Here is a 57340-nt window from a genome sequence, read left to right on the forward strand (position 1 = left end):
TTATGCCGGGCCAAGCGGGCCTGAAAAACGTCGAGGGCAAGGCGCGGCGACACAGACAGTACGCCAGTACGGCAAGGAGCTGCAACGCCGCCATCGGCATTTTCTCAGGCCCGCGTCTCCGGCCCGCTTTTATGCCGGGCCATGCGGGCCTGAAAAACGTCGAGGGCAAGGCGCAGCGACGCAGACAGTACGCCAGTACGGCAAGGAGCTGCAACGCCGCCATCGGCATTTTCTCAGGCCCGCGTCTCCGGCCCGCTGCTGCTACGCCTTTGCATAGCCAAAACCGCCCCTTTGCGCCGCCCGGCTTTATAATCTGTCTTTTCCCTCCCACATCTCTCAGCCCCTACCATGCCAGCACAACTGATCGACGGAATCGCCCTCTCCCAAAAACTGCGCAGCGAGATCGCCACGCGCGCCGCCGCCCTCACGGCCAAGGGCACCCAGCCCGGCCTGGCCGTGATCCTCGTCGGCGAAGACCCGGCCAGCCAGGTGTACGTCCGCAACAAGGTCAAGGCGTGCGGCGACGTGGGTTTCCACTCGGTGCTGGAAAAATATGAAGCGGACCTGTCGGAAGCCGACTTGCTGGCACGCATCGCCAGCCTGAACGCCGATCCCGCCATCCACGGCATCCTCGTGCAAATGCCCTTGCCCAAGCACATCAACCCGCACAAGGTCATCGAAGCGATCGCCACGACGAAAGACGTGGATGGCTATTCCGTCCTGAGCGCCGGCGAACTGATGACGGGCTTGCCCGGCTTCCGCCCTTGCACACCGTACGGCTGCATGAAACTGATCGAAAGCACGGGCGTCGACTTGCGCGGCAAGCACGCCGTCGTCATCGGCCGCAGCAACACGGTCGGCAAGCCGATGGCCCTGCTGCTCTTGCAAGCGAACGCTACCGTCACCATCTGCCATAGTGCGACCCCGGACCTGGGCCTGTACACGCGCCAGGCGGACGTGGTCGTGGCCGCCGTCGGCCGCCGCAACACCCTGACGGCCGACATGGTCAAGCCGGGCGCCATCGTCATCGACGTGGGCATGAACCGCGACGATGACGGCAAGCTGTGCGGCGACGTGGATTTTGCCGGAGTGAAAGAAATCGCCTCCCACATCACCCCGGTACCGGGTGGCGTGGGTCCGATGACGATCACCATGTTGCTCATGAATACCGTCGAGGCCGCAGAGCGCATTTAAGAGGAGCACCTGAGACAATGCTCATGGCGGCGTTGCCTGGCCTTGAACATTTTTCAGGCGCTCCATATATGAAGACAGAATGGACGAACCGACGATGAACACCAATCCCCTGCTTGATTTTTCCGGCCTGCCACGCTTCGACGCGATCACGCACGAGCATGTTACGCCCGCCATCGATACCCTCCTGGAACAGGCGCGCGCCACGGTGGCGCAACTGGAAGCGCCCATGGAAGAAGTGAGCTGGGACAACTTCGTCGCGCCCCAGGACCAGATCGCCGAAACCCTGGGCCGCGCCTGGAGCATCGTCAACCATTTAAATAGCGTGGTCGATACGCCGGAACTGCGCGCCGCCTACAATGCCAACCTGCCCAAGGTGACGGAGTTCTTGACCGAGCTGGGCCAGAACGGAATCCTCTTCGGCAAATACAAGCAATTGCAGGCCAGCCCCGCTTTCGCCAGCCTGTCGCCGGCGCGCCGGCGCATCGTCGAGAATGCCGTGCGCGACTTCCGCCTGGGCGGCGCTGAGTTGCCCGAGGACAAGAAAGAGCGCTTCGGCGCCATCCAGGAAGAACATGCGGCCGTCGGTACGCGTTTTTCCGAAAACGTGCTCGACGCCACGAATGACTACAAGTTGCTGGTCGAGAACGAAAGCGACCTGGCCGGCTTGCCCGACGACGTGAAGGCGGCCGCGCGCGCCGCCGCCGACAAAGCCGGCAAGCAAGGCTATGAATTCTCGCTGCACTTCCCGTCCTACTACCCGATCCTGCAATTTGCCGACAATCGCGCGCTGCGCGAAACCATCTACCGCGCCAACGCCACCAAGGCATCGGACCAGGGCGACGTCTTCAGCAAGAAAGAGGACTGGGACAATACCCAGAACATCGTCACCTTGTTGCGTCTGCGCAACGAAGAGGCACAACTGCTCGGCTACGCCAATTTCGCCGAAGTGTCGCTGGTCTCCAAGATGGCCACTTCGCCGGCGCAAGTCATCGCCTTCCTGGAAGACCTGGCCAAGCGCGCGCGTCCGTTCGCCGAGAAGGACCTGGCCGAGCTGCAACAATTCGCCCGCGAAGAGCTGGGCATAGACGAACTGCAGGCGTGGGACGTGCCGTACGCCTCCGAAAAACTGCAGGAACGCCGCTACGCGTTCTCGGCCCAGGAAGTCAAACAGTATTTCCCTGAACATAAGGTGATCGACGGCCTGTTCCGCCAGATCCAGAACCTGTTCGCGGTCGAGATCAAACTGGATACGGCGCCCGTCTGGCACCCGGACGTGCGTTTTTACCGCATCGAGCGCGACGGCCAGCTGGTGGGCCAGTTCTACCTGGACCTGTATGCGCGTGCCGGCAAGAGCGGCGGCGCCTGGATGGATGACGCGCGCGGCCGCCGCGCCGACGCACAGCACGTGCAGACGCCGATCGCCTACCTGACCTGCAATTTCACGGAACCGGCCGTGGTCGACGGCAAGGCACAGCCTGCATTGTTCACCCACGATGAAGTCATCACCCTGTTCCACGAGTTCGGCCACGGCCTGCACCATATGCTGACCGTCGTCGACGAACTGGGCGTGTCGGGCATTGCCGGCGTCGAATGGGATGCCGTGGAACTGCCGTCGCAATTCATGGAAAATTTCTGCTGGGAATGGGAAGTGCTCGAACACATGACGGCGCATGCCGTCACGGGCGAGCCGCTGCCGCGCGCGCTGTACGACAAGATGCTGGCGGCCAAGAATTTCCAGTCCGGCCTGCAAACCCTGCGCCAGGTGGAATTCTCCCTGCTCGACATGCATCTGCACTATGACTACGATGCCAGCACGGGCCAGAGCGTGCAGCAGCTGATCGACGGCGTGCGCGCCAAGTTCGCGCTGATCATCCCGCCCGCCTTCAACCGCTTCCAGAATTCCTTCGGGCATATCTTCTCCGGCGGCTACGCGGCTGGCTACTACAGCTACAAATGGGCCGAGGTGCTGTCCGCCGACGCCTATGCGGCCTTCGAGGAAGCCAGGGCGCTGGGACCGGCCGCCACCACGGCGGCGGGCAAGCGTTATCTGCAGGAAATCCTGTCCGTCGGCGGCTCGCGCCCCGCGCTGGAATCGTTCACGGCCTTCCGCGGCCGCGAACCGAGCATCGACGCCCTGCTGCGCCACAGCGGCATGGCAGCGTGAAGGGCGACATGACGCGCGTCGACTTTCATACCAACGTACCGGACAAGCTGGCCTACGCCTGCCGTCTGGCACGCAAGGCGTATATGGCCGGCAACAAGGTGGTCGTGCTGGTGCAAGATGGCACCCAGCTCGACGCCTTGAACAGCGCCATGTGGACCATTTCCGCCACGGATTTCCTGCCGCACGTGCTGGCCGGCGACCCGCTGGCCCCGCAAACGCCCATCATCCTGACCGATGACGCGGCGGCCGAGCTGCCGCACCACGACATCCTCGTCAACCTGTCGCAGCTGCCGCCCGCCAATTACGCCGATTTCCAGCGCGTCTTCGAGATCGTCTCCATGGATGAACAGGATGCGCAGGCGGGCCGCCAGCGCTTCCTGCACTACCGCCAGCAAGACGTGCAGCCGACGCATTTCGTCGCGGGTAAAGCATGAGCCAGCAGCCATTCGACCAGGGCATCCCCCTGCTGACGGAGGTGCTGCTGGGACCGGAGGTGGTTCCCGCCAGCCCGGCGCAGCCTGCTGTCGTCGAGGAAGCGCCGGCGTTGCCGCCAGCGGCGGCGCAGCCCGACTGGGACGCCATCGAACAGCGGCTCACGCAGCGCATCCTGCATCAGGTGCAGGGCAAGATCGACCATCTGCTGGAAGAGCGCATCGCCCACGTCCTGCAGACGGCCCTGCAAAACGCCCTGATCGGCATGCGCGGCGCCCTGCGCGAAGACTTGCAGCAATCGCTGGAACAGATCGTCGCGCATGCGGTCAGCCATGAGCTGGGGCATTTGCATCCGCCGGCTCAGTAAGCACACACCTGTCGTTGCGACCATTTCATCACCGACAAAAATCTGGGGTCAGACCCGACGGGTCTGACCCCGGCATTCCCCGTCCTTGCCGTTGGGTTATGAGCATGCCGCGCAATGTCGGGTTACGCGCTGCGCGCTAACCCGACCTACCCCGACCTGCCCGACCTGCCCGACCTACCCTATTCTTTCCTCCAACGCCATTCTTTGGTGCGCTCGCGCCTGCGAAATCGGTGCATCGCGCCTCACTTTGGTGATTGTTGCGACAAAATGTAAAAAGCCCGAAATGCGGCTTTGCGCCGCCTGTTTTTTGTTGTACCTTTCTTCACACGTACCGCCTGTCGAAGCGGTTTTCACGAGACGCCGCCGTATCTTTATCCATTGGAGAATGTTTATGCTGCTCAAGACCAAAGTCCTTCCTCTCGCCCTCGCCCTCGCCTTTGCCGGCCATGCGGGCGCGCAGGAAATCATCAAGATCGGCCACGTCGCCCCGGTCTCTGGCGCCAGCTCCCACCTGGGCAAGGATAACGAGAACGCGGCCAAGATGGCGATCGAAGATTTGAACGCCAAAGGCTTCAAGATCGACGGCAAAGCCGTGAAATTCGTGCTGGTGCCCGAAGATGACGCCGCCGATCCCAAGCAGGGCACGGCCGTGGCGCAAAAGCTGGTCGATGCCAAGGTCAACGGCGTCGTCGGCCACTTGAATTCGGGCACGACGATTCCCGCCTCGCGCATTTACTTCAATGCCGGCATCCCGCAGATTTCGCCGGCCGCCACCAACCCGACCTATACCCAGCAAAAATTCAACACGGCCTTCCGCGTGGTGGCCAATGACAACAAGCTGGGGGGAACTTTGGGCGCGTATGCCGTGGGCAAGCTGCAGGCGAAGAAAATCGCCGTCATCGACGACCGCACGGCCTACGGCCAGGGCGTGGCGGAACAGTTCGTCAAGGGCGCCAAGAAGGCGGCCCCCGGCGTGCAAATCGTCGGCAAGGAATTTACCAATGCCAACGCGACGGACTTCAATGCCATTTTGACCAGCATCAAGTCGAAAAATCCCGACCTGATCTTCTTTGGCGGCATGGATTCCGTGGGCGGCCCCATGCTGCGCCAGATGAAGGCGCTGGGCATCAAGGCCAAGTTCATGGGCGGCGACGGCCTGTGCACGGAACCGCTGGGCAAGCTGGCGGGCGACGCCGTCGGCGAAGACATGGTCACCTGCGCGGAAGCGGGCGGCGTGACGGGCGCGCAGCAAAAAGGCATGGACGATTTCCGCGCCCGCTACAAGCAGAAATACAATATGGAAGTGCAGCTGTACGCGCCATACGTCTACGATGCCGTAATGACCATGGCCACCGCCATGCAGGATGCGAAATCGTCGAAACCGTCCGTCTACCTGCCGTATCTGGCCAAGGTGCACTACCAGGGCGTGACGGGGCCGATCTCGTTCGACGCCAACGGCGACATCAAGGATGGCGCGCTGACCCTCTTCACCTACAGGGATGGCAAGAAAACCAAGATGGAAGTGGTCAAGTAATAGAACCTACTGCGCGGCGCGATTTGCGGCCTGCGATGCTCACTGTGCATTCGCACAGCTCCGCTTCTCAGCCACAACTCACATCCGCTCGCTACGGTTCTTGCTGCCCGGCCACGTAAGCCAGTAAACCTTCGGCCAGCGCGTCGAAGGTGGCGCGGCAGCGCAGGCTGCCGCGCAAGTCTTCATGCATGGTGACCCAGGTTTCCATCGGTAGCGAAAACGCTTGCGGCAACACGCGCCGCAAGGCCGGATCGCGCGCCGCCAGCCCTGCCTGGCACACGCCGATGCCGGCGCCCGCGCGTATCCATGCCAGTTGCGCCAGATCGCTGTCGCTGCGCCAGGCAAAGCTTTCCCGCGTAAATCCCTGAAAGGCCGCGCCCGCGTTGCGCACGAAGGGGCTCGCCTCGTCGTAGCCGATGACGGCGTGTTGCGCCAGATCAAGCAATCGCGCCGGCGTGCCATGGCGTGCCAGATAATCGGCGTGCGCATGCAGGCCCAGTTCGATCTCGCCCACTTTGCGCGCCACCAGCTGCTCCTGGCGCGGCCGCAGCATGCGCACGGCAATGTCCGCCTCGCGGCGCAGCAAATCCTGCACCTTGTTGCTTAATACTAATTCAATGGTCAGGCCCGGATGGCGCGCGCGCAAGCGGGCCAGGATGGGCGGCAGCACTTCCACGCCCACGACTTCACTGGCCGCGATGCGCACGACGCCGGCCACGCCCTGCCCCTGGCTGCTGGCCGCGCGCTCCATCAGGGCGGCAGTGTGCTCCATGGTTTCCGCATGGGGACGCAGCGCCAGCGCCACTTCCGTGGGCAGCAAGCCCAGCTGCGAGCGCGTAAACAGCGTCGCGCCCAGCGCCTGCTCCAGGGCGGCGATGTGCCGGCCGGCGGTGGGCTGCGTGATGCCCAGCGCGCGGGCGGCGCCGGACAGGGAGCCGTGCTTCAGCACGGCCAGCAGGGAGCGGTAGTATTCCCAGGCGATGGATGGGTTCATGGCGTCAACTTGATCATACATAAATGTATAGCCTGTACTCGATGTTCGTCAATTCCCAATTAGCCCAGCGCGGCAGATACTGGCGTCATCAACCACACGGAGGTCATGATGGAGAACACGAAAACAGTATTGGTACTGGGCGCGACGGGCGGCATCGGCGGCGAGATGGTGCGCCAGCTGCTGGCGGCGGGCTGGCAGGTACGCGCCCTGACGCGGGGAGAAACGCCATCGCCACGGCGAGATAACATCGAGTGGCTGCGCGGCGACGCGCTGTCGCGCACTGACGTGCTGGCGGCCGCCAAAGGCTGCGCCGTCATCGTGCACGCAGTCAACCCGCCCGGCTACCGGAACTGGGGCCAGCTGGTGCTGCCCATGCTCGACAACACCATCGCCGCGGCGATGGCCGAAGGCGCCACCATCGTGCTGCCCGGCACCGTGTACAACTTCGGCCCGGACGCCTTTCCCGTGCTGTCGGAAGACGCGCCGCAACGTCCGCTCACGCGCAAGGGCGCCATCCGCGTGGAACTGGAAGCACGGCTGGAACGGGCCAGCACGCAGGGCGCGCGCGTGCTGATCGTGCGCGCGGGCGACTTCTTCGGTCCCCATGCCGGCAATAACTGGTTTTCGCAGGGACTGGTGAAACCAGGCCAGAGCGTGCGCAAGGTGCTGTATCCGGGCGCGCCCGGCGTGGGCCACCAGTGGTCCTACCTGCCCGACGTGGCGCGCACGATGGTGCAATTGCTGGCTTTACGCGCCACCTTGCCCGCGTTTGCGCGCTTTCACATGGCCGGCCACTGGGACCACGACGGCCGGCAAATGACGGGGGCGATCGCCCGCGTGGTGGAACAGGCGACAGGAACCGCGCCCGCCCTCCGGCGTTTTCCGTGGTGGCTGGTGGCGCTGGCGTCGCCGTTCGTGGCGACCTTGCGCGAAATGCGCGAGATGCGCTATCTGTGGCAAGCGCCCTTGTCCATGGACAATGCGCGGCTGCTGGCCGTGCTGGGCCAGGAGCCGCATACGCCGCTCGACGAGGCGGTGCGGGCGACACTGGAGGGCATGGGCAATCTGCATAAGGCAGCGGGCAAAAAAAACGCGCCGGGATTGCCGGCGCGCTAATTGCAGGTACTGCGGCACAGATTATTTCTGTGCCAGTACCCATTTAACCAGGGTATGGGCTTCCGCATCGCTCACTTGCGGGTTGGCTGGCATCGGGATCGCGCCCCAGGTGCCGGAACCGCCCTTCATGACTTTCGCCGCGAGCTTGGCTTCCGCGTCTTTCTGACCAGCGTACTTGGCAGCCACGTCCTTGAACGCAGGGCCCACCAGTTTCGTGCTCACCGCATGGCAAGCCATGCAGTTCTTTGCTTTCGCCAGGTCCGGATTGGCCAACGCTGCTTGCGATGCCAGAGCCGATACGGTCAATACACTCACCAACATAAAACGTTTCATTGTCTTTTCTCCAAAGTTACTTCCTGCGGCATTTTACTGTGTTTCCGCAGATGCACCACGAGCCCAGATCAAGCGTTTCAATGTAGTCACGCAATGTCGTCAGAAGGCATAGCTATTCTGCCCCATCTGCGCGCCCATGACCATGTTGTTTGTAAGGCGATGTAACGACAGGCGGCCCCGCATCGTCAAACGGGGCCGGCCGTCGTACTGACGCAACAGATCAGCGTTTTTTCAGCTGCGACAGATCCCGCACGGCGCCCCGGTCGGCCGACGTCGTCAGCGCGGCATACGCCTGCAGCGCCTGCGACACGTAGCGCTCGCGGTTGACGGGCAGCCAGGCCGCGTCGCCCTTCGCTTCCATGGCGGCGCGGCGCGCGGCCAGCTCGGCAGCCGTGATGCGCAGGTTGATGGTGCGCTCGGGGATGTCGATGTCGATGAAATCGCCCTCTTCCACCAGGCCGATGGCACCGCCTTCTGCTGCTTCCGGCGAGGCGTGGCCGATCACCAGGCCCGAAGAACCGCCCGAGAAGCGCCCGTCCGTGAACAGCGCGCACGCCTTGCCCAGACCCTTCGACTTGATGTACGAGGTCGGATACAGCATTTCCTGCATGCCGGGGCCGCCTTTCGGGCCTTCGTAGCGGATGATGACGACGTCGCCTTCATGCACGGTGTCTTCCAGGATGGCAGCGACGGCCGCGTCCTGGCTTTCGAACACGCGCGCCTTGCCCGAGAATTTCAAAATGCTCTCGTCGACGCCCGCCGTCTTGACGATACACCCCTTTTCCGCCAGGTTGCCGTACAAGACGGCCAGGCCGCCATCCTGCGAGTAGGCGTGGGCCTTGTCGCGGATGCAGCCCGTGCTGCGGTCCGTGTCGACGGCCGCGAAGCGCTCCGACTGCGAAAACGCCGTCTGCGTCGGCACGCCGCCCGGCGCGGCGCGGAACAGTTCATGCACGGCAGGGTTGTCCGTGCACATGATGTCGTTTTGCGCGATGGCGTCGGCCAGGGTCGGCGCGTGGATCGTCGGCAAAGTCGTGTTGAGCAGGCCGGCGCGCGCCAGTTCGCCCAAAATGCCCACGATGCCGCCCGCGCGGTGCACGTCTTCGATATGGTATTTGTCCGTCATCGGCGCCACCTTGCACAGGCAAGGCACCTTGCGCGAAATGCGGTCGATGTCGGCCATCGTGAATTCCACTTCCGCCTCGTGCGCGGCGGCCAGCAGGTGCAGCACGGTATTGGTCGAGCCGCCCATCGAGACGTCGAGCGCCATGGCGTTTTCAAACGCGGCCTTGGTGGCGATGGAACGGGGCAGCACCGAGTAATCGTCCTGCTCGTAATGGCGCTTGGCCAGTTCCACGATCAGACGGCCCGCGCGCAGGAACAGCTGCTGGCGGTCCGAGTGCGTAGCCAGGATGGTGCCGTTGCCGGGCAGGGCCAGGCCCAGCGCTTCCGTCAGACAGTTCATCGAGTTGGCCGTAAACATGCCGGAACACGAACCGCAGGTCGGGCAGGCCGAACGTTCGATCTCGGCCACGTCGGCGTCCGAGACGGTGCTGTCGCCCGCCTTGATCATGGCGTCGACCAGGTCCAGCTTGATGATCTTCTGCGTGCCGTTGACCACCTTGACGACCTTGCCCGCTTCCATCGGCCCGCCGGAAATAAACACGACGGGGATATTGATGCGCATGGCGGCCATCAGCATGCCCGGCGTGATCTTGTCGCAGTTCGAGATGCAGACCATGGCGTCGGCGCAGTGGGCGTTGACCATGTATTCGACGGAATCGGCGATCAGGTCGCGCGAAGGCAGCGAATACAGCATCCCGCCGTGGCCCATGGCGATGCCGTCATCGACGGCGATGGTGTTGAATTCCTTGGCCACGCCGCCGGCCGCCTCGATCTCGCGCGCCACCATCTGTCCCAGGTCTTTCAGGTGCACATGACCGGGCACGAACTGGGTAAACGAGTTGACGACGGCGATGATCGGCTTGTCGAAGTCGCCGTCCTTCATGCCGGTGGCGCGCCACAGGGCGCGGGCGCCAGCCATGTTGCGGCCGTGGGTGGTGGTGCGGGAGCGGTATTGCGGCATGATGGGGTCCTTCCAAGGATGATTGATGCCTGACTGCGCGGATTTTCAGCAAAACCCTGCATGCAGTGGGGGTACGCCAGATTGCCTTGCGCGCGCCCCACTGTCAAATATATGATGCACGTGTCTGTGAGTCGTTTTGCATATCACAGCACTTACTCCACATGGAAACGCATATGAATCTCGAACTGCGCCAGTTGCGCTATTTCGTCACCGTCGCCGAGGAGCTGCACTTCGGCCGCGCCGCCGCGCGCCTGCACATGACGCAACCACCGCTGTCGCAAACCATCATGGCCCTGGAAGAACTGCTGGGCGCACCGCTGTTCGTGCGCACGCGCCGCGAAGTGCAGCTGACGCCAGCCGGCACGGCCTTGCTGCCCGAGGCGCGCCGGCTGCTGGCGCAGGCGCAAGACTTGCCCGCCTTGGTGCGGCGCGCCGCGCAGGGCGAGGCGGGCCGCCTGAGCCTGGCTTTTGTCTCGTCGGCCGACTACAGCGTGCTGCCGCCATTGCTGCGCGCGTATCAAACTGCCTATCCGCAGGTGCAGATCGCGCTGCAGGAAGCCACTTCCGACTTGCAGCTCGATGAACTGCTGGCCGGGCGCACGGATGCGGGCCTGTTGATCCCGCCCCTGCCCGAGAAGGCGAAAGGGGCGCTCGATTACCTGCCCGTGCTGGCCGAGCCGCTGGTGCTGGCCACGCCGTCCGGCCTCGCCATCCTGAACACGCCGGGCCCCGTGCGCCTGCGCGACCTGCCACCCCTGCCCCTGATTATTTTTCCGCGCGCGATCTCGCCCGCCCTGCACGACGCGATCCTCGGCGTGTTCCGCGCGGCCGGCATCACGCCGCAGATCGGCCAGGAAGCGATCCAGATGCAAACCATCGTCAGCCTCGTCTCGGCTGGCATGGGCATCGCGCTTGTGCCACAATCGGTATCGAATCTGATGCGCCCGGGCGTAGAATACAGGCCGCTGCAGGACGCCACGCCGCTGGTGGAAACTGGCCTGGCCTGGCGCCGCGACAATCCGTCCGCCGTGCTGCAAGGTTTCCTGGCGCTGCTGCGCAAGCAGATCAGCGCTGCCGCCGATTAAATTAAGTGGCCGCTAAGGCAAAAAACCGCCAGCGCCCCCATACTACGCAACCTTGGCTTTAAACAAAGAAAGAAACCCCATGCTGATACACCCGATGCCCGACCCGATAGCCATCCAGATCGGTCCGCTTGCCGTGCACTGGTACGGCCTGATGTATGTGCTGGCCTTTGCCCTGTTCATTATCCTGGGCCGCGTGCGCATCAAGCAGCCGCATATCGCCGTGCTGGGCTGGAAGAAGGAAGACCTCGACGACATGCTGTTCTACGGCATGCTGGGCGTGGTGATCGGCGGACGCCTGGGCGAAGTGCTGTTCTACCGTCCCGAATACTTCCTGCACAATCCGCTCGAGATCTTCATGGTCTGGCATGGCGGCATGTCCTTCCATGGCGGCTTCCTCGGCGTCATCCTGGCCATGTACCTGTGGAGCCGCAAGGCGGGCCGCAACCTGTTCGACGTGCTTGACTTCATCGCGCCGCTGGTGCCGCTCGGCTACGCGGCCGGCCGCCTGGGCAACTTCATCAATGCCGAACTGCCGGGCCGCATCGCGCCGGAAACCCTGCCGTGGGCCATGCAGTGGCCGGGCATTCCGTATCCCGTGCACCCGTCGCCGATCTACCAGATGCTGGTCGACGGCATTTTGGTGTTCATCATCCTGTGGCTGTTTGCGCGCAAGCAGCGTCCGCGCATGGCCGTGGGCGCCATGTTCACCCTGTTGTACGGCTGCGCGCGCTTCTTCACGGAATACTTCCGCACGCCGGACTGGGAAGTCGTGTGGCTGGGCGTGCCGATCACATCGGGCCAGATGCTGTCCTTGCCGATGATCGTCGGCGCCATCGCGCTGCTGGTATGGGCATATAAAAGCCAGGTGATGGGCACGCCGCCCACCAAGGCCCGCGCGGCCTGATGAACAGCTTAAGCCTGTAACCTGCTTGTAATCACTTTCCATTGCGCCGGCGTTACCGGCGTGATGGACAGCCGGCTGCCCTTCTTGAGCAGCAGCATGTCTTCCAGCTCCGGCATCTGGCGCATCTCGGACAGGGGCAACAGCGCCGTCTTCTTCAGGCCCCGCACGTCGACGCTGATCCAGCGCGGCTGTTCCTGCGTGGCCTTGGCATCGAAATACTTGCCGCCCTCTTCAAACTGGCTGTGATCGGGATACGCGCCGCTGGCCACTTCGGCCACGCCCGCCACGCCCGGCTGCGGGCAGCTCGAGTGATAAAACAGCACGCCATCGCCGACCTGCATGCCGTCGCGCATGAAGTTGCGCGCCTGGTAGTTGCGCACGCCGAACCAGGGCATGGTGTGCCGGGGCGCGGCCATCAGGTCGTCGATGCTCACTTCATCGGGTTCGGATTTCATCAGCCAGTATTGTTTCATGCAGACTCCGTGTGAAAGCGCCAGACGTAAAAAAACGGTTGCGCAGGATGCGGCAACCGTTTTCGGTGGTAATGCAAATTGGGCCCCGCCTGTGCCGCTATGCCGGCATCCCGAACCAAACGGTTCAAGGTGGTCACGTTAGTTCAATTTCGGGTTCGTCGAACGAGCGACGCTCACTCCCATCAAACAAAATTCGCAACCGATGCGCATAAATGGTTCAAGGAATATATGGCAATCGCGAACACCGCAGGGTAGACCCAAGTTTACTCCTTTGATCGCGCATCGCAAAGACAAATCGTACCGTGTCCGCTTAAAAAAGGTTTTCCTGGGGCGTCAGCGCGCTATCCAATACCGTGTGCATGGCCGAGATCTTTTGCTTCACTTCCAGGATCGTCAGTTCCGACAGCGGACCTTGCGGCGACTTCACGGAAAGGAATTCCGCGGCCACGCCCAAGGCGGCCAGCACGGCGATGCGGTCATTGCCCTTGACCTTGCCCGCGTCGCGGATGGCTTTCATTTTGCTATCGAGATAGATCGCCGCTTCGCGCAGCGCGCGCTCTTCGCCGTCGCGGCACACCATGCTGTAGGACTGGCCCATGATATTGACATCGACACGCGGCATTACGCTTCCTTCTCGTTCTCGGCAATATAGGCGCCCGCCTCCGAAGCGGCTTGCTCCAGGCCGGCTTGCACCAGTTCGGGAATTTTTTCCAGCAACGCTTCCACCCGCTCCTGCGCCTCGCGCATGCGTTGCACATACAGGGCGTTCTCGGCGGCCAGCGCGGCATTGTCCTTGCGCAGTTGCGCGTTTTCACGGCGCAGCGCATGGGTCATTTCGGCCAGCAGGCCTATTTTGTCGGATAATTCGTTGAATTCGGAAATCATCCCGCCACTATAGGGCGGACGCTCCATGGGCGTCAATCGAATCACGCCGCTGTCACACATATTTACATCAATGCAGGTCAGTTGCCGTGAAATACACGCTTTTTCCGGCGCGTTTCGCCATCTGCACGCATCCGCCGGCGCCGCGATGCCAGCGTTTTACTCGTCGACGTAATCGGGTTCGATATCGAGACCGCCATAGCGGTTTTCGCACGAGCGGCGCGTCAATTCCTGCTTGCCGCTCTTGCCATCAAGCACCATCGTCAAGTCGCGGCAAGTACGGTGGTAGCTGCCAGGTTTGGCGTCCGTCCGCGAGGGCGTCAAAGTGACGCGCAAGGGCACGGCATTGCCCAGCCCCTTGTTGCTCCATTCACGGGTCTTGCCATCCTCTTCATCTTTCAGGGTGCGCACGGCGGCCGTCAGCAAGGATTTCTGTTCCTTCGCATTCAGCCTGGCGATGGTCACGTCGGACAGGAAAGGCGGATACACGACGGGCGCCGGATCCTTGCCCTGCACATCCCAGCGTCCGCTGTTCTGCGAGCACGTACGGCGGCTCAGGTCTTGCGACTTGTCGCCCGCCGTGACGACGAATTTCAGGTCGCGGCAGATGTGCGCCTTCAGGCTGTGTTCCGTCATGCCGGAGTTGCTGAAGTTATATGTGACTTTCACCCGCACGCCACGGTCGCCGCCGTTGTCCCACACATGCGCTTCCTGGTCGTCGTCATCCTTGTTGAGGTCGTTGAACAGCTCGTTGAGCAGCATTTCCTTTTCCAGCGGCGTCAGGGTCGCCACGGTGATCTCGTCGAGAATCGTGGGCGTTTGCGCGGCGGCATTGCCCAGGCAGGCGAGGCCGACGAGGGCGGCACCGAGCAGGCGCAGGGCGGGACGGGAAAGAGTCGATGGCATGGTGTGCTTTCTGGTACAGGGGGAATATTGATATGCAATTGCAATCATCTTATCAAAGTCCATAGCAAAACTCTGTTTCCTGTGCGTACAGGAACGCCGTTCGCCTGACGGGCATGCTAGAGTCGCGCCTGTTGCTGACGCCCGGGAACGAGGCTTGCGTTTGCGCAAACCCTTTGTAAATGCAGGCTGCGCAGAACGTCCAAGCTTATCTTCCCGGAGAATAAGCCCTTGAATAAGCCCCCTACCGTCCCTATAATTAGCACTCGTTAGTAGAGAGTGCTAACAAACTCTTTCGTAGCAATCCTCAGGACATGATGGTGTCTGCCGGGCAACAGCAGGGAACGCTACGCGGCGGGCGACGCCGCGATGCCACCACTGCCCAGCGCCGGCATGCACCCGATGCCATGAGGTTTGCTTGACCGTTGCGGGCTGCTTTCAACGGCAGTCACTGACTGCACGCCTGGCGCTGTGCCAGGAATGTATTCATTTAGCAACACCTATCCATTGAACTTTAAGGAGTTTTGTATGAATCTGCGCCCATTGAACGATCGCGTCATCGTCAAACGCCTCGACCAGGAAACCAAGACTGCGTCCGGCCTCATCATTCCTGATGCAGCTGCTGAAAAACCGGATCAAGGCGAAGTCCTTGCCGTAGGCAATGGCAAGATTCTCGACGACGGCAAAGTCCGTCCTCTGGATGTCAAAGTGGGCGACCGCGTCCTGTTCGGCAAGTACGCCGGCCAAACCGTCAAAGTTGACGGCGATGAGCTGCTGGTCATGCGCGAAGAAGACATCATGGCGATCGTCGTCAAGTAATTGTTTCCACGTTGTAGACAGATACATCCCGAAACTCAGGAGAATTGAACATGGCAGCTAAAGAAGTAGTATTCGGCGACGCAGCGCGCGCCAAGATGGTCGAAGGCGTCAACATCCTCGCCAACGCAGTCAAAGTCACCTTGGGCCCGAAAGGCCGCAACGTGGTCCTGGAGCGCTCGTTCGGCGCCCCTACCGTCACCAAGGATGGTGTGTCGGTAGCGAAAGAAGTTGAACTCAAAGACAAGCTCATGAACATGGGCGCGCAAATGGTCAAGGAAGTGGCTTCCCGCACCAGCGACAACGCCGGCGACGGCACCACCACCGCGACCGTGCTGGCACAAGCCATCGTGCGCGAAGGCATGAAGTTCGTTGCCGCCGGCATGAACCCGATGGACCTGAAGCGCGGTATCGACAAAGCTGTTGCAGCGACCGTCGAAGAACTGGCGAAAATCGCCCGTCCTTGCACCACGACCAAGGAAATCGCCCAGGTTGGCGCGATCTCGGCGAACTCGGACTACTCGATCGGCGAGCGTATCGCTGAAGCGATGGAAAAAGTCGGCAAAGAAGGCGTGATCACGGTAGAAGACGGCAAGTCGCTGAACGACGAGCTGGACATCGTTGAAGGCATGCAGTTCGACCGCGGCTACCTGTCGCCATACTTCATCAACAACCCAGAGAAGCAAGTTGCCGTCCTGGACAGCCCATTCGTCCTGCTGTGCGACAAGAAAATCTCGAACATCCGTGACCTGCTGCCGGTACTGGAACAAGTCGCCAAGGCTGGCCGTCCACTGCTGATCATCGCGGAAGACATCGAAGGCGAAGCGCTGGCTACCCTGGTTGTGAACAACATCCGCGGCATCCTGAAAACCTGCGCAGTGAAAGCACCTGGCTTCGGCGACCGCCGCAAAGCCATGCTGGAAGACATCGCTGTCCTGACGGGCGGCCAGGTGATCGCTGAAGAAGTCGGCCTGACCCTGGAAAAAGTGACCCTGGCCGAACTGGGTCAGGCGAAACGCATCGAAGTGGGCAAGGAAAACACCATCGTCATCGATGGCGCCGGCGAAGCTGCCTCGATCGAAGCACGCGTGAAACAAGTGCGTGTACAGATCGAAGAAGCGACCTCGGACTACGACCGTGAAAAACTGCAAGAGCGCGTGGCCAAACTGGCTGGCGGCGTTGCCGTGATCAAGGTTGGCGCAGCCACCGAAGTCGAAATGAAAGAGAAAAAAGCCCGCGTTGAAGATGCACTGCACGCCACCCGCGCTGCCGTGGAAGAAGGCATCGTGCCAGGCGGCGGCGTAGCCCTGCTGCGCGCACGCGCCAACATCACGGTCAAGGGCGACAATCCTGATCAAGACGCTGGTATCAAGATCGTCCTGCGCGCAATGGAAGAGCCACTGCGCATGATCGTGCAAAACGCCGGCGAAGAAGCTTCGGTCGTCGTGGCAGCCGTCCTGGCTGGCGCGGGCAACTACGGCTACAACGCTGCCAACGGCACGTATGGCGACATGGTGGAAATGGGCGTTCTGGACCCAGCCAAAGTGACCCGTTCGGCGCTGCAAAACGCCGCTTCGATCGCTTCGCTGATGCTGACGACCGACTGCATGGTCTGCGAAATCGCTGACGACAAGGCAGCCGGCGGCATGGGCGGCGGCATGGGTGGTATGGGCGGCATGGGCGGCATGGACGGTATGATGTAATCCAGGCGGCCGCGCGCGCAGGCGACGGCGCGCGCAGCTGCCACGCCGGGACGGGACAGGCAGACCAAAAGCTGCTTGCGCCTGCCCGGCAGCCCCGAGAGCCATCTTCTACGGAAGGTGGCTTTTTTTCGTCTTGCTTTTTAGAAATTTCAACGATTGCCCGCCTGCACGTTTTGCTTTAGCATGGCCGCCATCGTCCCTCTTTCTCACGCCACCATCATGCAGCCACGCGCCTCTTCTTCCAAAACCACCATCATCGCCGGCATCCTGGCCGGCTTGCTGGCCGCCGGGCTCGGCGCTTTCTACCTGCACCAGCAAGGCGCGCCGCACGGCACCAATGTCCCGGCCGCGAGCAGCCAGGTGGCGCCAGAACAGAGCGCGCGCGCCGTCGATGCACTGATGGCATTGCCGGAAATCAAGGCCTGGTCGGCGCATATCGAAAAGGCTTCGGGCGGCCGCGCCCACGGCGCCGTGATGGAAACGTCGCCCGACGTGCGTCTCATCGATGGCAAGCCCTACTATGACCTGAACTTTGTGGAAAATACGCCGGACGCGGCGCACCGCTGGGAGAGTTTCGTCGTCTCCCAGGATGGCAAGCGCATCCTCGTCGACGACGTCGTCAGCGGTGAGCTGATCAGCCTGGAACAATGGCGCAAGGACAATGCGCCCATGCAGCGCATCGCCACACAATAATCCCCTACGCCGGCGCCCCCTGCGGCGCCGCGCCGCGCACGCGCGCCACCCACCACACCGTCCACAGCGACAAGCCCGCCGCCAGCCAGCCATTGATGCCGTAGCCGCTGATGTGGCCGGCCGCGTCCGTCTGCAGGGTCAGGCCGCCCAGCCAGGCGCCCAGGCCGCTGCCAAAGCTTTGCAGAGCCGAATTGGCGCTGAGAAACGCGCCCCGCTTGTGCGTTTCCGGGATGGTCGTCAGCAGCGCCTGCAGCGGCACCATGCGGCCCGAGACGAGGGCCATAAAGAAGGGAAACGCCAGCATCAGCCCCAGCAGCGGCAACTGGGGCAAGTGCGTCATGAACAGCAGCGGCGCAATCGACAGCAGGGACACCCAGCGGTACACCTGCTGCTTGCCGGCCCGGTCCGCCCAGCGGCCGATCAGGCGCGCCGTAAAGATCGTGGCGCAGCCGCCCGCCAGATACACCCAGGTGACATCGGCCGGCGCCAGCCCCATATTGCCCACCAGCACCGGCGAAATGAAGGGAATGACCAGCATGCCGGCCGTCATGTTGACAATCGACAAGGAGAACGCTTGCAGGTGCCGCCTTTCCCGGAACAGCGCCAGCAGGTTCGGCAGCACCTGGCGCAGCGGCGTGGCAGCCGCCCCCATGTGCGCCGTGAGCGAGGGCAGCACGCGCGCCGCGCCCAGCCAGACCAGCAGCGACAGCACGACCAGCAGGAAAAACGGCGAGGCCCAGCCAAAGTGCGCGGCCAGCACTACGCCGATGGGCACGCCGCCCACGGCCGCCATGGCAAACGAGGTCATGACGATGCCGGTGGCCGCGCCGCGCCGCTCGGAAGGAATCACGTCGCCGATGATAGCCATGACCATGGCGCCCAGCACGCCGCCCGTCAGCCCCGCAAACGCGCGCGACCACAGCAGCACGTGGAAGTTCGGCGCCAGCGCGCAAGCGAGGTTCGACAGGGTGAACAGGCAAAACATGGTCAGCAGCAGCTTCTTGCGGTCGAAGCGGTCGATATACGTGGCCGCCAGCAAGCCGGACAGGCCCGCGCACCAGGCGTAGGCGGAAACGGCGCCCGAGACGGCGGCCGGGCCGATGTGGAAAGCCTGCATCAGCTGGGGCGCCAGCGGCATCATCACCATGAAATCCATGATCACGGTAAATTGCGTCAGCGCAAGCAGCCACAGCATCGCGCGCTCGCGCGCCGGCGTCAGAGCCGCGCCAGCGGACATATCAGGGGAAGGGCTCGGTACAGGTTTCATGCGGCAGATATTAAGGATGGCGGCGGTGAACGGCAAGGTTTACTTTCTGGCATCGAAGCCCGATACTCGCCCACATGCCCGCCATCATTGTCCGCCCCCTGACGCCCGACGACGTTGCCGCCTACCGCGCGCTGCGTCTGGCCGGCATCGCCGAACTGCCCGCCGCCTTCTGCACCACGCATGCGGCGGAAAGCGGTTTGCCTCTGGCACAGATAGCCCAGCGCTTGCGCGCCACTTCCCACCAAATAATATTTGGCGCTTTCGACAAGGATCAATTGATCGGCATTGCCGGCCTGCGCCGCGAACCGATCGCCGTCGTGCATGACAAGGCCAGCCTGTGGGGCGTGTACGTGGCGCCGCAGGCACGCGGGCATGGCGCGGGACGGCAACTGCTGCAGGCAGCCATCGCCCATGCCTGCGCCATCCCCGAACTGGCCCGCCTGCGCCTGGCCGTGGCGCAGGACAACCACGCGGCATTGACCCTGTACCTGGGCTGCGGCTTTACCCTGGCGGACGGCCCCGCATCGGACGGCATGCTGCAAATGCAGCTGTGGCTGCCGCGCCCGGCGTGTGCAAGTGCAAGCGCAAGTGCCGAAAGTAATGTCTTTATGAAAATCAATACCTTACAAATCCCTGCGAAATAGCGGACAGGCCGTTTTTTCTGTTGCAAGCAAACGCGGCAGGCCTTAGCATCGCGGCTTACAAAAAAAACTTGGGGGAGAGCCAATGTCATCGGCCGAGACACAAACCGCCACGGGCAAAATGCCGCGGCAAATACCGTACATCATCGCCAACGAAGGCTGCGAACGCTTCAGCTTTTACGGCATGCGCAACATCCTGACGCCATTCCTCATCAGCACCCTGCTGCTGATGATCCCGATCGACCAGCGCACGGGCGAAGCCAAGCACGTGTTCCACACCTTCGTCATCGGCGTATATTTCTTCCCGCTGCTGGGCGGCTGGCTGGCCGACCGCTTCTTCGGCAAGTACAACACCATCTTCTGGCTCAGCCTCGTGTATTGCGCGGGCCACGCCTGCCTGGCCCTGTTTGAAAACAGCGTCAACGGCTTCTATTTCGGCCTGTTCCTGATCGCCTTCGGTTCCGGCGGCATCAAGCCGCTGGTCGCCTCGTTTGTCGGCGACCAGTTCGACCAGACCAACAAGCACAAGGCCAAGCTGGTCTTCGACCTGTTTTACTGGATCATCAACTTCGGCTCCTTCTTCGCCTCGCTGCTGATGCCGATGTTCCTGCGCGACTTCGGCCCGTCGATCGCCTTCGGCATCCCCGGCCTGATGATGCTGGCCGCCACCGTCGTCTTCTGGATGGGCGCCAAGAAATACGTGCACGTGCCGCCGGCGCCGCCGAATCCCGATTCGTTCACCCGCGTGGCCCGCACGGCCCTGCTGGCGCGCGTCGACGGCGGTTCGCGTCCCGGCCTGTACGTCGCCTACGTCGGCGTGATCGGCGCCCTGTACGCGTTCTACAGCATTCCCGAATGGGGCTTCGTGATTTCCGCGTGTACGGCGCTGGTCTTGCTGCTGGCCTTCGGCAGCATCGGCACGGCCATGCAGCTGGAACGCGCGCGCGGCATCCACCCGGACGAAGCCGTCGAAGGCGTGCGCGCCGTGCTGCGCATCCTCGTCATCTTCGCCCTCGTCACGCCGTTCTTCTCGCTGTTCGACCAGAAGGCCTCGACATGGATCGTGCAGGCGAACACCATGGAAAAACCGAGCTGGTTCCTGCCGGCGCAGATGCAGGCGCTGAACCCGATGCTGGTGATGCTCTTGATCCCGTTCAACAACCTGGTGCTGTACCCGATGCTCAACCGCTTCGGCCTGGAAGCGACGGCCCTGCGCCGCATGACGGCCGGTATCGGCTTTTCCTCGCTGGCGTGGATCGTCATCGGCTTGCTGCAGCTGGCCCTCGACAGCGGCAACGCCGTCTCCATCATGTGGCAGATCCTGCCGTACGCCCTGCTGACGTTCGGCGAAGTGCTGGTCTCGGCCACGGGCCTGGAGTTTGCGTACAGCCAGGCGCCCGTGTCGATGAAGGGCGCCATCATGAGCTTCTGGAACCTGTCGACCACGGTGGGCAACCTGTGGGTGCTGATCGTCAACCGCAGCGTCATGAATGAAGGCGTGATCGGCAAGATCGCCGAGAGCGGCATCAGCGTGACGGCTTTCCAGATGTTCTTCTTCGCCGCCTTTGCCGCCGTCGCCATGCTGGCCTTCGGCCTGTATGCGAAGCGCTACAAGATGGTGGACAACTACCGCCAGGCGGCTGTCCCGGGCAAGGCGTAATCATACAAGTAGGTCGGATTAGCCCAAAGGGCGTAATCCGACAACGCTGCTGACAATGTCGTCGGATTACGCGTGGCGATGCAACGCTAATCCGACCTACGCGCCCTTTTTTTACGTCGTCACCGTCGGCGCGTCGCGCCCCGTGCGTGCGCGGATCTGCGCCACTTGCTCGGCCACGGCGATCAATCCCGCCAGCGCTTGCTGGGTCGGGATGTCATGCTGCGCGGGATCGGCCTCGTAGCGCTCCAGGTACAGGCGCAGGGTGGCGCCCTCGGTGCCCGTGCCGGACAGGCGCAGCACGATGCGCGCGCCGTCCGTCATGACGATGCGGATGCCCTGCTGCGTCGCCACGGAACCGTCGACGGGGTCCGTGTAGCTGAAATCGTCGGCCAGCGCCACCGTGTAGCCATCGAACTGCTGGCCCGGCAAGGCGGCCAGCTGGCCGCGCACGGCCGCCATCAGCTGCGCCGCGCCAGCGCTGTCGATGTCTTCATAGTCGTGGCGCGAGTAGTAGTTGCGGCCATACGTGGCCCAGTGCGCGCGCACGATGTCTTCCACCGATTGCTTTTTTTCCGCCAGCAGGTTAAGCCAGAACAGCACGGCCCACAGGCCATCCTTTTCGCGCACGTGATTCGAACCCGTGCCGTAGCTTTCCTCGCCGCACAGGGTGGCCATGCCGGCGTCGAGCAAGGTGCCGAAGAACTTCCAGCCCGTCGGCGTCTCGTAGCAGGGAATGCCCAGCGCGCTGGCGACCCGGTCGGCCGCGCCCGAGGTGGGCATGGAGCGGGCGATGCCGGACAAGCCCGCGCGGTAGCCGGGCGCCACGGTGGCGTTGGCGGCCAGGATGGCCAGGCTGTCCGACGGCGTAACGTCGAAGCGCCGGCCGACGATCATGTTGCGGTCGCCGTCGCCGTCCGAAGCGGCGCCGAAGTCGGGAGCATCGTCGCCGGCCATGCGCGCGATCAGTTCCTGCGCGTTGACGGGATTCGGGTCCGGATGGCCGCCGCCGAAGTCTTCCAGCGGCACGCCGTTGATGACGCTGCCCTTCGGCGCACCCAGCATGCCTTCCAGGATGGCCGTCGCATACGGGCCGGAAACGGCGTGCATGCCGTCAAAGCAGAGGCGCAGGCCGCCCGCGAACAGGGCGCGGATGGCGTCGAAGTCGAACAGCTGCTGCATCAGCTCCGCGTAGTCGAGAACGGGGTCGATCACTTCGACCGTCATCTGCTCGATGCGCACAGTGCCCAAGGCGTCGAGGTCGATGTCGGCCGCGTCGCTGATGCGGTATTCGGTGAGCGTTTGCGTGCGCGCAAATATGGCTTCCGTGACCTTTTCGGGCGCCGGGCCGCCATTGGCGATGTTGTACTTGATGCCGAAATCGCCATCGGGACCGCCCGGATTATGGCTGGCCGACAGGATGATGCCGCCGCTGGCGCCATGCTTGCGGATCACGCAGCTGACGGCCGGCGTCGACAGGATGCCGCCCTGCCCCAGCAGCACGCGCGCGTAGCCGTGCGCGGCCGCCATGCGCAGCACCGTCTGGATGGCGGCGCGGTTGTAGTAACGCCCGTCCCCGCCCAGCACCAGGGTCTGGCCGCGGCAGTCGCCGAGCGTGTCGAACACGCTTTGCACGAAGTTTTCCAGGTACTGCGGGGCGCTGAAGACCGCCACCTTCTTGCGCAAGCCCGACGTGCCGGGCCGCTGGCCGGCCATCGGCGCCGTATTAATAATTTGAATAGCCATCTTGCCTCCCTGTTAACTTCCCATGTTAACCGATGCCGGCCGCCCGACAAAGCGTTGTACGCCTGCCACGGTGCGGCAAGCCGCTTAACGCCGCATCCCGGCATGCCGTATAATGAGAATCATTCTCATATGCGGCATTCCTGGCTGCGGACTCATACATCGGACGCCGTGGTTGCACGCTATTACCAAGAACTGTTGAACTTTTGCTGGCGCAGCTTGCGCAACCGCGACGCTGCTGCCGACTTGGTGCAGGAAAGCTATCTGCGCGTGCTGGGCGAAGCGGCCGTGCGCGAACCGCGCGCGCTGCTGTACCGCACGGCGCGCAACCTGATGATCGACCAGCACCGCCGCGCCGCCCTGCGCCAGCACGAGGCACTTGACGCCCTGCCGGAAGCGGCGCATCCGGCAGGACCCCAGCATTTGCAGCCGGAACAGGCACTCGAAAGCAGCCGGGACTGGCAAGCCTGCGTGGCCGCCATCGACGCCCTGCCGCCCCGCTGCCGCGACGCCTTCGTGCTGCACGTCTTCGAGGAATTGCCGCACGCGCAGATCGCGGCGCGCATGGGCATATCCGTGAGCATGGTGGAAAAACATATCGCGCGCGGCATGCTCAGTTGCCGGGCGCAGTTGCTGCAGTTGCATTCTTTGCGCAAAGCCACATAATGGCGCCCATGACCGCCCGCCCGCCCCGCCATGAGTTCGGCCCCTCCGCCCAGGAGCAGGCGGACTTGCGCGAGCATGCCGCTTTTGCCGCCACACAAGACCCGGCAGCGCTGGCGGCGGCCACCTGGTTCAGCCGGCGCCATGACCTCGATGCGCAAAGCCAGGCCGAGTTTGCCGCCTGGCTGGCGGCCGATGCGCGTCACGCCCATGCGTATGCGCAGCTAAAGGAGACGCACCGCGCGGCGCGCCGGATTCCCGCGCACGTCGCCGCGCGCTGGACGGTGCCCCCGGCTTCCTCTGCGCCAGTGTCCGCGCCCCGCCGGCACTGGCTGCGCGCGCTGCCGTATGCGGCCGCCGCCATGCTGCTGCTCGGCGTGGGCGCGGGCGGCTACCAGTGGTGGCAGCAACCCACGTTCAGCCAGTCGTATGCGACGGCGCGGGGCCAGCGCCTGGCCGTCGCCCTGCCCGACGGCAGCAAGCTGCAGCTCGACACGGCCACGCAGCTGCACGTCACCGTGTACCGCCAGCGGCGCGAAGTGCGCCTGGCGCAGGGCGAAGCGCTGTTCCAGGTGCAATCAAAGCAAGGGCAGCCGTTCGACGTGCTCAGCGGCCCCTTGACGGTGACGGTGGTGGGCACACAGTTTGCCGTGCGCAACACCCTGGCCCAGGACGGCCAGCTGCGCGTGGCCGTGCAGCATGGCCACGTGCGCGTGGCCGGCGCGCGGCAAGAGCAAGTCGACCTGACGGCCGGCCAGGGCGTCAGCAGCGATGCCGGCGGCCGCCTGTCGGCCGTCGCCAGCCTGGCCCCCGGCAGCGTGGCGCCGTGGCGCGACGGCAGGATCACCTTCGACAACGTGCCGCTGGGCGCGGCGCTGGCCGAGTTCGAGCGCTATGGCGACACAGGCCTGCTCGTGCGCGATCCGGCCGTGGCGCGCCTGCGCATCGGCGGCAGCTTCAGCCTGACCCAGCTCGACCGCTTTGCCGCCGCCCTGCCCCAGCTGCTGCCCGTGCAGCTCGTGCACAGCGGCACTGCCAGCGAGATCCGCATGGCGGCAACAATGCCTGCGCAGGCGCCCGCCATGCATCTGCAACAAAATAAATGAAAATAAGTCGCATTCGCAGGTGAGGATTTTATCCACTGCCGCGTCTACCAGGTGTATCGACAACAAGTAACCTGGAGAATGCCGCATGTGGTCCCCCCGCTTCAATCTGCAACCTGCCCCCCTCGCCCTGGCCGCCATGCTGGCCCTGGGCACGCTCAGCGCCGCACAGGCGCAAACTTTGCCCACCGTCAAACTGTCCATCGCCGCCCAGCCGCTGGGGCAAGCCCTGAATGAACTGGCGCGGCAAGCCAATCTGCAACTGCTGTTTTCGCCCGACCTGGTGGCCGGCAAGACGGCGCCCGCCATCAACGCCACGCTCAGCGTGCGCAACGGCCTCGATCGTCTGCTGGCCGGCAGCGGGCTGCAGGCGTCGATCGACGGCAATGCGGTCATCATCAAGGCGGCGCCCAAGGCCACGGGCGAAACGGCGACCCTGTCGGAAATCACCGTGACGGCCAATGGCGAGCGCACGGCCACCAGCGAAGGCACGGGCGCCTACACGACGCGCGCCGTGACCCTGGCGGGCACGGAACGCGCGCTGCGCGACACGCCGCAATCGGTGTCGGTGGTCACGCGCCAGCAGATGGATGACAAGAACCTGTTCACCCTGGACCAGGTGCTGGAGCAAAGCACGGGCCTGACGCGCATGAACCGCAGCTTCGGCTCGCATGAATTCCTGTCGCGCGGCAATGCCCTGTCTTACCTGATCGATGGCATGCCCGGCATTTCCGACAATGCCACGGGCTGGCTGATCCCTGACATGGCCGTGTATGACCGCGTGGAAATCCTGCGCGGTTCGGCCGGCCTGATCGTCGGCGCCGGCACGCCGGGCGGCGTGGCCAACCTGGTGCGCAAGCGTCCCCGCGCCGAAGCGCACGCGGACGTGACGGCCACCGTGGGCAGCTGGAACCAGCGCCGCATCGAACTCGACGCAGGCGCGCCGCTGAACGCGGCCGGCACCGTGCGCGGGCGCGCGCTGGTGGCCTATGAAGACCGCGATTACTTCTATGACGCGGCGCACAGCCGCATGCCCCTGTTCTACGGCATCGTCGAGGCGGACCTCGACGCCGCCACCACCGTGCGCGCCGGCGCGCGCCGCCAGCACACGGTGACGGACGGCTACTGGCTGTTCGGCCTGCCCCGCTACAGCGACGGCGCGACCTTGCCCGTGCGCCGCTCGACGTCGCTGGCGCAGGACTGGAACCGCCACGACGCCACCATCGGTGAACTGTTCGCCGACCTCGAACACCGTTTTGGCGGCGACTGGAAGGCCAAAGTTGCCCTCAACCGCACGTATGGGGCCTTCGACCAGCAGGCGGCCATCGTGCGCGGCAGCATAGCCCCCGCCACGCAGCAAGGGGCGCGCCTGTACTCGGTCAACTACCGCAAGCAGGATATCGTCACCACGGGCCTGGACGCCAACGTGGGCGGCAGCTTCCAGGCCTGGGGCGGCAGGCATGAGGTACTGCTGGGCATGAATGCCTCGCGCGCCGTCACCGACGATCATGCGGCCTCGACCTCGCCCGGCCTGCCCTTCGACGTCTTCCATCCGAACAATACGCTGCTTGCCCGTCCCCCGCATCCGGCCTGGGACGCGCTGCCGCACCTGAACGAGCAGCACTACGGCGCCTACGCCAGCACGCGCTGGGAACTGCGGCCTGACCTGCATCTGCTGCTGGGCGGCCGCCTGAGCTGGTTCGACAAGCAGACCACGGGCAAGCTGGAGACCGACCCCGTCAGCCGTTACAAGGAAAGCCGCGAATTCACGCCGTACGCGGGCCTGGTGCTCGACCTCGACAAGCGCTGGTCCGTGTACGGCAGCTACGCCAGCATCTTCCAGCCGCAGAGCCTGTACTACACGCTGGGCGGACAACCGTTGAAACCCGTCGTCGGCGACACCTATGAAGCGGGCGTGAAGGGCGAGCTGTACGACGGCCGCCTGAACGTGGCGCTGGCCGCTTTCCGCATCGACAAGCGCGACACGGCCGTGTACGACGAGGCCAGCAACGACGATTGCCTGAAGTGGGACGTCACGGGCAGCTGCTACCGCAATGGCCGCCCCATCCGCAGCACGGGCATCGACGCGGACGCCAGCGGCGAAGTGCTGCCGGGCTGGCAGCTGTCGTCCGGCTACACCTACAATATCGCGCGCGGCGAAGGCGACGAAACGCCGCCCACCGTCACGCCCAAGCACATGCTGCGCGTGTCGACCAGCTACCGCCTGCCCGGCGCGTGGAACCACTGGACGGTGGGCGGCGGCGTCTCGGCGCAAAGCGGTTATGTCTACCGGGCCGATGACAATCCCGACGTGCGTTTCCGCAATGGCGGACGCACGGTCTGGGACGCGCGCGCCGCGTATATTTTCAACCGCCACTGGAGCGCCAGCCTCAGCATCGCCAATGTAACGGACAAGACCTACTGGGCCGCCACGGGCGAATTGCGCCGTGGTAATTACTTCGGCGAACCGCGCAACATCATCCTCACCGTGCGCTACACGCCGGCGCTGTAAGCGCCCGTGCAGCCAGCATCGCGCGCCACGGCCGCCCCCAGTACCGGGCGGCCGTGCGCGTTTACAACATCGCACTCTTGCATGTCTCACAACCCCGCACTATAATAAGAATAGTTCTCATTCACATTTGGACTCGCCAGAGTCTGCACGCAGTCGCCTGACTGCCATATGGCTGGATGACACGCTGCGCCAGCCAGGCCACACCGCCAAGCAAGCCTCCCCTACCAAAAACGCCCGCCGTCCGACGGCGGGCATGCGAGAAGAAGGATGTTTCATGGCGCGAGCAGTTTCGCTGGCCGGCATGGTGGCCGGCCCGTTTTCCCCAACCGTTGGCAATACCGCCCTGCGTCCGCTGGCCGCCGCCGTGCAGGCGGCATTGCTGGCGGCGGCGCTGGGCGCAGGCACGGCCCTGGCCGCCGATACGAGCGCCAAGCCGGAGGAAGCCACCCTGAGCGAAATCAAGGTGCAAGCCCAGCAAGACAAGGCCTCGACGGAGCACACGGGTTCCTACACGACAAGGGAAATGGCCACGGCCACGCGCATGGGCCTGTCGATGCGCGAAACGCCGCAATCGATCTCCGTGGTGACGCGCCAGCGCATGGACGACATGGGCTTGAACAGCCTGGCCGAGGTGCTGGTGCAGTCGACGGGCGTGACGGTGCAGGAAAACGACAGCGAACGCACGAGTTTTTCCGCGCGCGGCTTTTCCATCGGCAATTACCAGATCGACGGCGTGGCCGTCAATTCCGGGTCGAATGCGCTGTTCGACACGGCCATCTATGACCGCATCGAAATCGTGCGCGGCGCCACGGGCCTGGTCAGCGGCAATGGCGACCCGTCGGCCACCATCAACATGCTGCACAAGCGTCCCGGCAAGGAATTTTCCGCCTCGGCCGGCCTGACCGTCGGTTCCTGGCGCAAGGTCCGGCTCGAAGGCGACATCAGCGCGCCGTTGAATGCGGACGGCAGCATCCGCGGAAGAGTCGTGGTGGCCGGCCAGAACCGCCATTCCTACATGGACCTGTACAAGGAACGCAAGCTGGCGGGCGCCGTCATCGTCGAGGCGGATCTGACGCCGGCAACGTTGCTCACGGCCGGCATCGACTATCAAAAGAACACGCCGAAAGGCACGAGCTGGGGCACCACGCCCCTGTTCTTCGCGGACGGCACGCCGGCCAACATGCCCCGCTCGTTCAATATGGCGGCCAAGTGGAGCAGCTGGGAACGCGAGTTCCAGAACAAGTACGTCTATCTCGAGCACCGCTTCGCCAGCGACTGGAAGCTCAAGGCCGCCTACGGGCGCCTCGACAGCTCCTCGAACGGCAAGCTGTTCTACGGCGGCAGCGGCTATCCGAAACGCGACGGCAGCGGCCTGGAAGTCTGGAGCGGCGCCTTCCCCTACGATGAAAAGCAGGACAACTTCGACCTGTCGGCCAATGGCAGCTTCCCCCTGTTCGGGCGCCGGCACGACCTGGTGCTGGGCGTGAACGGCTGGAAGCGAAAGGGCACGACGAATGAAACCTTGCTGCCCGATCCGCTGCCGTTCGCCACCACCATCCCCGACTTCCGCAACTGGACGGGCGACGTGCCCGAGCCGGCGCTCACGCGCACGGGCGCGCGCGACGTCGCCACCACGAAACAGTCGGGCGCCTTCATCGCCACGCGCATCAACGTCGCCGACAGCGTCAAGGTGCTGGCCGGCGCGCGCGTGTCGAAGTGGGAAACGTATAACGACCGTTACGACACCGGGGGCCGTTTTGTGAAGCGCAGCTCCGCGTATAAAACGGACGACGTCGTCACGCCGTATGCGGGCCTGGTGCTCGACGTGAGCAAGAGCACGTCGCTGTACGCCAGCTATACCGACCTGTTCAAGCCGCAAAACCTGAAGGACAAGAACAACGCCTTCCTCGACCCGATCACGGGCAGCAACGTGGAAGCGGGCGTGAAGAGCGAATTCCTCGACGGCGCCGTCAATGCCTCGTTCGCCGTGTATGAGGCCAAGCAGGACAATCTGGGCGAGGAAGACAAGTCGGTGCCGCCGACCTTCGTGCTGCCGGACGGCAGCCGTCCGTATATATCCACGGGCAAGGGCACGAAAAGCAAAGGTTACGAAGCGGAAGTGTCGGGCAGCCCCTTGCGCGGCTGGCAGCTGTTCGCCGGCTACACGCACAGCAGCTCGAAGACGGGCAAGGGCGTGGTGACCAACACCATCCAGCCGACCAACATGCTGCGCGTCTCGACCACCTACCGCCTGCCGGGCGAGCTGCAAAATCTCACCATCGGCGGCGGCTTGAACTGGCAGAGCGAGATCTGGACGATGGCCACCCTGCCGAACAAGAGCAAGATCCGCGTCAGCCAGGGCAGCTACGTGCTGGCCAACCTGATGGCGCGCTACCAGATCAGCCCGAAACTGTCGGCCAGCCTGAACGTCAACAACCTGTTCGACAAGACGTATTTCCGCCGCGTGGGCTTCTATAACGGCGGCTATTACGGCGAGCCGCGCAACGTGGCGCTGAACCTGCGCTACCAGTACTGATGCACCGCCGGCCGCTTTTTCCACTCACATAACAAGATTAGCAAGATAAGGGATACACCATGCACATCGCTTCCATCGCGCGTCCCGGCGCCTTCGCCACCGCCCTGCTGGGCGCGGCCCTCGCCTGCGGCAGCGCCAGCGCGCACCAGATCTGGCTGCAGCAGGACGGCAAGGCGGCCAGCGTGTACTTCGGCGAATTCGGCGACAACCTGCGCGAAGCGTCGCCCGGCCTGCTGGACAAGTTCAGCATCAAGAACGTGACGTGGCTGTCGGCCAAGGGTGCGCAGCCGCTGCAGGCGAGCAAGACGGCGGGCGCCTTCCTCCTCAATGGCAAGGTGGGCGCCGGCGAAAGTATCATCGTCGAGGAAAACGCCTACCCGTCATGGGAAGAGAAAAAGGATGGCAAGACCACGCGCACCGTGTGGGTGCCGGCCGCGCGTCTGATCGCCGACGGCAAGGCGCAAGCACCCGCGCTGACCCTGGACCTGGTGCCGACCGGCACACCGGGCCAGTTCCAGGTCAGCTACCAGGGCAAGCCGCTGGCGCAGGCCAAGGTCAACGCCGTGGTGCAGTCGGGCTGGGGCAAGGAAGCGTGGAGCGATGCGCAAGGCCTGGTCAGCTTCCCGCTGCCATGGCAAGGCACGTATGTGCTGGAAGTGCAGCACACGGACAAGACGGCCGGACAGCGCGGCGCGCAAGCGTATGACAAAGCCATGTTCGTGACCACCCTGAGCCTGGTGCAGCCGCAAGGCGTGACGCCGCTGCCGGCCGGCCCGGCCCAGCCGCCGAGCAAGGATCACGACTGACCATGCAAGCGCCTGCCATCCTTAAAATGCCGCGCCTGCGGCTCTCCGCCGGGGTCATGTACCGCCTCGGCGTGGCGTCGCGCAGCGTGGCCGCCATCGCTGGCGGCTACGTGCTGGCCGCACTGATCACCATGCTGCTGTCGGTGAGCCTGCCCATGGCCCGTTCCGAAGCCGTCATGACGGCCACCCTGCTGTCGTTTGCCATCTACACCTGCGCCGTGATGTGGGTCTTCGCCACGCGCAGCGCCCTGCGCGCATGGCTGGGTCTCCTGATTCCGGCCGCCGTCATCGCCGCCATCCTGCAGTCGATGGGCGCACTATCCTGGAGTCTCGCATGAAAGAAGGTTTCCGCCAGTCGATGGCATGGCTGCACACCTGGTCCGGCCTGCTCGTCTGCTGGATCCTGCTGCTGGTGTTTTGCGCCGGCACGGCCAGCTACTACCGCAATGAAATCACCTTGTGGATGCAGCCCGAGCTGCACGGCGCCGCCGCCAGCGAAGTGAGCACCGAGGAAGCGGCCAAGGTCGCGCAGCAGGCGATGCAGGAGCGTGCCGACGGCGCCACGCGCTGGTTCATCAGCTTGCCCGGTGAGCGCAGCCCCGCCACGCAGCTGGGCTGGAGCAAGCCGTCGCAACCGGGCGAAAAGAAACGCGGACGGCGCGGCAATTTTCATAGCGAAAAAGCCGACCCGGCCACGGGCCAGGTGCTATCGAAGCCGCGCGAGACGCGCGGCGGCGAATTCCTCTACCGCCTGCATTTCGACCTGCACTACATGTCGGCCATCTGGGGCCGCTGGATCGTGGGTTTCTGCGCCATGTTCATGTTCGTCTCCATCATCAGCGGCATCGTCACGCACAAGCGCATCTTCAAGGACCTGTTTACCTTCCGGCCGAAAAAGGGCCAGCGCTCATGGCTCGACGCGCATAACGTGACGGCCGTGCTGGCCCTGCCCTACCACATCATGATCACCTACACGGGCCTGGTCACCCTGATGTTCCTGTACATGCCGTCCGGCGTCACGGCCGCCTACAAGGGCGACCAGGACGCCTTCTTCGCCGAAGCTTTCCCGGGCCGCTCGGGCGACAGCAAGCCGGCCGGCGTGGCCGCGCCGCTGACGCCACTCGCGCCCCTCGTGCGCCAGGCGGAACAGCAGTGGGGCGGCAAGGTCGAGCGCATCTCCGTCAATCATCCGGGCGACGCCAACGCCACCATCACGCTGACGCGCGCCGGCGGACGCGACATGTCGTCGAAGCAGCCATCGATGGAATTCGATGGCGTGTCCGGCAAACTGCTGTCAAGCGATGGCGAGGCGCAGCCTGGCGCGGCCGCAACGCAAGGCGTGATGGTCGGCCTGCACGTCGCGCATTTCGGCGGACCGCTGCTGCGCGCCCTGTTCTTCCTCTCCGGCCTGGCCGGCTGCGCCATGGTCGCCACGGGCGCCCTGCTGTGGGCCGTCAAGACGCGCCAGAAGCAGGCCAAGGCGCTGGCCGCCGGCAAGCGCGCCAGCTTCGGCCTGCGCCTGGTGGAAGCGCTCAACATCGGCGCCATCGCCGGCATCCCGATCGCCTTCGGCGCCTACTTCTGGGCCAACCGCCTGCTGCCGGCGGCGATGGAGGAGCGCTCGAAAGAGGAAATCGCCTGCTTCTTCGGCGCCTGGGCCCTGGCCGCCATCATCGCCCAGCTGCGCCCGTCGCGTGCCATGTGGCGCATGCAGCTGGCCGCCGGCGCCTTCCTGCTCGCGGCGCTGCCCGTGCTGAACGTCTTCACCACCCATTCGCACCTGGGCGTGACCCTGTTCCTGGGGCGCGGCCCCGTGGCGGTGGCCGCCTTCGACCTGGTGGTGCTGGTGCTGGGCCTGGGCCTCGCGTATGCGGCGTTCAAATTGAAACCGCTGCCCGTGAAAGCCTCCAAACCAGCACCGGCCAAGCCGGCGTCGACGACGATGGAGGCCGCGTGATGGAACTGTTAGCCAATTTCCTCGTCTTCGCGCTGTGCTATGCGGGCCTGTCCTCGCTGTGCCTGGCCATGGACCGCCACTACGCCGACCTGCACGGGCGCGGCGCCGAACCGCCCGCCCCGCTGCGCCGCCGCCTGCAGTGGACGGGCTGGCTGGCCCTGGCGGCCGGCCTGGCCTGGGCCATGCACCTCGCCGGCGGCGGCTATGGCCTCGTCTACTGGGTCGGCAGCCTGACGGGCTGCGGCCTGCTGCTGATCTGGCTGCTGCCGTATGCGCCGCACCAGGCCATGCGCCTGGCGCGCGTCATCGGCGGCGCGGCCGTGCTGGCCGCCGTGCTGCTGGCGGCGCTGTCCGTCAGGCCGGGCTAGGCGACTTGAGCAGCGCCTCGATGCCCTCGGGCGCCATGGCGCGGCCGAGAAAATAGCCGAACGCCTCGTCGCAGCCCATCTCGGCCAGCAGTTCCAGCTGCTCGCCGCTTTCCACGCCGCCGGCGATGGTGCGCAGTCCGAGCGTGCGCGCCATCGCCACGATGGCGCGCACCATGGCGCCATCGCCGTCCGGCTTGTCCAGGTCGTCGATGAAACACTTTTCGATCTTCACGGCATCCGTGGGAAAGCGTTTCAGGTAAGTGAGCGAAGCGTCGCCCGTGCCGAAATCGCTGATGGCAATCGCCATGCCCAGCTGGCGGAACTGGCGCAGTATCAGCTCGCAGTTCTGGTTGCTGTCGATCAGGATGCCGGCGGCGATTTCCAGTTCGATGCAATGGCCCGGCACGCCGGCCGCCTGCAGCGCGGCGGCGAAATTGCGCGCGATATCGCGCTGGTAGAACTGGCGCGCCGACAGGCTGACGGACACCGTCAGCATCTGCCCCTGCGCAATCCAGCCGCGCGCCTGCTCCACGGCCGTGGCCAGCACCCAGGCGCCCACCGGCAGGATCAAGGCGCTTTCCTCCAGCACCGGCAAGAAGTCGAGCGGCATCATCAAGCCCAGTTCCGGGTGCTTCCAGCGCAGCAATGCCTTCACGCCCGTGATCCTGCGCGTCTTCAAGTCCATGCGCGGCTGGTAGAACAGGGCGAATTCATCGCGTTCGAGCGCATGGCGCAAGGCCGTCTCGAGGATGGTGCGCGAATACGACTGCGTCTGCATGCGCGGCGCATAGCGCTGGCAAGTGCCGGGGGCGTGGCGCTTGGCCGCATACATGGCCAGGTCGGCCTTTTCGATCAGCGCATTGACGTCGTCGTCGTCGTCCGGATACAGGGCCACGCCCACGCTGGCCGCCACCGACAGGCTGTACTCGCCGATGACGAAGGGCGCGGCGATGGCGGCGACGATCTTTTCGGCCACCCGTTCGGCATCGTGCGCCGTGCGCAGTTCCGTCAGCAGGATGATGAATTCGTCGCCGCCCTGGCGCGCCACCGTATCGACCTTGCGCACGCACTGCTGCACCCGGCGCGCGAACTCCGTCAGCACCTGGTCGCCCACGTCGTGCCCCAGGCTGTCGTTGATGGATTTGAAACGGTCGATGTCGACAAACAGCACGGCCAGCAAACCCTGGTGGCGGCGCGCGTAGGCGATGCCGTGCTCGAAGCGGATCTGGAAATGCAGGCGGTTCGGCAGTCCCGTCAAGCCATCGTGGTGGGCGATGAATTCCAGCTGCTGCTCGGCGCGCCGGCGGGCCGACACATCGTGCAGCAGCAGCACCGCGCCGCCCTGCGCCAGCGGCGCGCAGCTGTACTGCACATCGATGCGCTTGCCGTCGAGATGGCGCAGCAGCACGGCGCCGCGCGCCACTTCCAGCACCTCCTGCCGCGCCACGCAGTCGCGCACCTGGCGCGCCGCATCGATGGGCGTGCCGTCATGGAACAGCGGCAGCAGCCCGGTCACGGGCTGGCCCAGTCCAGCGTCGCCCAGCAGCCCGCCCATGGCGCTGGCGCGGGGATTCAGATACTGCACCACGCCGTCGTGGTCGGTGCCGATGACGGCCGCCGGCAAGGCGTGCAACAGCGCCAGCGCCTCCGCCATGCGCCGCGCCTGCGCCGCCTGCAGCACCGCGCCGGTCGCATGACGCATGCGCCACGTGCGCGCCGCGCGCCACTGGCAGGCCAGCAGCACGGCGAGCACCATGGTCAGGGTCAGGCACAGCGCCAGCAGCAGCGCCGTCATGCGTCACCCGGCAGGCGGAACGTAGGGAACATGGTTTTCCTTTGCAACGCGCGCCATGCGGCCGGGCGCAGATACATGCTGAAAGGAAATAGTATAAGAATTTTGGCGCGATATTTGCCTGATCGGGTGCCGCTTGACTGGCATCAAGCGGCGCAGGGCACGCCGGCTTCAGGCCAGCGACAGCTTTCGCGCCAGGGCGGCGCCCGCCGATGCGGCCACGCCGGGCGTGCCGTGCAGCTTGAAGATGCTGACGGCGTCGGCCAGGCTGGCCGCCTGCTGCTGCAGCGCGTCCGCTGCGGCGGCGGCCTGCTCCACCAGGGCCGCGTTCTGCTGCGTCACGCCATCCATCTGGCTGATGGCGATGCTGATCTGTTCGATGCCGTCGCGCTGTTCCACGCTGGCCACGGCGATCTCGCCGATGATGGCGTTCACGCGCTGCACGCTGCTTACCACCTCATCCATCGTGCGCCCGGCCTGGCCGGCCAGCACGCTGCCCTCTTCCACCGTGCGCACGGATTCGCCGATCAGCTGCTTGATTTCCATGGCCGCCGCGGCCGAGCGGTGGGCCAGGCTGCGCACTTCGCTGGCCACGACGGCGAAACCGCGTCCCTGCTCGCCCGCGCGCGCCGCTTCCACGGCCGCATTCAGGGCCAGGATATTCGTCTGGAAGGCGATGCCGTCGATGACGGCGATGATATCGACGATGCGCTTCGAGGAGGCATTGATATGGTTCATGGTCTGCACCACCTGCGCCACGGCCGCGCCGCCGCGCTGCGCCACGTCGGACGCGCCGCCGGCCAGCTGGCGCGCCTGGTCGGCGTTGTCGTTATTCTGCCGCACGGTGGTGGTCAGCTCGATCATCGAGGCGGCCGTTTCTTCCAGCGAACTGGCTTGTTCTTCCGTGCGCGACGACAGGTCCATATTGCCGCTGGCAATTTCACCGGACGCCAGGGCGATGGCGTCCGTGCCGACGCGCACCCTGCCGACGATGGCGGCCAGGTTGCCGCTCATCGCTTTCAGCGCACGCAGCAGGTCGCCGATTTCATCGCGGCTGCCGCCGGCCACCACGGCGCGCAGGTCGCCGGCCGCCACTTGCTGGGCGATGCCGACGGCCGCGCCCAGCGGTACCGTGATGCTGCGGATCAGCCACCACACGGTGACGCTGCCGACGACCAGGGTCACCAGCACGGTAACGAGCATGGCGATGCTGGCGCTGCGGTGCGCGGCGTCATCCTGCTCCTTCATCTGCGCCATCAGGCTGTGCGACTGCTTGCCGATGGCCGCGACGATGGCGTCGATCTGCCGCGTCGGTTCGCGGTCCATGCCCTTGACCAGCGCATCGACCGTCTGGGCGCTGTCGGCGCGCGCGCCATCAAATTTTTGCAGCGCCGCCAGGTAGCTCACGCCCAGCGCATCGTGCGCCTGCAGCGCACGCTCGACGGGCGCCGTATCGAGTTTCAATGCCTCCATCATGGCCTGCAGGCCTTTCAATTCCTTGCGCGTCTGCGCGCCGCTGGCGACGAACGCTTCGCGGTAGCGCTGGAAGGCGGCCGCGTCGCCGCCGCGCAGCAGGATGTTTTTCCATTCCTGCACCTGGATCTTGAATTCCACCTGCGCGCTGCGCGCCGCGTCGACGGCTTCCGTCAGTGCCACGGAGCGCTGCATGGCTTCGTTGCTGCGCGCGCTGGCCGCGTCGAGCGCGCTCCAGCCGCGTGCGCCGACGAACACCAGCGCAAGAAAGAAGAAGGCGCCCAGCAGACCCAGGCGGACGGAGATTTTCAGATTCGCGAGTTGCATATGTTTCTCCCGGCGGCAAGAACAGGATGGCAACAAAGGCGTCGCCAAATCTATCCAATTCCCACCAAACAGGGAAATCATGCGGCCCGCCCCGCGAAAAACCAAGCGGCGCTTTCGCTAGAGAAACACTTTCAACATAGAAACAACAAATTACACGGGAAGATTGACTGTCTGGCCATATTCCCGCCGACGCAGCATGGCCGGGCCGGCAATCTTGCCGGCCACGTCAGCGCGTTGCCGCCGCCGCCCCCGCGAATTCTTCGCGCAACAGCGGATACAAACGCCGGTAGCGCGCCAGGCGCTCGTCCAGCACACCGGAGGCCTGCGGCGCCACCGTTTCCTGCACGGCCGGGCGCGTGCACACTTGCGCAGGCGGCAAGCCCGTCGCCGCCATCTGCGCCAGGCGCGCCGCGCCCAGGGTGCCGCCGGCCACGCCGTGATCGTGGCGCAGCACGTGCAAGCCCGAGGCATTTGCGCACAGCTGGGCCCAGAAGCGGCTGCGCGAGCCGCCGCCGACGAACGACGCTTCCTTCAGATGCGTGCCGGCGCTGCGCAGGGCCACATTGCCGTCGGCCATGGCAAAGGCCACGCCTTCCATCACGCTGTAGGCCAGTTCCGCGCGCCCGTGTTCCGTCGACAATCCGAAAAACACGCCGCGCGCGGAAGCGTCGTTGTGCGGCGTGCGCTCACCGCTCAAATACGGCAGGAAGACGGGGGCCGTGCGCGCCTCGACGTTTTCCGCCAGCGTCACCAATTCGCCGATGTCGTTCGACTGCGTCAGCCGCGCCACCCAACTGAGGCTGGACGCGGCGCTGAGGATCACGCTCATCTGGTGCCAGCGCTCGGGCAGGCAATGGCAGAACGCGTGCACGCCCTGGCCCGGATTAGGCGCGAAGCCGTCGCTGCCGGCGAACAGCACGCCCGAAGTCCCCAGCGACAGCAGGCCGGCGCCCGGCTCCACCACGCCCAGGCCGACAGCCGCCGCGGCGTTGTCGCCCGCGCCGCCGGCCAGCACGACCGCGTGCGCAATACCCCATTCCTGGCACAGCGAGGGGCGCACCTGCGCGGCGGCATGGCTGCCTTCGACCAGGCGCGGCATGTGCTCACGCGTGAGGCCCGTGGCGGCCAGCATGCGTTCGGACCAGTCGCGTTTGGCCACGTCCAGCCACAGGGTGCCGGAAGCGTCGGACATATCGGACACATACTCGCCCGTCAGGCGCAGGGCCACGTAATCCTTGGGCAGCAGGACCTTGGCCGTGGCGCGGAACAGCGATGGCTCGTACTTTTGCAGCCACAGCAGCTTGGGCGCCGTGAAACCGGGCATGGCCTGGTTGCCCGTGATGGCGCGCGACTCGGGCACCAGCGCTTCGAGTTCCACGCATTCGGCAAAGGCGCGCGTGTCGTTCCACAGCATGGCCGCGCGCAGCACGTGCTGCTGCTTGTCGAGCAGGGTGGCGCCATGCATCTGGCCCGACAGGGCGATGCCGCGCAAGCCGGAAAACGCCACCGGCTGCGCGGCGCGGATGGCGGCGATCACGTCCAGCGTGGCGTGCCACCAGTCTTCGGGATTCTGTTCCGACCAGCCGGGATGGGGGCTGGAGACGCGCAGGGTCACGCCGCTGCTGGCAAGGATGGTCTGCGCGTCATCGGTGAGGATGGCCTTGACTTCGGAAGTGCCGATATCGATACCGAGATAAGTCATTTGATTCCAAAAGAGAGTTAAGAATGGCCGTCGCCGGACGGCTCGGGCATGTTCATCAGCAGGCAGGAGCGGAACTTCGACGGCGACATCTGCTTGTGCGCCAAAAACTGGCGGTTGAAATTGGAGAGGTTGTTGAATCCCGTGCGATAGCAGATATCGGTGACCTTCATGTCCGTGTTCATCAGCAGCTCGCAGGCCAGCGCGATGCGCTCCTGGTTCACGTATTGAATGAACGAGGTGCCCGTATGCTTGCGGAAGAAACGCGTGAATTTCAAGGTGTTCATCTCCGCCACGTCGGCCACGTCCTGCTCGCAAAAATCGAGCGTGATGTTCTGTTTGATGTAGGCGAGCACCAGGTTGATGGTCGACGACATGTAGCGGCCTGCCTGCGCCAGATAGGTCACGCTGGCCAGGGGCCGCCGCTCGCGGCACTCGCACAGCTCGCCGAACAAACGCGTAAACAGTTCGACCCGGCGCAAGCCCTGCGCCGTCGTCAATTCCTTCATCAGCGGCACCAGGCGCAGCCCCAGCGCATCGGGAAATTGCAAGCCCCTGGCGGCCTCGCCCAGCAGGCTTTTCAGGGGCGCCATTTCCGGGAACAGCAGCGCGCAACGTTCGATGAAATCGCTGGAAAACTGCAGCACCAAATCGCGCTCGGGCAGCACCACGCCTTCCGGCAGTTCGCTGACCCAGTTATGCGGCAGGTTCGGCCCTGTCAGGATCAGATTGCCCGCCCCGTAACTGCCGATATGGTCGCCGATAAAAAATTTGCCGTTCGATGTGATGATGAAGTGCAGTTCGTACTCGGGATGAAAATGCCATTTCGCCACGGTGTGCGGAAAGCCGTGCGCCCACGCGCGAAACGATTCGTGGATCGGTTTGTGGATCAGTTCCAGGTCAGGCGTCACGGCAGTTCCCTTGCGCGGTCTCGTTGCCAGCTATTCTAACCACTTACCTGAGTACCGACCGCCACGGCCAGCCCGCTGTCGGCGTCGAACAGGTGCATGTGCTCCTCGTCGAAGGCCAGCGCCAGGGTCTGCCCCACCTGCGCCGCACTGTTGGCCGCATTCGCCGGCAGCAGGGCGGACAGGCTCAAGGCGCCGCACTGGAAGCTGATCAGCGCTTCGGCCCCCAGCAGCTCGACCAGGTCGATCACGCACGCCAGGTCATGCGTGCCTGACGGCTCCCGCGTTTGTGCCTGCGCTTGCGCCGCGCGCAAGTGGTTCGGGCGCAGGCCGAAGACCACGCGCGCCCCCGCCTGCAGCGCCGCGAAGCGGGGCGACGTCAATGGCCAGCGGTAGCCGGCGCACACGAGCACCGTTTGCCCGCCGTCTTTTTCGACGACGCCGTCGATGAAGTTCATGGCCGGCGTGCCGATGAAGCCAGCCGCGAACAGGGTGCGCGGATGGTTGTACAGTTCCGCCGGCGTGCCGATCTGCTCGATATGCCCGCCCTTCATCAGCACCACCCGGTCGGCCAGAGTCATGGCCTCGAGCTGGTCGTGCGTGACGTACAGGGTGGTGGTGCGCAGACGCCGGTGCAATCGCTTGATGTCGGCGCGCAGCTGCGCGCGCAGCTTGGCGTCCAGATTCGACAGCGGTTCGTCGAACAGGAACACCTGCGGCGTCTTGATCATGGCGCGCGCGATGGCCGTGCGCTGCTGCTGCCCGCCCGACATGGCGCGCGGCTTGCGTTCCAGCAGGCTGTCCAGGCTGAGGATGGCCGCCACCTCGCGCACGCGGCGCTCGATCTCGTCGTTCGGCACCTTCAGGCGGCGCAGGCCGAAGGCGATATTGTCGTACACCGTCATGTGCGGATACAGCGCGTAGTTCTGGAACACCATCGCCACGTTGCGCGCGCGGGGCGGCAAATCGTTGACGATGGCCCCGCCGATCAACAGCTCGCCGCCGCTGATATCTTCCAGGCCCGCGATCATGCGCAGCAGGGTCGACTTGCCGCAGCCCGAAGGCCCCAGCAGGACGATGAATTCGCCGTCGGCGATCTCCAGGTCGAACGGCTGCAGCACGGCCGTCTTCTGGTCATAGGTCTTGTGCAGCTGCCTGCAGGCGATATTTGCCATGATCAGTCTCCTGCCAGTTCGATTTGTATCTTGACGTCGCGCGGATGGCCCTGGGCCGCTTCCTCGAACGCCTGCACGCCGTCGGCAAAGCCGAAGGTGCGCGAAATGAAGGGTTTCACGTCGATCTTGCCCGAGGCGAGCAAGGCGATGGCGCGCGGGAAGATGTTCGCGTAGCGGAACACCGACTCGATGCGCACTTCCTTGGCCTGGATGGCGACGATATCGAAAGGCACCTTATCCGGCGGCATGCCGACCAGCACCAGGCAGCCGTTCGGGCACAGCAGGTCGACGATGTGCTCGTAGGCGCGCATGCTGCCGCTGGCCTCGAAGACGATGTCGGCGCCCCAGCCATCCGTCAGCACGCGCACCGTGTCGGCCAGGCTGGCCTGGCGCACGTCGACCGTGGTCACGGCCGCGTTATCGGCGAACAGGGCCAGCTTTTCCGGCACCAGGTCGGCCAGGATCACGCGCGAGCAGCCGCCCGCCAGCGCCGCCAGCGCAGTCATCGCGCCAATGGTACCGGCACCGATGACCACCGCCACGTCGCCCGGCTTGATGGCCGCCTTCTTGGCCGCCTGCAGGCCGATGGCCAGCGGCTCGACGATGGCGCCTTCGCCGAAGCTGACGTTGTCGGGCAGCCTGAAGGTGAATGCGGCAGGATGCACGACGTACGGCGTGAGGCAACCGTGGATGGGCGGCGTGGCCCAGAAGCGCACGGCCGGGTCCAGGTTGTACAGGCCGCGCATGGTGGCCGGCGAATCGAACTGCGGCACACCCGGCTCCATGCAGACGCGGTCGCCCGCTTTCAAATGCGTCACCTCTCCCCCTACTTCCGCCACCACGCCGGACGCTTCGTGGCCGAGCACCATCGGCGCTTCGACGGCGAAGGGGCCGATCTTGCCATGTTTGAAGTAATGCACGTCGCTGCCGCAGATGCCGACAGTATGAATCTTGATCTTCACGTCGCGCGGGCCGACGACGAGCGGCACGTCGATGTCGCGCAAGGTGATTTTTTCCGCCTGTTCCAGTACGAGTGCTTGCATGATGAATTCCTTATTTATGTTTGAGCATGGAGTTGAGCAGCCGTCCCAGGATGCCGACGAACAGCAGCGGCGGCAGCGCCAGCAGCACGGTGGAAGCGTTCACCACGCCCCACGGCACTTCCTGGCCCATTGAGGTAAATGCCGACGCCACCACGGGCAGGGTCATGCTTTTCGACGAGGTGAGCGCCAGCGCGATCATCAGTTCATTCCAGACCAGCACGAAGCTGAAGACGATGCCGCCCATCAGGGTCTTCGAGGCCACCGGCAGGGCCACGTGCCAGAACACCTGGTAAGGACCGTAGCCGTCGAGCGCGGCCGCTTCCTCGATCTCCTTCGGAATGCGGGCAAAGGCGGGAATCGACAGCCAGATGATGGTCGACAGGGTCACCAGCAGATACGTCACCACCATCGACAGGCGCGAGTCGTACAGGCCCAGGTCGATCCAGATCGAGATCAGCGGAATGGCGACGGCCACGGGCGGCAAAAAGCGCAGGGACAGCAGGAAGAACTGGATATCCTTCTTCGCCGGAATCGGATAGCGGGCGATCGCATACGCGGCCGGCACACCGAGCACGGCGCCCAGCAACACGGCCACGCCGACGATGGCCACGCTGTTGCCCAGTCCCGTGAGTACCTCGGGGCTGGCCAACACCTGTTGGTAGTTAGCCAGGGTCGGGCTGAAGAAAAAGCGCGGCACGGGCGTGACGATGTCCATCAACTCCTTGAAGGAATTGAGCACGGCCCACAGGATGGGAAACAGCGCCACCAGGATAATCACGGTGGTGATGGCGGCGGTGGTGACGGCGCCAGCGCCGCGCGTCAGAGTCAGTTTTCCCATTTGGCGACCCGCTTCCAGAGTAGAGTGAAAATGACGGTGGTGGCCAGCATCATCAGCACGGCCATGCTGGACGCGTACGACACCTTGCCCATCAGGCCGATGCCTTGCGCGTAAGCGTACATGTCCAGCGTTTCGGTGGAGATGCCGGGGCCGCCCTTGGTCATCACGTAGATCAGGTCGAACGAGCGCAGCGACTCGACCATCTTGATGAACACGAGGCTCATGATCGGTACCTTCAGCATGGGCAGCGCGATGTAGGCATACACCTGGAGCGTGCTGGCGTAATCGAGGCGCGCCGCTTCCAGCGGTTCGGCTGGCAGGGTTTCGAGCAGCTTCAGGATGACGGCGCCGAAGAACAGGCCCCACTGCCAGATATCGACCAGCGCCACCGCGTACAGGGCCGTGGCCGGGTCGGACAGCAAGGCCGTGCCGCCCAGGCCCACGCATTCGAGCAGCCAGTTGAGGATGCCCATCAGCGGCGAATACATGAACTTCCAGATGAAGGCGGCCGACACGCGCGGCAGCAGCACGGGCACGATCAAGAGCAGCGCGAGACGATCGCGCGTGCGTCCCTTGACTTTCTCGAACAGGAACACGGCCAGCAGCACGCCGACGAGCAGCGAGCCGGCCACGGTGACCACTTCCCAGATGGCCGATACCTGCACGGCATTTAGGAAGCGGCGGTCGCCGGACAGGCGGATGAAATTGGCGAAGCCGACGTAGTCGCTGTCGCTGTAGCGCAGCACGCGGTTTTGCAGGGCCAGGTTGATGGCGGCGATGCTGGGCACCAGGCCCAGTACCAGCAGGACCAGCAGCGGCAGCGTCAGGAACACGGCCGGCAGCCAGGTGTGGCGTTTTTTACGGATGGTGTGCGGCATGGTCATGGCTTTCAAACGAGAACGGACAAGCGCTGGCGTTACCCCAAAAGCAAGAGCTGGGGTCAGACCCGTCGGGTCTGACCCCTGGTTTTAGCTTGTGGAGTCGTTGGCGATATGGGCTTATTTACGCTTGCTGGCCCGCTGCATCACTTCCGTCGCGTACTCGTTGGCCTCATCGAGCGCGCTCTGCACGTCGCCGCGCGTGCCCGTAAACACTTCTTCCAGCACGACGCCCAGGTTGTCGCCGATGTCCGGCCACTCGGGGCTGGGCCAGATGGTGACGCGCGAGACGGGCGTGGTGTCCGTCAGGCCCGCCTGGATCTGCGGCTTGACGTGCTTGCGGAAGTACTCGCTGGCGATGGTGCTGCTGCGGTTGTAGTCGCTGAAGACGTTGTCCTTCAGGCGCGCCTGTTCCTGCTCCTTGCCCGTGGCCCAGGCGATGAACTTGCCGGCCGCCTGGCGCGTGCATTCATCCTTCGCGCCCGTGGCGGAGATGGCCAGGCCGTGGCCATACGCGGCCGATGGCAGCGGCGATGGCGGGCGCGCATAGCCCACCTTGTCGACCACCGAGGATTTCTTCGGGTCTTCCATCCAGTCGGCGAACGGCGTCGATTCGATCATGAACGCCACCTTGCCCGACCTGAATGCTTCGAGCGCATTGCTCCAGTCGTAGGTGGCGCCGCCCGGCGGCGAATACTTGAACAGTTCGCGGTACAGGGTGGTGGCCTTCACGGCCTGCGGCGAATTGAAGGCCGGCACGCCATTGTTTTCCCACTTGCCGCCGGCGGCCAGCATGAACGGCGCCCAGCGCCACACATTCATGCCCGAGCCGCGCTGGCCCCGCGCCGCCCAGCCGTACACGTTCGGCGGGTTGTTGAGTTTTTTCACGGCGGCGACCAGTTCGTCGAGCGTCTTCGGCACGGCGATGCCCGCCTTTTCCAGCAGGTCGCGGCGGTAGAACAGGAAGTCGCTGCCGCCGATCAGGGGCGCGAAATACGCCACGCCCTTGTACGAAGCGACGGCGCGGCGGCCCGGCAGGAAGTCGTCGTAGTCGGCATCCTTGGGCAGGTATTTGAGCAGGGGAACGACCCAGCCGGCCGTGGCGAATTCGGCCACGTTGGCTTCGTCGATGTAATAGATCTGGTAGGAGCCGGCCTTGGTGGAAGCGTCGAGCCTAGCCTTGGAGCGGCGATCGTTTTCGCCGAAATAGCTGATCTGCACCTTGGTGCCGTTTTTCTTTTCATACTCGGCCAGGGTCTTTTCCATCACGGTCAGGCCCAGGCTTTTTTGCGCCAGCACCTTGAGGACGGGCACCGAGCAGCTTTGCGCCGATGCCGCCGGCATCGATGCACAGGCGGCGGACATGACACCGCCCCATGCAATAGCAGTAACGATTTTCATCACGAGTCTCCAGTTTTTATAGTCCGGCGGTTTTCCACCGGTATGCCAACTATAAAAACAAAGACCGCGCGCCACCACTACAAAAGACGCGGCTTTCTAAATACTTTTTTTCAGTCAACCCCATCAGCCTGCGGATCAGCGAGAGCCGGCATGTCCTCAGTTGCCTGGAGACTCACCTCTAGAATTCGGCAACGCCCGCTGACCAGGTGCGCCGAGAAATATTTGTATTGCTCTCGCTACGCTCTCAGGATCACGAAGCTCGCACTCCCACACCACCATGACATCCCATCCTGCCCCACGTAAGGCCTCGACTGTTCGTGCGTCTCGCAACTTATTTCCACTTAATTTTGAGCGCCAAAAATCAATACGAGACTTAGGCATGCGGGCCAAATCACAGCCCTCATGCCGATGCCAAAAACATCCATGCACGAAGATGACTTTTTTCCTACCAGGAAACGTCAAATCTGGGGAACCCGGAAGATTTTTGACATGGATCCGATAACGATATCCTGCTGCAAAAACCATCTTTCGAACCCACAACTCTGGTCCAGTGTTTTTTCCCTTAATCCGCGCCATCACTCTGCTACGCGATGGCTGATCTATAGTATCAACCATAATGTACCTATGAAACCGTGCAGAAATAGCGCCACTCCTAGTATTTTCAAGGGGACTTTGAGTAGTAACAAATTAGGCGATTGATCACTGTACAAAAACACAGTAAAATGAGGCATGCGGAAAAGTTGATGTTAATGCATCAGAAGTGGAGCTGCTTCCATCGGTTTGTTCCTCTTCTGTTCCTTGCTTTATACTGCTGGACTACTTAAATGTATCCAAATAGAAGTTGCCATACGCACCTTCGCATGCAGGCGAGAGTGGTAGTTGCCATCAACCACATCGATTCAATAATATCCCGAAAAAGTAGCATCGCTTCAGCCACTCCAAATGACCATGTATAACACGCCCGCCCTCTTAGTCCCGTCAGACACACTAGTGACAAGTACTCGTATCATTGAGTCAATTGAGCTATTCGCAGGGGCGGGAGGACTGGCGCTTGGTTTTTCCAGCAATGATGTTCAGCATCGCGCGGTTGTAGAATGGAACAGCCATGCGTGCAATACCTTGCGCAATAATAAGCTTCAACAGGTGGAGCCGATCAGTCATTGGCCCGACGTCACAGAGGGCGACGTACGTGATTTTAACTATAAGAATCACAACAATATCGATCTGATCACCGGAGGTCCACCTTGCCAACCTTTTTCCATGGGCGGGAAGCACGGTGGATTTCTCGACGAGAGAGATATGTTCCCACAAGCGATACGTGCTGTCCGAGAGGCCCGACCTCGCGCGTTCACCTTTGAAAATGTACAAGGCCTAAAACGTGCCGCATTCGCCGACTACTTCAACTACATCTTGCTGCAACTTGAGTTCCCCTCACAAATCGCCAAAACGAAAGAGCTGTGGACAGACCACTTGGTGAGGCTGCAAAAATACAAGACCAAGGGAGCTCCGAGCGAATATCATGTCTATCACCGTCTGGTCAATGCGGCCAATTATGGCGTACCACAAAAGCGCATGCGAATTTTCTTTGTTGGTTTCAGGGCTGATGTTCACAAGCCTTGGGACTTCCCAGCAGAGACACATAGCAGTGATGCGCTGGTGCTGACAAAATGGGCAAACGGAAGCTACTGGGAACGCCACCGCATTGCGTCAAAAAACCGTCCGCCACGGCCCGATGGCATCGATAAAAAAATACAAAAAATATTGGATGCTGATTACGGTGCCAACATGCTTGCCTGGCAAACCGTCAGAGACGCAATCTCCGACCTTCCCGATCCCGAGATATCCTCGACAAAAGCGTTAGGGTTAGTGCAGGCACATCGCTTTCAGCCGGGCGCAAGAGCTTATGCAGGGCATACGGGAAGCTCAATTGATGAACCAGCAAAGGCACTCAAAGCAGGTGATCATGGAGTACCTGGCGGTGAAAATATGCTACGCCGAACAGACGGCTCGGTTAGGTATTTTACTGTCAGAGAATCAGCACGCATTCAGACCTTTCCTGACAATTTTATATTTGAAGGCACATGGTCTGAGACCATGCGCCAGCTTGGCAATGCGGTTCCGGTGAAGTTGGCGGCAGTGATGGCGCGCGGCGTATGCGCACTTTTGCGAGAGTAAAAAGTAGGCGTCGGGATGGTAAGAAAACCACATAAATGCACGTGATTTCCTTACCTTATTCGAAAGTGTGAATCTAAGTCAAAAATCTGTTCTACCGACACTACTTATCTGGAGGGGAAGTGACCTCGGCCGCTACCTGATCGAACAAAACACCACCTTTTGTGGGAGTAAAAAAACGCTCCCGGTTAATCTGGCGCATATCGGCCATGATACGTTCAAAAATCTGATGGACATCCGTGTAGGGCGTATGGATTGCCAAGTGTCCAGCAATTTGTTCATTGATCACCTCAGGCGATTTCTGGTTTTCAAAAGTTCTATCCGCCCATTCACGTCCTGGATGAAGGGTGTCCCAGGGTGATCGTTTGTTGACACGCGTATCAGAACTGTCACCGTGTTTCCCAAGACCAAAGCAGATCTTTGTTTCCGAGTTCCAGATCGGCCTAAAAAAGTTGATCAGATAATCTTCGGCCGACTTTTGATATCCACTTTGCACTATCAAAAAACGGCATTCAAAATCTTCAATCTTCAGCGTCGTGGTAGCTTTTCGAATACTACGAGCATGTTCATTGAGTCGTGCCGACAACTTTGTTCCTTGAGTTACGGCATCTTTGGCGCCTTGTCGGTCAGGGTCAGCTTTCCCGACATAGATAGGGTGATCCTTGTCTTTAAGCGGCAAGTATGGCAAAAAATCCCCCCTATAATAGATGGCATACACCCCGGCGCCGTAAAACTCAGGGATCGCCGCTAACGAATGCCTTTCCTGCGCCACCATAGTCAAGGCCACTACCCTGCCAGCGGTATTGGGATCGGAAGGATCAAAAATCGATTCGGGGCGCCATACGGGATCCAGGCGTTCCGTAGTCATCCTGATCTCAGATACAGCCTTTTCTAGTTCCAAACGAATTTTTTTGACACTACGAGCATCAGTACCTACATCAACACTGGCTATTCGAATGGCTAGATCTTGTAATTCGGCAAGCATAGTTTCGAGAGGTGGAACTACTTTTTTACTTGTGGCCATCTATTTCCTCGTCAATATGGACTTTGACATTCACACTTCATGAAAACAAACGAAAATCGCGGCGGTAGACATTCGTATCCTTGCCCGACGGCGGCATGCGCGTAAAGCGCTCGAAGCGCAGCCCCAGCTTGTTGAGCAGATTGATCGACGCCTGGTTCTGCAGCGACGTGATGCCGTACAGGGTGGGCAGGCGCAGCACGTGCTGCGCATGCCGCACGATGGCCGCCGTCGCCTCCCAAGCATAGCCCTGGCCCCAGTAGGCGGGACGCATGGCGTAGCCGATATCGGGGCCGGGCAGGCTGTCGCGGCGCACCAGACCGGCCATGCCCACGGGCGCGCCATCGCTGCGGCGCTCGACGATGTACAGCGAATAGCCATGCTCGCGGAACTGCGCCATCGGTCCCGACTCCAGCGCGGCGCGGGACGCTTCCAGCGTGTCGATGTTGCGCTGGCCGATGTTGGCGATCCACGACGGGTCGTTGACCAGCTCCATGTAGAAGGCCGCATCGTCCAGGGTGGCGGTGCGCAGACGCAGACGGGGCGTCTCGATGACGGTAATCGGCTCTGTCATGGCGCCGCTCATGCCGGCCACTGCATCGGGTCGGTCAGCAGCTGATACATCACGTAGGCGTCGACATAGCCGAGCTGCGCGTGGCGGTAGGCCAGCGGCAGGGTGGCGACCACCGTGAAACCCAGCTTTTTCCACAGAGTGACAGCGGCCAGGTTGGTGCTGACGACGAAGTTGAACTGCATCGCCAGGTAGCCCGCGCGGCGCGCCTCTTCCATGCAGTGCACGCCCATCAGGCGGCCCACGCCCACGCCTTGCGCGGCGGGATCGACCATGAACGAGGCATTGGCCACGTGCGATCCATGGCCCGGCTGGTTCGCCACCAGCTTGTACATGCCCAGCAGGCGCTCGCTGCCCATCACGGCGACGAAGCTTTGCACGCCGGGACCGAACCAGTAGGCGTGGCACTCTTCGCGCGTGGTCCCGGCGGGGAAGGTATAGGTGTCGCCGCCGGCGACCAGGGTCTGGAAGATCGGCCACATGGCGTCGAAATCGCCTTCATTGGCCGGACGGATATCAATTTCTTTCAAGGCGGTGCTCCCGATAACAAGTGATGGCCGATTGTATCAGCGCCCCAGGCGGAAGTTCACACTCTCGGGCCGCCCCGGCAGATGCAGGCGCGATTGCGCGCGCGGCGCCTCGCTGACGACTTTCCCGCACCGCAGCACCAGCCGCCGCGCCGCGCGCAGGCGCAGCGCTTCCACGGTACTGCCGCAATCGAGGATCAGCAAGTCCGCGTGGCAGCCGGGCGCGATGCCGTAGCCGTCCAGGCCCAGGATGCGCGCCGGCGTCTCCGTCACGGCCAAAAAACACTCGTGCATCGCCTGCTGGCCCGTCATCTGCGCCACGTGCAGTCCCATGTGCGCCACTTCCAGCATGTCGCCGGAACCGAGGCTGTACCACGGATCCATCACGCAGTCGTGGCCGAAGGCGACGGGAATGCCGGCGGCCAGCATCTCGGGCACGCGCGTCATGCCGCGCCGCTTCGGATACGTGTCGTGACGCGCCTGCAGGGTGATGTTGATGAGGGGGTTGGCGATGGCCGCCACGCCCGCCTCGCGGATCAGGGGCAGCAGTTTGCTCACATAATAATTGTCCATCGAATGCATGGACGTCAGGTGCGAGCCCGTCACCCTGCCCTGCAGCCCCAAGCGCTGGCTGTGGAAGGCCAGGGTTTCGATGTGGCGCGACAGCGGGTCGTCCGATTCGTCGCAATGCATGTCGACCATCAGGCCACGCTCGCAGGCAAATTCGCACAGCAGGCGCACGGATTCCGCGCCGTCGGCCATGGTGCGCTCGAAATGCGGGATGCCGCCCACCACGTCGACGCCCATGGCGATCGCGCGTTTTAAATTGTCGAAGGCGCCGGGACTGCGCAGGATACCGTCCTGCGGAAAGGCCACCAGCTGCAAATCGAGATACGGCGCCACTTGCCGCTTGACGTCGAGCAGCGCTTCGACGGCCAGCAGGCGCGGGTCGCAGATATCCACGTGCGAGCGGATCGCCAGCAGGCCGCGCGCCACGGCCCAGTCGCAATACTGCAGGGCGCGTTCGACCAGCGCGTCCTGCGTCAGTTGCGGTTTCAGCTCGCCCCACAGGGCGATGCCTTCGAGCAGGGTGCCGGAGGCGTTGACGCGCGGCAGGCCATAGCTGAGCGTGGCGTCCATGTGGAAGTGGGCGTCGACGAAGGGCGGCGTGACGAGGTCGCCGGCGGCGTCGATCTCTTGCGCGCCCGTCACGGGCAAGGCGGGGCCGACGGCGGCGATGCGGCCGCCCTCGATGGCGATATCGATGGCGCGGCGCCCGTCGGGCAGGCTGGCATTGCGGATGACTAGGTCCATGCGGACACTCCTTCGGTTGACGACTGTGTCTGGTGTTTCAGTGAATGATCATTTACATATTTCTCGCGGATGTTGCAGTGCAAGAAACAAGGCACTGGCAAAAGCGTAGCCATAGATTCCTTGGCAGCGCTTTGCGCGCGCGCAAACTTCCCGCAAATGCCGCCAGGCGCATGAATAGCGCAAAACATACGGCGCACGCCCTTGAGAAAATAACTTTCAACTAACTGGAATCACCGCTAGAATATTCATATTGCGTTGCATCATAAAAAGTCTATGATCAGCTATTCAGCACGCTACCCACTTTACAAAACGCGGCCAACTCTGGTTTTCGGGATTTTGCAGAGCGTTTTGCCAGCATTTTAATCCGTACAAAGGAGTAAATATGTTTCCGCTTCCTGAACAATTTTCCAGCGCCGCCAAGTCGCAACTGGAAAGCCAGCTGCAAATCTTCAGCCTTCTGACCAGCAAAGTCTTTGAAAGCGCCGAAAAAATCATCGCCCTGAACCTGAACGCCGGCAAGGCCGCCATTTCGCAGACGGCGGAAACGGCGCAGCACCTGCTGGTTACGCAGGACCCGCGCGACTTCTTCAGCTACAGCACCAGCCAGGCGCAGCCAAGCATCGAGAGCGTGCTGGCCTACAGCCGCCAGCTGTTCGGCATCGCCTCGGGCACGCAGGCGGAATTGCTGGCCTCGGCCAAGGCCCGCCTCGATGCGGCCGCGCCAGCCGCAGCAACGGCCCCGGCTCCTGCCGCAGCCAAACCTGTCCTGGCCGTCGCGGCGCCCGCGCCCGCTGCCGCGCCTGCCGCTGCGCCTGCACCAGCACCGGCCGCGGCGCCTTCCCCCGTTGCCGCCAAGCCTGCTGAAGTAGCCAAACCTGCCGCCGCCCCGGCAGCCAAACTGGAAGCAGCGCCTGCCAAGGCGGCCGAGAAGGTTGCCGACAAGCCTGCCGCCAAAGCGGTGGAAGCCAAGCCGGCGACCAAACCGGCAGCCAAGCCTGAAGCAGCCAAGCACGCAGCGGCACCCGCCGCCGCACCAGCGAAAGCCGCCGCGCCAGCCCCCGCCAAGCCAGCCGCGAAGTCATTTCCTTCGAGCAAACCCGCCGCCAAGCCGGCCAGCACCGCCGGCAAGACCGTGGCCAAGGCCGCCGTGCAGCACGCCGCTGCGCCAGCGGCCAAGCCGGCAGCCAAGGCAGCGCCCAAGGGCACGCCATCGAAACAGCTCGACATGCTGGGCGGCGGCAAAGGCAGCGGCCGCAAGTAAGCCGCGCGCACGGTACTGACGCAGCAAAACAACGGGCTACGGCCCGTTTTTTGCGTGCTCGTCCACAGCGCGCTTTTCCGCCTTGTTGTATCCTACGCGTACTTTCCGTCCGCGTGCCCGTCCTTCCGCCCCGCGACACCCCATTACTCAAAACAAAAGGTAACCATGAGTTTATCGAGGCTCATCGCCGGCTTCGTGCGTCAGCATTGGCCGGCGTATGCCGCCGCCGCCGTCATGCTGACAGGCGTGGCAACACTGACCGTCTGGATCCCGCGTCGCGTGGGCGCCATCATCGACGCGCTGGCCGCGCACCGCATGACGGCCGCCGAACTGTGGCTTGAGCTGCTGACTCTGCTCGCCGTCGGCGTCGTCATCTACTTCCTGCGCGTGGGCTGGCGCATCACCCTGTTCAAGGCCGCCTACCAGCTGGGCGTGATGCTGCGCACGCGCTTCTACACGCGCATGTCGCAGCAGGGCGCGTCGTTCTACCAGAACCAGCGCACGGGCGACCTGATGGCGCTGGCGACGAACGATATCGACGCCATCGAAATGGCCGCCGGCGAAGCCATGCTGGCCGGTTTCGACGGCACTTTGACCTTGCTGATGGTGCTCGGCATCATGCTGCTGGGCGTGGACTGGCGCCTGGCCTGCATCGCCCTCTTGCCCTTCCCCCTGATGGGACTGGCCTTCTGGCGCATTTCCAGCCATATCCATACGGCGTCGACGGATTCGCTGCAACGCTTTTCCGCGCTGAACGACCACGTGCAAGAGTCCTTGTCCGGCGTGCGCACCCTGCGCGCGCTGGGCCTGGAAGAGCGCAGCAGCAAGCAGTTCTCCACCCTGGCCGGCCACGCGGCCAACGCCAGCCTGACGGCGCAGCGCTGGGAAGCGGCGTATGAACCGGCCGTCGGCCTGACCCTGACGGCGGCCACGGCGCTGACCCTGGGCCTGGGCGGCTACCTCGTGTGGCAAGACCAGCTGACCATCGGCGCGCTGACGAGCTTTTCCATGTACCTGGGCCAGCTGATCTGGCCCATGTTCGCCGCCGGCTGGGTGCTGTCATTGATCGAACGGGGCCGCGCCGCCTGGCAGCGCCTGCAGCCGATGCTCGACGCGCCGCTGGCCATCGACGACCATGGCAGCATCGCCACGCTGACGCCCGGCCCCCTGCAATTGCAGGACGTCGGCTTTGCGTATGCGGGCCAGACGGCGCCGGCCCTGTCCGGCATTTCGCTGCGCTTGCAGCCGGGCCAGACCCTGGGCCTGGTCGGCCCGACGGGCAGCGGCAAGTCGACCCTGCTGCGCGTGCTGCTGCGCCAGGTCACGCCGCAATCGGGCACGGCCACGTGGAATGGGCACGCGCTGGACGCCTACACCTTGCACGCGCTGCGCGCGGCGATCAGCTGGGTGCCGCAGGAGTCCTTTTTATTCTCCGCCACCATCGCCGACAATATCGCGCTGGCCCGTCCGGGCGCCACGCGCGAGGAAGTGGAGCGGGCGGCGCAGCTGGCCGACATCCACGCGGACATTTTGCAGTTCCCCGAAGGCTATGCCACCCACGTGGGCGAAAAGGGCATCACCCTGTCCGGCGGCCAGCGCCAGCGCGTGGCGATTGCCCGCGCCCTGCTGGCCGACAACGGCTTGCTGCTGCTCGACGATGCGCTGTCCGCCGTCGACACGGGCACGGAAACGCGCATCCTGCAGCACCTGGAGGAATTGCGCCGCAAGCGCCCCGAGCGCAGCGCCATCATCGCCAGCCACCGCCTGAGCGCCGTCGTCAACGCGGACCTGATCCTCGTGCTGCGCGATGGCCACGTGACGGAAACGGGCAACCACGACGCGCTGATGCAGCGCGACGGCTGGTACGCCAGCCAGTGGCGCTATCAACAACTGGAGGCCAGCCTCGATGCCATCTAAGAACGACCAAGCCAACACCGCCACGCCATCCGTGCGCCGCCAGGCCGCGCAAGCGATCGGCCTGCTGCGCCGCGCCGCCGCGCCGGACCTGCGCCATTTATACTGGGCCACGTTCTGGCTGATCCTCGCCGCCGCCCTCGAAGTCACGGGTCCCATTTTAGGCAAGGCCCTGATCGACCAGCATCTGCTGCCGCGCCACCTGGACTGGACGCGCATGTCGCTGCTGCTGGGCGGCTGCCTGCTGACGGGCTGGGTCGCTTCCGGCCTGCGCTATTTGCAGCTGGTGCGCCTGTCCGGCCTGGCCATGCGCTCGGTGCAGCGCCTGCGCGAAACCGTCTACCAGCACGTGCTGCGCCTGCCGATGAGTTTTTTCGACCGCGCCATCACGGGACAGCTGGTCAGCCGCGTCACCAACGACACGGAAGCGGTGAAATCGCTGTACGTGCAGGTGCTGTTTGTCATCCTCGACAGCTCCATCGTCCTGGTCGGCACCATGGCCGCCATGGCCTTCCTCGACTGGCGCTTGATGCTGATCGTGCTGGCCCTGCTGCCGGCCGTGCTGCTCATCGTCTTCCTGTACCAGCGCTGGAGCGCGCCGGCCGTCACGCGCGCGCGCGCCCTGCGCAGCGAGATCAACGGCCAGATCGCCGAATCGATCGGCGGCATGAGCGTGCTGCAGGCGAATAACGCGGAAAAGCGCTTCGGCGCGCGCTTCACGGGCATCAACCAGGACCACTACACGGCGCGCATGCAGGAATTGCGCGCCAACGCCTGGCTGCTGCGCCCCGCGCTCGACATGCTCAACATCGTGCTGCTGGCCGTCGTCATCTTCAGCTTCGGCCGCCGCGACATGGGTGCCGTGGAAGTGGGCGTGCTGTATGCATTCATCAGCTACATCGCGCGCGTGATCGAACCGCTGATCCAGATCACCATGCAGTTCAGCCAGCTGCAGCAGTCGGTGGTGGCCACGGCGCGCGTCTCGGCCCTGCTGGACGAAGCGCAGGCGCTGGAACACGCACAGGGAAGGGAGACACCGGCCCTGCGGCAGGCGAAAACGGGCAGCGACGTGCCCGCCGTCGACATCGCCCGCCTGACCTTCGCCTACGTGGAAAACCAGCCCGTGCTGCACGACCTGTCGCTGCAGATCCCGCAAGGCGCCTTCTTCGGCATCGTCGGCCACACGGGCAGCGGCAAGTCGACCCTGCTCTCCTTGCTGCTGCGCTTCTACCCCGTCACGCAGGGCAGCATCGCCATCAACGGCGTCGCCCTCGACAGCATCGACAACGAGCACTTCCGCGCCGACGTGGGCCTGGTGCCGCAAGACCCCTTCCTGCTGGCCGCCTCGGCACGCGAAAACATCGACATGGGCCGCGGCTACACGCAGCAGCAGATCGAGACGGCCGCGCGCGCCGCGCATGCGCACGACTTCATCGCGGCGCTGGAACACGGCTACGACACGCCGCTGGGCGAAGGCGGCTCGCGCCTGTCGTCGGGGCAGAAGCAGCTGATCGCGATTGCCCGCGCGCTGGCCGGCCAGCCGCGCATTTTGCTGCTCGACGAAGCGACGTCGCGCATCGATAGCCAGACGGAGCAGATCGTGCAGACGGCCCTCAACGAGTTGCGCGGCAAGGTCACCATCATCGCCATCGCCCACCGCCTGTCGACCATCCGCGAAGCGGACCGTATCATCGTGCTCAATCACGGCCGCATCACGGAAGCGGGACCGCACGAGGAACTGATGCAGATCGAAGGCGGCCTGTACCAGCGCCTCTACCTGCTGCAGCAACTGGCAATTTGATAGCCATGGGGCGCCGTTGCATGGCGCCACTTTTTTTCTGTACGGCATTAAAAATGCCGAACAGACGGGAGTATATTCATCTGGCGGGCAGCGCCAACGGCCCCAACCACACTTCCGGGGGATACCATGCGCAGCAAACTGTCGATCAGGAATATCTTTGCCGCCATTTTTCTGCTCAGCCTGGCGCTCTCCGTCATCAGCCTGTGGGCGCTGTTCCGCGTGGCGGGCAAGCAGGCCGAGGCGAACCGCGTCACTGAAACGCGCTACCAGTCCTACCTGCTGGCCGACGAACTGCGGCAAAGCTCGGACGACCTGACCCGGCTGGCCCGCACCTACGTCGTCACCGGCGACGCCAGGTACGAACAGCAATACCTGGACATCCTCGACATCCGCAACGGCAAGAAGCCGCGCCCCGCCCATTACGAGCGCATCTACTGGGACTTCGTGGCGGCAGGCGTGCCCGTGCCCGCATCGACGGGGCCTGCCGTGCCGCTGGCAGAACTGATGCGCAAGGCCGGCTTCAGCGAGCAGGAATTCGCCAAGCTGCGCGAAGCGCAAGCCAATTCGGACGGCCTGGTCAAGACCGAAGTGATCGCCATGAACGCCGTCAAGGGCCGCTTCGACGACGGCAGCGGCAACTTCACCAAAACCGGGCCGCCGGACCTGGAAATGGCCCGCGCCATCATGCACGATGCCCAATACCACAGCAACAAGGCGAAGATCATGCAGCCGGTGAATGAATTCCTCACGTTGCTCGACCAGCGCACGAGCGCGGCCGTGCAGACGGCGATGAGCGGCACCATGGCCGCCTACTCCGTGACGGTCGGCGTGCTGCTGGTATCCGTCATGGTCTCGCTGCTGTGCCTGTTCCTCGTGTACCGCCACATCAAGCGCAGCCTGGATCAGGCGATCGCCACGGCGCAGCTGATCGCCGGCGGCGACCTGAGCATCGACGCCGTCATCGAACGAGCCGATGAAATCGGCGTGCTGCTGCATGCGATGAACACTATTAACGCCAACCTGACGGGGCTGATCGGCGACATCCGCAGCGGCACCGGCGAAATGTCGGTGGCCACGCACGAAATCGCGCTGGGCAATGCGGACCTGTCCGCGCGCACGGAAGCGCAAGCCAGTTCCCTCGAAGAGACGGCCAGCTCGATGGAAACGCTGACGGCGACGGTGCGGCAAAACGCCAGCAACGCCGGCGAGGCGAACCAGCTGGCCGCCAGCGCCTCGGCCGTCGCCGTGCAGGGCGGCGCCGTCGTCGCCCAAGTGGTCAGCACGATGGGCGCGATCAAGGAAAGCTCGAGCCAGATCGCCGACATCATCGGCGTTATCGACGGCATCGCCTTCCAGACCAACATCCTGGCCCTGAACGCGGCCGTCGAGGCGGCGCGGGCAGGCGAACAGGGACGCGGCTTCGCCGTCGTCGCCGGCGAGGTGCGCAGCCTGGCCCACCGCAGCGCTGCCGCCGCCCAGGAAATCAAGACCTTGATCGGCGCCTCCGTGGAACGGGTCGACGCCGGCAGCAAGCTCGTCGACGAGGCGGGACGCACCATGGCGCTGGTGGTGGAATCGATCCAGAAGGTGGCCGCCATCATGAGCGAAATCACCAGCGCCAGCCACGAGCAAAGCGCGGGAATCAGCGAGGTCAACCAGGCGGTCACGCAGATGGACAACATCACGCAACAGAACGCCGCCCTGGTCGAGCAGGCGGCCGCCGCGGCCGAAAGCCTGCAGGAACAGGCACAAGCCCTGATCGCGGCCGTCGCCATCTTCCGCCTGAAAGGCAGCCCGCCGGCCACGGCCGCCCTGCCCCTGCGCTGACGTGCGGCCAAAGTGTGCACTTTCGCAAATTTCCGCGCACTGCATGATATTTCTGGATTGCAACAGAATATAATCTGTTACAGACAGGTGGTCATTGCGGGAGCGGGACGTTGGCAGGCAGACAGAGACGGGCATCATGGCGAAAGGCGCATTGGCTGCTGGTATTGGCCTGCTTGCTGCCGCCTGCCGCACACGCCCAGGTCAGCGACCTTGAGCAGTATCTTGCCGCCGTGCGCGACGACGGCCGCTACGTGCCCGCGCGCGCGCTGCAACGGCTGCAGGAAGTCGAAACGCAGGCGCGCAGCGCTCCCCTGCCCGTGCGCGCGGAATTCCTTACCCAACTGAGCAACGCCCGCATGCGCCTGGGGCAGAACGACATCGCCATGCAGCTGGCCGAGGAACTGATTGCCTACGCCCGCATGAACAAGAGCGACGTGGCGCTGGCAAAAGGCATACTCAACAAGGC

Annotated in this window: 50 protein-coding genes and 1 other RNA gene (1 of these 51 cut by a window edge); 27 read left to right on the forward strand and 24 right to left on the reverse strand. The window is 63.9% G+C overall.

Annotation, left to right across the window (positions count from 1 at the left end):
* Positions 1-348: 348 nt before the first annotated feature.
* The 5 genes from folD (at position 349) to AC1RBA_RS10710 (ending at position 5691) form a co-directional block, all read left to right on the forward strand.
* On the forward strand, positions 349-1194 hold the full coding sequence (gene folD, locus AC1RBA_RS10690) for a bifunctional methylenetetrahydrofolate dehydrogenase/methenyltetrahydrofolate cyclohydrolase FolD (protein ID WP_070221908.1): 846 nt from the start codon (positions 349-351) through the stop codon (positions 1192-1194).
* A 79-nt stretch (positions 1195-1273) separates the two neighbouring features.
* The gene (locus AC1RBA_RS10695) at positions 1274-3358 is read left to right on the forward strand and encodes a M3 family metallopeptidase (protein WP_492418054.1); all 2085 of its coding nucleotides are present in this window, start codon (positions 1274-1276) and stop codon (positions 3356-3358) included.
* A gap of 8 nt (positions 3359-3366) precedes the next feature.
* Entirely contained in the window at positions 3367-3792 is a 426-nt protein-coding gene (locus AC1RBA_RS10700) for a DNA polymerase III subunit chi (RefSeq protein WP_492418056.1), read from the forward strand.
* Positions 3789-4157 carry a DUF2486 family protein gene (locus AC1RBA_RS10705; RefSeq protein ID WP_492418058.1) on the forward strand — a complete coding sequence of 123 codons (369 nt, stop codon included), beginning with the start codon at positions 3789-3791 and terminating at the stop codon, positions 4155-4157. Before AC1RBA_RS10700 ends, AC1RBA_RS10705 begins: the two co-directional genes overlap by 4 nt.
* A 391-nt stretch (positions 4158-4548) precedes the next feature.
* Positions 4549-5691, forward strand: coding sequence for a branched-chain amino acid ABC transporter substrate-binding protein (locus AC1RBA_RS10710; protein ID WP_070289205.1), 1143 nt, complete (start codon positions 4549-4551; stop codon positions 5689-5691).
* Between the two features lie 91 nt (positions 5692-5782).
* On the opposite strand, the gene AC1RBA_RS10715 is transcribed toward AC1RBA_RS10710, so the two are convergent.
* Positions 5783-6685, reverse strand: coding sequence for a LysR family transcriptional regulator (locus tag AC1RBA_RS10715; RefSeq protein WP_492418140.1), 903 nt, complete (start codon positions 6683-6685; stop codon positions 5783-5785).
* A gap of 108 nt (positions 6686-6793) precedes the next feature.
* On the opposite strand from AC1RBA_RS10715, the gene AC1RBA_RS10720 reads away from it, so the two are divergent.
* The gene (locus AC1RBA_RS10720; protein ID WP_492418142.1) at positions 6794-7801 is read left to right on the forward strand and encodes an NAD-dependent epimerase/dehydratase family protein; all 1008 of its coding nucleotides are present in this window, start codon (positions 6794-6796) and stop codon (positions 7799-7801) included.
* A gap of 21 nt (positions 7802-7822) precedes the next feature.
* Here AC1RBA_RS10720 and AC1RBA_RS10725 read toward each other — a convergent pair whose 3' ends face one another.
* Both AC1RBA_RS10725 and ilvD read right to left on the reverse strand, forming a co-directional pair.
* Positions 7823-8134, reverse strand: coding sequence for a c-type cytochrome (locus AC1RBA_RS10725; protein ID WP_070221905.1), 312 nt, complete (start codon positions 8132-8134; stop codon positions 7823-7825).
* A gap of 220 nt (positions 8135-8354) precedes the next feature.
* Positions 8355-10220 (reverse strand): dihydroxy-acid dehydratase, encoded by a 1866-nt coding sequence (ilvD, locus tag AC1RBA_RS10730; protein ID WP_492401871.1) that lies wholly within the window; start codon positions 10218-10220, stop codon positions 8355-8357.
* A gap of 173 nt (positions 10221-10393) precedes the next feature.
* On the opposite strand from ilvD, the gene AC1RBA_RS10735 reads away from it, so the two are divergent.
* Positions 10394-11305 carry a LysR family transcriptional regulator gene (locus AC1RBA_RS10735; protein ID WP_492418060.1) on the forward strand — a complete coding sequence of 304 codons (912 nt, stop codon included), beginning with the start codon at positions 10394-10396 and terminating at the stop codon, positions 11303-11305.
* A gap of 79 nt (positions 11306-11384) precedes the next feature.
* Complete coding sequence (lgt, locus tag AC1RBA_RS10740; protein ID WP_099408843.1) at positions 11385-12209, forward strand: prolipoprotein diacylglyceryl transferase; 825 nt, start codon at positions 11385-11387, stop codon at positions 12207-12209.
* 8 nt (positions 12210-12217) lie between these two features.
* Here lgt and AC1RBA_RS10745 read toward each other — a convergent pair whose 3' ends face one another.
* The 5 genes from AC1RBA_RS10745 to AC1RBA_RS10765 all read right to left on the reverse strand — a co-directional run bounded on the left by AC1RBA_RS10745 (position 12218) and on the right by AC1RBA_RS10765 (position 14470).
* Entirely contained in the window at positions 12218-12682 is a 465-nt protein-coding gene (locus AC1RBA_RS10745) for an EVE domain-containing protein (RefSeq protein ID WP_492418062.1), read from the reverse strand.
* A gap of 78 nt (positions 12683-12760) precedes the next feature.
* A non-coding RNA gene (gene ssrS / locus AC1RBA_RS10750) (6S RNA) lies at positions 12761-12938 on the reverse strand.
* Between the two features lie 54 nt (positions 12939-12992).
* Entirely contained in the window at positions 12993-13304 is a 312-nt protein-coding gene (locus tag AC1RBA_RS10755; RefSeq protein WP_034747344.1) for a cell division protein ZapA, read from the reverse strand.
* Complete coding sequence (locus tag AC1RBA_RS10760) at positions 13304-13567, reverse strand: hypothetical protein (RefSeq protein ID WP_034747342.1); 264 nt, start codon at positions 13565-13567, stop codon at positions 13304-13306. Before AC1RBA_RS10760 ends, AC1RBA_RS10755 begins: the two co-directional genes overlap by 1 nt.
* A 156-nt stretch (positions 13568-13723) precedes the next feature.
* On the reverse strand, positions 13724-14470 hold the full coding sequence (locus AC1RBA_RS10765; RefSeq protein WP_492418064.1) for a hypothetical protein: 747 nt from the start codon (positions 14468-14470) through the stop codon (positions 13724-13726).
* A 525-nt stretch (positions 14471-14995) separates the two neighbouring features.
* Here AC1RBA_RS10765 and groES point away from each other — a divergent pair.
* From groES to AC1RBA_RS10780, 3 genes are all read left to right on the forward strand, one after another.
* Positions 14996-15286 (forward strand): co-chaperone GroES, encoded by a 291-nt coding sequence (groES, locus tag AC1RBA_RS10770; protein ID WP_010400979.1) that lies wholly within the window; start codon positions 14996-14998, stop codon positions 15284-15286.
* 50 nt (positions 15287-15336) lie between these two features.
* Positions 15337-16986, forward strand: a complete 1650-nt coding sequence (gene groL / locus AC1RBA_RS10775) for a chaperonin GroEL (protein WP_070221899.1) — start codon at positions 15337-15339, stop codon at positions 16984-16986.
* A 219-nt stretch (positions 16987-17205) separates the two neighbouring features.
* Positions 17206-17679, forward strand: a complete 474-nt coding sequence (locus AC1RBA_RS10780) for a hypothetical protein (RefSeq protein WP_492418066.1) — start codon at positions 17206-17208, stop codon at positions 17677-17679.
* Between the two features lie 4 nt (positions 17680-17683).
* On the opposite strand, the gene AC1RBA_RS10785 is transcribed toward AC1RBA_RS10780, so the two are convergent.
* Positions 17684-18916, reverse strand: coding sequence for an MFS transporter (locus tag AC1RBA_RS10785; protein WP_492418144.1), 1233 nt, complete (start codon positions 18914-18916; stop codon positions 17684-17686).
* A gap of 104 nt (positions 18917-19020) precedes the next feature.
* Between AC1RBA_RS10785 and AC1RBA_RS10790 the strand changes: the two genes are divergently transcribed.
* Together AC1RBA_RS10790 and AC1RBA_RS10795 are read left to right on the forward strand one after the other, a co-directional pair.
* On the forward strand, positions 19021-19590 hold the full coding sequence (locus AC1RBA_RS10790; RefSeq protein ID WP_492418068.1) for a GNAT family N-acetyltransferase: 570 nt from the start codon (positions 19021-19023) through the stop codon (positions 19588-19590).
* A gap of 82 nt (positions 19591-19672) precedes the next feature.
* Positions 19673-21247 carry a POT-type proton-dependent oligopeptide transporter gene (locus AC1RBA_RS10795; protein ID WP_070311781.1) on the forward strand — a complete coding sequence of 525 codons (1575 nt, stop codon included), beginning with the start codon at positions 19673-19675 and terminating at the stop codon, positions 21245-21247.
* Between the two features lie 111 nt (positions 21248-21358).
* Here the strand turns inward: AC1RBA_RS10795 and AC1RBA_RS10800 are convergent, their stop codons facing one another.
* Positions 21359-22990, reverse strand: coding sequence for an alpha-D-glucose phosphate-specific phosphoglucomutase (locus AC1RBA_RS10800; protein WP_492418071.1), 1632 nt, complete (start codon positions 22988-22990; stop codon positions 21359-21361).
* Between the two features lie 129 nt (positions 22991-23119).
* On the opposite strand from AC1RBA_RS10800, the gene AC1RBA_RS10805 reads away from it, so the two are divergent.
* The 8 genes from AC1RBA_RS10805 to AC1RBA_RS10840 all read left to right on the forward strand — a co-directional run bounded on the left by AC1RBA_RS10805 (position 23120) and on the right by AC1RBA_RS10840 (position 32932).
* Entirely contained in the window at positions 23120-23653 is a 534-nt protein-coding gene (locus AC1RBA_RS10805) for a sigma-70 family RNA polymerase sigma factor (RefSeq protein WP_492418072.1), read from the forward strand.
* 8 nt (positions 23654-23661) lie between these two features.
* On the forward strand, positions 23662-24756 hold the full coding sequence (locus AC1RBA_RS10810) for a FecR family protein (protein WP_492418074.1): 1095 nt from the start codon (positions 23662-23664) through the stop codon (positions 24754-24756).
* 85 nt (positions 24757-24841) lie between these two features.
* Positions 24842-27265, forward strand: a complete 2424-nt coding sequence (locus tag AC1RBA_RS10815) for a TonB-dependent siderophore receptor (protein ID WP_492418076.1) — start codon at positions 24842-24844, stop codon at positions 27263-27265.
* Positions 27266-27539: 274 nt separating this feature from the next.
* Positions 27540-29801 (forward strand): TonB-dependent siderophore receptor, encoded by a 2262-nt coding sequence (locus tag AC1RBA_RS10820; protein WP_492418078.1) that lies wholly within the window; start codon positions 27540-27542, stop codon positions 29799-29801.
* A gap of 59 nt (positions 29802-29860) precedes the next feature.
* Positions 29861-30607 (forward strand): DUF4198 domain-containing protein, encoded by a 747-nt coding sequence (locus AC1RBA_RS10825; RefSeq protein WP_070221891.1) that lies wholly within the window; start codon positions 29861-29863, stop codon positions 30605-30607.
* 2 nt (positions 30608-30609) lie between these two features.
* Positions 30610-30945 carry a DUF3649 domain-containing protein gene (locus AC1RBA_RS10830; RefSeq protein WP_492418080.1) on the forward strand — a complete coding sequence of 112 codons (336 nt, stop codon included), beginning with the start codon at positions 30610-30612 and terminating at the stop codon, positions 30943-30945.
* Positions 30942-32564, forward strand: coding sequence for a PepSY-associated TM helix domain-containing protein (locus tag AC1RBA_RS10835; RefSeq protein ID WP_492418082.1), 1623 nt, complete (start codon positions 30942-30944; stop codon positions 32562-32564). The genes AC1RBA_RS10830 and AC1RBA_RS10835 overlap by 4 nt, the downstream gene beginning before the upstream one ends.
* A complete protein-coding gene (locus AC1RBA_RS10840) occupies positions 32564-32932 on the forward strand; it encodes a DUF3325 domain-containing protein (RefSeq protein ID WP_492418146.1) in 369 nt (122 codons plus the stop codon). Before AC1RBA_RS10835 ends, AC1RBA_RS10840 begins: the two co-directional genes overlap by 1 nt.
* Here the strand turns inward: AC1RBA_RS10840 and AC1RBA_RS10845 are convergent.
* From AC1RBA_RS10845 to AC1RBA_RS10890, 10 genes are all read right to left on the reverse strand, one after another.
* On the reverse strand, positions 32919-34727 hold the full coding sequence (locus tag AC1RBA_RS10845) for a putative bifunctional diguanylate cyclase/phosphodiesterase (protein WP_492418084.1): 1809 nt from the start codon (positions 34725-34727) through the stop codon (positions 32919-32921). The genes AC1RBA_RS10840 and AC1RBA_RS10845 overlap by 14 nt on opposite strands.
* Positions 34728-34895: 168 nt before the next feature.
* Positions 34896-36524: a methyl-accepting chemotaxis protein gene (locus AC1RBA_RS10850; RefSeq protein WP_492418086.1), complete on the reverse strand. Its 1629-nt coding sequence runs from the start codon at positions 36522-36524 to the stop codon at positions 34896-34898.
* A gap of 226 nt (positions 36525-36750) precedes the next feature.
* Entirely contained in the window at positions 36751-38226 is a 1476-nt protein-coding gene (gene xylB / locus AC1RBA_RS10855; RefSeq protein ID WP_492418088.1) for a xylulokinase, read from the reverse strand.
* A gap of 17 nt (positions 38227-38243) precedes the next feature.
* Positions 38244-39134 carry an AraC family transcriptional regulator gene (locus tag AC1RBA_RS10860; RefSeq protein ID WP_070289188.1) on the reverse strand — a complete coding sequence of 297 codons (891 nt, stop codon included), beginning with the start codon at positions 39132-39134 and terminating at the stop codon, positions 38244-38246.
* 35 nt (positions 39135-39169) lie between these two features.
* Positions 39170-40306: an ABC transporter ATP-binding protein gene (locus tag AC1RBA_RS10865; protein WP_492418090.1), complete on the reverse strand. Its 1137-nt coding sequence runs from the start codon at positions 40304-40306 to the stop codon at positions 39170-39172.
* Positions 40307-40308: 2 nt separating this feature from the next.
* Complete coding sequence (locus tag AC1RBA_RS10870) at positions 40309-41349, reverse strand: NAD(P)-dependent alcohol dehydrogenase (protein ID WP_492418092.1); 1041 nt, start codon at positions 41347-41349, stop codon at positions 40309-40311.
* A 10-nt stretch (positions 41350-41359) separates the two neighbouring features.
* The gene (locus AC1RBA_RS10875; RefSeq protein ID WP_230502429.1) at positions 41360-42187 is read right to left on the reverse strand and encodes a carbohydrate ABC transporter permease; all 828 of its coding nucleotides are present in this window, start codon (positions 42185-42187) and stop codon (positions 41360-41362) included.
* Positions 42175-43065 (reverse strand): carbohydrate ABC transporter permease, encoded by an 891-nt coding sequence (locus tag AC1RBA_RS10880; protein ID WP_492418148.1) that lies wholly within the window; start codon positions 43063-43065, stop codon positions 42175-42177. The genes AC1RBA_RS10875 and AC1RBA_RS10880 overlap by 13 nt, the downstream gene beginning before the upstream one ends.
* A 120-nt stretch (positions 43066-43185) precedes the next feature.
* Entirely contained in the window at positions 43186-44430 is a 1245-nt protein-coding gene (locus AC1RBA_RS10885) for an ABC transporter substrate-binding protein (RefSeq protein ID WP_492418150.1), read from the reverse strand.
* Between the two features lie 192 nt (positions 44431-44622).
* On the reverse strand, positions 44623-45081 hold the full coding sequence (locus tag AC1RBA_RS10890) for a very short patch repair endonuclease (protein WP_492418094.1): 459 nt from the start codon (positions 45079-45081) through the stop codon (positions 44623-44625).
* 327 nt (positions 45082-45408) lie between these two features.
* On the opposite strand from AC1RBA_RS10890, the gene AC1RBA_RS10895 reads away from it, so the two are divergent.
* On the forward strand, positions 45409-46641 hold the full coding sequence (locus AC1RBA_RS10895) for a DNA cytosine methyltransferase (protein WP_492418096.1): 1233 nt from the start codon (positions 45409-45411) through the stop codon (positions 46639-46641).
* A gap of 100 nt (positions 46642-46741) precedes the next feature.
* On the opposite strand, the gene AC1RBA_RS10900 is transcribed toward AC1RBA_RS10895, so the two are convergent.
* The 4 genes from AC1RBA_RS10900 to AC1RBA_RS10915 are packed head-to-tail and all read right to left on the reverse strand — an operon-like array spanning position 46742 to position 50071.
* Complete coding sequence (locus tag AC1RBA_RS10900) at positions 46742-47662, reverse strand: Eco29kI family restriction endonuclease (protein ID WP_492418098.1); 921 nt, start codon at positions 47660-47662, stop codon at positions 46742-46744.
* A 37-nt stretch (positions 47663-47699) separates the two neighbouring features.
* A complete protein-coding gene (locus AC1RBA_RS10905) occupies positions 47700-48233 on the reverse strand; it encodes a GNAT family N-acetyltransferase (protein ID WP_492418100.1) in 534 nt (177 codons plus the stop codon).
* Between the two features lie 8 nt (positions 48234-48241).
* Positions 48242-48760, reverse strand: coding sequence for a GNAT family N-acetyltransferase (locus tag AC1RBA_RS10910; protein WP_070221881.1), 519 nt, complete (start codon positions 48758-48760; stop codon positions 48242-48244).
* Between the two features lie 36 nt (positions 48761-48796).
* A complete protein-coding gene (locus AC1RBA_RS10915) occupies positions 48797-50071 on the reverse strand; it encodes an amidohydrolase family protein (protein ID WP_492418101.1) in 1275 nt (424 codons plus the stop codon).
* A gap of 382 nt (positions 50072-50453) precedes the next feature.
* Between AC1RBA_RS10915 and phaP the strand changes: the two genes are divergently transcribed.
* The 5 genes from phaP to AC1RBA_RS10940 form a co-directional block, all read left to right on the forward strand.
* Entirely contained in the window at positions 50454-51332 is an 879-nt protein-coding gene (gene phaP, locus AC1RBA_RS10920; RefSeq protein WP_492418103.1) for a TIGR01841 family phasin, read from the forward strand.
* A gap of 165 nt (positions 51333-51497) precedes the next feature.
* Positions 51498-53249 (forward strand): ABC transporter ATP-binding protein, encoded by a 1752-nt coding sequence (locus AC1RBA_RS10925; RefSeq protein ID WP_070218015.1) that lies wholly within the window; start codon positions 51498-51500, stop codon positions 53247-53249.
* A complete protein-coding gene (locus tag AC1RBA_RS10930; protein WP_230502422.1) occupies positions 53239-55047 on the forward strand; it encodes an ABC transporter ATP-binding protein in 1809 nt (602 codons plus the stop codon). Before AC1RBA_RS10925 ends, AC1RBA_RS10930 begins: the two co-directional genes overlap by 11 nt.
* 126 nt (positions 55048-55173) lie before the next feature.
* The gene (locus AC1RBA_RS10935) at positions 55174-56874 is read left to right on the forward strand and encodes a methyl-accepting chemotaxis protein (protein ID WP_492401845.1); all 1701 of its coding nucleotides are present in this window, start codon (positions 55174-55176) and stop codon (positions 56872-56874) included.
* Between the two features lie 383 nt (positions 56875-57257).
* Positions 57258-57340: the start of a sensor domain-containing diguanylate cyclase gene (locus AC1RBA_RS10940; RefSeq protein ID WP_492418152.1), read on the forward strand. It continues 1771 nt past the right edge of the window; the window shows 83 of its 1854 coding nt (coding positions 1-83); the start codon lies at positions 57258-57260; its stop codon lies beyond the right edge, outside the window.

Source organism: Janthinobacterium sp. GW823-FHT03B06, assembly GCF_058796955.1.

Bases quoted from the DNA above. Each gene is read 5' to 3' on its own strand.
- folD (WP_070221908.1), top strand. From the start codon at position 349: ATGCCAGCACAACTGATCGACGGAATCGCCCTCTCCCAAAAACTGCGC.
- AC1RBA_RS10695 (WP_492418054.1), top strand. From the start codon at position 1,274: ATGGACGAACCGACGATGAACACCAATCCCCTGCTTGATTTTTCCGGC.
- AC1RBA_RS10700 (WP_492418056.1), top strand. From the start codon at position 3,367: ATGACGCGCGTCGACTTTCATACCAACGTACCGGACAAGCTGGCCTAC.
- AC1RBA_RS10705 (WP_492418058.1), top strand. From the start codon at position 3,789: ATGAGCCAGCAGCCATTCGACCAGGGCATCCCCCTGCTGACGGAGGTG.
- AC1RBA_RS10710 (WP_070289205.1), top strand. From the start codon at position 4,549: ATGCTGCTCAAGACCAAAGTCCTTCCTCTCGCCCTCGCCCTCGCCTTT.
- AC1RBA_RS10715 (WP_492418140.1), bottom strand. From the start codon at position 6,685: ATGAACCCATCCATCGCCTGGGAATACTACCGCTCCCTGCTGGCCGTG.
- AC1RBA_RS10720 (WP_492418142.1), top strand. From the start codon at position 6,794: ATGGAGAACACGAAAACAGTATTGGTACTGGGCGCGACGGGCGGCATC.
- AC1RBA_RS10725 (WP_070221905.1), bottom strand. From the start codon at position 8,134: ATGAAACGTTTTATGTTGGTGAGTGTATTGACCGTATCGGCTCTGGCA.
- ilvD (WP_492401871.1), bottom strand. From the start codon at position 10,220: ATGCCGCAATACCGCTCCCGCACCACCACCCACGGCCGCAACATGGCT.
- AC1RBA_RS10735 (WP_492418060.1), top strand. From the start codon at position 10,394: ATGAATCTCGAACTGCGCCAGTTGCGCTATTTCGTCACCGTCGCCGAG.
- lgt (WP_099408843.1), top strand. From the start codon at position 11,385: ATGCTGATACACCCGATGCCCGACCCGATAGCCATCCAGATCGGTCCG.
- AC1RBA_RS10745 (WP_492418062.1), bottom strand. From the start codon at position 12,682: ATGAAACAATACTGGCTGATGAAATCCGAACCCGATGAAGTGAGCATC.
- AC1RBA_RS10755 (WP_034747344.1), bottom strand. From the start codon at position 13,304: ATGCCGCGTGTCGATGTCAATATCATGGGCCAGTCCTACAGCATGGTG.
- AC1RBA_RS10760 (WP_034747342.1), bottom strand. From the start codon at position 13,567: ATGATTTCCGAATTCAACGAATTATCCGACAAAATAGGCCTGCTGGCC.
- AC1RBA_RS10765 (WP_492418064.1), bottom strand. From the start codon at position 14,470: ATGCCATCGACTCTTTCCCGTCCCGCCCTGCGCCTGCTCGGTGCCGCC.
- groES (WP_010400979.1), top strand. From the start codon at position 14,996: ATGAATCTGCGCCCATTGAACGATCGCGTCATCGTCAAACGCCTCGAC.
- groL (WP_070221899.1), top strand. From the start codon at position 15,337: ATGGCAGCTAAAGAAGTAGTATTCGGCGACGCAGCGCGCGCCAAGATG.
- AC1RBA_RS10780 (WP_492418066.1), top strand. From the start codon at position 17,206: ATGCAGCCACGCGCCTCTTCTTCCAAAACCACCATCATCGCCGGCATC.
- AC1RBA_RS10785 (WP_492418144.1), bottom strand. From the start codon at position 18,916: ATGTCCGCTGGCGCGGCTCTGACGCCGGCGCGCGAGCGCGCGATGCTG.
- AC1RBA_RS10790 (WP_492418068.1), top strand. From the start codon at position 19,021: ATGCCCGCCATCATTGTCCGCCCCCTGACGCCCGACGACGTTGCCGCC.
- AC1RBA_RS10795 (WP_070311781.1), top strand. From the start codon at position 19,673: ATGTCATCGGCCGAGACACAAACCGCCACGGGCAAAATGCCGCGGCAA.
- AC1RBA_RS10800 (WP_492418071.1), bottom strand. From the start codon at position 22,990: ATGGCTATTCAAATTATTAATACGGCGCCGATGGCCGGCCAGCGGCCC.
- AC1RBA_RS10805 (WP_492418072.1), top strand. From the start codon at position 23,120: ATGCGGCATTCCTGGCTGCGGACTCATACATCGGACGCCGTGGTTGCA.
- AC1RBA_RS10810 (WP_492418074.1), top strand. From the start codon at position 23,662: ATGACCGCCCGCCCGCCCCGCCATGAGTTCGGCCCCTCCGCCCAGGAG.
- AC1RBA_RS10815 (WP_492418076.1), top strand. From the start codon at position 24,842: ATGTGGTCCCCCCGCTTCAATCTGCAACCTGCCCCCCTCGCCCTGGCC.
- AC1RBA_RS10820 (WP_492418078.1), top strand. From the start codon at position 27,540: ATGGCGCGAGCAGTTTCGCTGGCCGGCATGGTGGCCGGCCCGTTTTCC.
- AC1RBA_RS10825 (WP_070221891.1), top strand. From the start codon at position 29,861: ATGCACATCGCTTCCATCGCGCGTCCCGGCGCCTTCGCCACCGCCCTG.
- AC1RBA_RS10830 (WP_492418080.1), top strand. From the start codon at position 30,610: ATGCAAGCGCCTGCCATCCTTAAAATGCCGCGCCTGCGGCTCTCCGCC.
- AC1RBA_RS10835 (WP_492418082.1), top strand. From the start codon at position 30,942: ATGAAAGAAGGTTTCCGCCAGTCGATGGCATGGCTGCACACCTGGTCC.
- AC1RBA_RS10840 (WP_492418146.1), top strand. From the start codon at position 32,564: ATGGAACTGTTAGCCAATTTCCTCGTCTTCGCGCTGTGCTATGCGGGC.
- AC1RBA_RS10845 (WP_492418084.1), bottom strand. From the start codon at position 34,727: ATGACGGCGCTGCTGCTGGCGCTGTGCCTGACCCTGACCATGGTGCTC.
- AC1RBA_RS10850 (WP_492418086.1), bottom strand. From the start codon at position 36,524: ATGCAACTCGCGAATCTGAAAATCTCCGTCCGCCTGGGTCTGCTGGGC.
- xylB (WP_492418088.1), bottom strand. From the start codon at position 38,226: ATGACTTATCTCGGTATCGATATCGGCACTTCCGAAGTCAAGGCCATC.
- AC1RBA_RS10865 (WP_492418090.1), bottom strand. From the start codon at position 40,306: ATGGCAAATATCGCCTGCAGGCAGCTGCACAAGACCTATGACCAGAAG.
- AC1RBA_RS10870 (WP_492418092.1), bottom strand. From the start codon at position 41,349: ATGCAAGCACTCGTACTGGAACAGGCGGAAAAAATCACCTTGCGCGAC.
- AC1RBA_RS10875 (WP_230502429.1), bottom strand. From the start codon at position 42,187: ATGGGAAAACTGACTCTGACGCGCGGCGCTGGCGCCGTCACCACCGCC.
- AC1RBA_RS10880 (WP_492418148.1), bottom strand. From the start codon at position 43,065: ATGCCGCACACCATCCGTAAAAAACGCCACACCTGGCTGCCGGCCGTG.
- AC1RBA_RS10885 (WP_492418150.1), bottom strand. From the start codon at position 44,430: ATGTCCGCCGCCTGTGCATCGATGCCGGCGGCATCGGCGCAAAGCTGC.
- AC1RBA_RS10890 (WP_492418094.1), bottom strand. From the start codon at position 45,081: ATGGTTGATACTATAGATCAGCCATCGCGTAGCAGAGTGATGGCGCGG.
- AC1RBA_RS10895 (WP_492418096.1), top strand. From the start codon at position 45,409: ATGACCATGTATAACACGCCCGCCCTCTTAGTCCCGTCAGACACACTA.
- AC1RBA_RS10900 (WP_492418098.1), bottom strand. From the start codon at position 47,662: ATGGCCACAAGTAAAAAAGTAGTTCCACCTCTCGAAACTATGCTTGCC.
- AC1RBA_RS10905 (WP_492418100.1), bottom strand. From the start codon at position 48,233: ATGACAGAGCCGATTACCGTCATCGAGACGCCCCGTCTGCGTCTGCGC.
- AC1RBA_RS10915 (WP_492418101.1), bottom strand. From the start codon at position 50,071: ATGGACCTAGTCATCCGCAATGCCAGCCTGCCCGACGGGCGCCGCGCC.
- phaP (WP_492418103.1), top strand. From the start codon at position 50,454: ATGTTTCCGCTTCCTGAACAATTTTCCAGCGCCGCCAAGTCGCAACTG.
- AC1RBA_RS10925 (WP_070218015.1), top strand. From the start codon at position 51,498: ATGAGTTTATCGAGGCTCATCGCCGGCTTCGTGCGTCAGCATTGGCCG.
- AC1RBA_RS10930 (WP_230502422.1), top strand. From the start codon at position 53,239: ATGCCATCTAAGAACGACCAAGCCAACACCGCCACGCCATCCGTGCGC.
- AC1RBA_RS10935 (WP_492401845.1), top strand. From the start codon at position 55,174: ATGCGCAGCAAACTGTCGATCAGGAATATCTTTGCCGCCATTTTTCTG.